Source organism: Streptomyces sp. NPDC002476 (assembly GCF_042889785.1).
Taxonomy (GTDB): domain Bacteria; phylum Actinomycetota; class Actinomycetes; order Streptomycetales; family Streptomycetaceae; genus Streptomyces.
In genome coordinates this window covers 1-46,806 of the sequence record NZ_JBIARH010000049.1, presented here as the reverse complement: position 1 = coordinate 46,806, position 46,806 = coordinate 1, and the positions used below count along the sequence as shown (strand labels likewise).

At 72.3% G+C, this 46,806-nt stretch carries 38 protein-coding genes and 3 pseudogenes; 26 read left to right on the top strand and 15 right to left on the bottom strand.

The features are described 5' to 3' along the window. Positions 1-202 precede the first annotated feature (202 nt). Together ACFYXM_RS33010 and ACFYXM_RS33005 are read right to left on the bottom strand one after the other, a co-directional pair. Complete coding sequence (locus ACFYXM_RS33010; protein ID WP_389294997.1) at positions 203-658, bottom strand: Crp/Fnr family transcriptional regulator; 456 nt, start codon at positions 656-658, stop codon at positions 203-205. 50 nt (positions 659-708) lie between these two features. After that, a pseudogene (locus ACFYXM_RS33005) lies at positions 709-2,174 on the bottom strand (nicotinate phosphoribosyltransferase). 403 nt (positions 2,175-2,577) lie between these two features. Here ACFYXM_RS33005 and ACFYXM_RS33000 point away from each other — a divergent pair. The 5 genes and pseudogenes from ACFYXM_RS33000 to ACFYXM_RS32980 all read left to right on the top strand — a co-directional run. Then, the gene (locus tag ACFYXM_RS33000; protein WP_389294995.1) at positions 2,578-3,255 is read left to right on the top strand and encodes a CBS domain-containing protein; all 678 of its coding nucleotides are present in this window, start codon (positions 2,578-2,580) and stop codon (positions 3,253-3,255) included. Between the two features lie 271 nt (positions 3,256-3,526). Then, positions 3,527-4,402, top strand: coding sequence for a universal stress protein (locus ACFYXM_RS32995; protein WP_389294993.1), 876 nt, complete (start codon positions 3,527-3,529; stop codon positions 4,400-4,402). 121 nt (positions 4,403-4,523) lie between these two features. Then, positions 4,524-4,790 carry an SHOCT domain-containing protein gene (locus ACFYXM_RS32990; protein WP_389294991.1) on the top strand — a complete coding sequence of 89 codons (267 nt, stop codon included), beginning with the start codon at positions 4,524-4,526 and terminating at the stop codon, positions 4,788-4,790. A gap of 223 nt (positions 4,791-5,013) precedes the next feature. After that, positions 5,014-7,398: a tetratricopeptide repeat protein gene (locus ACFYXM_RS32985; RefSeq protein ID WP_389294989.1), complete on the top strand. Its 2,385-nt coding sequence runs from the start codon at positions 5,014-5,016 to the stop codon at positions 7,396-7,398. A 22-nt stretch (positions 7,399-7,420) separates the two neighbouring features. Next, positions 7,421-7,588, top strand: a pseudogene (locus ACFYXM_RS32980) (NAD(P)-binding protein); the annotation flags it as partial. 131 nt (positions 7,589-7,719) lie between these two features. Here the strand turns inward: ACFYXM_RS32980 and ACFYXM_RS32975 are convergent. The 3 genes from ACFYXM_RS32975 to ACFYXM_RS32965 all read right to left on the bottom strand — a co-directional run bounded on the left by ACFYXM_RS32975 (position 7,720) and on the right by ACFYXM_RS32965 (position 11,991). Beyond that, the gene (locus ACFYXM_RS32975) at positions 7,720-8,898 is read right to left on the bottom strand and encodes an MFS transporter (RefSeq protein ID WP_389295001.1); all 1,179 of its coding nucleotides are present in this window, start codon (positions 8,896-8,898) and stop codon (positions 7,720-7,722) included. A 255-nt stretch (positions 8,899-9,153) separates the two neighbouring features. Continuing rightward, on the bottom strand, positions 9,154-10,029 hold the full coding sequence (locus tag ACFYXM_RS32970) for an aminoglycoside phosphotransferase family protein (RefSeq protein WP_389294987.1): 876 nt from the start codon (positions 10,027-10,029) through the stop codon (positions 9,154-9,156). 108 nt (positions 10,030-10,137) lie between these two features. After that, positions 10,138-11,991 carry a serine hydrolase gene (locus ACFYXM_RS32965; RefSeq protein ID WP_389294985.1) on the bottom strand — a complete coding sequence of 618 codons (1,854 nt, stop codon included), beginning with the start codon at positions 11,989-11,991 and terminating at the stop codon, positions 10,138-10,140. Positions 11,992-12,174: 183 nt separating this feature from the next. On the opposite strand from ACFYXM_RS32965, the gene ACFYXM_RS32960 reads away from it, so the two are divergent. The 5 genes from ACFYXM_RS32960 to ACFYXM_RS32940 all read left to right on the top strand — a co-directional run bounded on the left by ACFYXM_RS32960 (position 12,175) and on the right by ACFYXM_RS32940 (position 17,161). Next, positions 12,175-13,284 (top strand): NAD(P)H-dependent flavin oxidoreductase, encoded by a 1,110-nt coding sequence (locus ACFYXM_RS32960; protein WP_389294983.1) that lies wholly within the window; start codon positions 12,175-12,177, stop codon positions 13,282-13,284. After that, the gene (locus tag ACFYXM_RS32955; protein WP_389294981.1) at positions 13,281-14,831 is read left to right on the top strand and encodes an acyl-CoA synthetase; all 1,551 of its coding nucleotides are present in this window, start codon (positions 13,281-13,283) and stop codon (positions 14,829-14,831) included. The genes ACFYXM_RS32960 and ACFYXM_RS32955 overlap by 4 nt, the downstream gene beginning before the upstream one ends. Positions 14,832-14,987: 156 nt before the next feature. Beyond that, the gene (locus tag ACFYXM_RS32950) at positions 14,988-15,410 is read left to right on the top strand and encodes a DUF3592 domain-containing protein (RefSeq protein WP_389294979.1); all 423 of its coding nucleotides are present in this window, start codon (positions 14,988-14,990) and stop codon (positions 15,408-15,410) included. A 39-nt stretch (positions 15,411-15,449) separates the two neighbouring features. Continuing rightward, entirely contained in the window at positions 15,450-15,578 is a 129-nt protein-coding gene (locus tag ACFYXM_RS32945; protein WP_389294977.1) for a hypothetical protein, read from the top strand. An 83-nt stretch (positions 15,579-15,661) separates the two neighbouring features. Beyond that, positions 15,662-17,161: an acyl-CoA synthetase gene (locus tag ACFYXM_RS32940; protein ID WP_389294975.1), complete on the top strand. Its 1,500-nt coding sequence runs from the start codon at positions 15,662-15,664 to the stop codon at positions 17,159-17,161. Between the two features lie 63 nt (positions 17,162-17,224). Here ACFYXM_RS32940 and paaK read toward each other — a convergent pair whose 3' ends face one another. Together paaK and ACFYXM_RS32930 are read right to left on the bottom strand one after the other, a co-directional pair. Beyond that, positions 17,225-18,514 carry a phenylacetate--CoA ligase PaaK gene (gene paaK, locus ACFYXM_RS32935; protein ID WP_389294973.1) on the bottom strand — a complete coding sequence of 430 codons (1,290 nt, stop codon included), beginning with the start codon at positions 18,512-18,514 and terminating at the stop codon, positions 17,225-17,227. Positions 18,515-18,698: 184 nt separating this feature from the next. After that, the gene (locus ACFYXM_RS32930; RefSeq protein ID WP_389294999.1) at positions 18,699-20,327 is read right to left on the bottom strand and encodes an FAD-dependent oxidoreductase; all 1,629 of its coding nucleotides are present in this window, start codon (positions 20,325-20,327) and stop codon (positions 18,699-18,701) included. 264 nt (positions 20,328-20,591) lie between these two features. On the opposite strand from ACFYXM_RS32930, the gene ACFYXM_RS32925 reads away from it, so the two are divergent. The 7 genes from ACFYXM_RS32925 to ACFYXM_RS32895 all read left to right on the top strand — a co-directional run bounded on the left by ACFYXM_RS32925 (position 20,592) and on the right by ACFYXM_RS32895 (position 25,900). Then, entirely contained in the window at positions 20,592-21,713 is a 1,122-nt protein-coding gene (locus ACFYXM_RS32925) for a SchA/CurD-like domain-containing protein (RefSeq protein ID WP_389294971.1), read from the top strand. Between the two features lie 76 nt (positions 21,714-21,789). Continuing rightward, positions 21,790-22,224 (top strand): cupin domain-containing protein, encoded by a 435-nt coding sequence (locus tag ACFYXM_RS32920; RefSeq protein ID WP_389294970.1) that lies wholly within the window; start codon positions 21,790-21,792, stop codon positions 22,222-22,224. Continuing rightward, complete coding sequence (locus ACFYXM_RS32915; RefSeq protein ID WP_389294967.1) at positions 22,221-23,489, top strand: beta-ketoacyl-[acyl-carrier-protein] synthase family protein; 1,269 nt, start codon at positions 22,221-22,223, stop codon at positions 23,487-23,489. Before ACFYXM_RS32920 ends, ACFYXM_RS32915 begins: the two co-directional genes overlap by 4 nt. Continuing rightward, on the top strand, positions 23,486-24,736 hold the full coding sequence (locus ACFYXM_RS32910) for a beta-ketoacyl synthase N-terminal-like domain-containing protein (protein WP_389294965.1): 1,251 nt from the start codon (positions 23,486-23,488) through the stop codon (positions 24,734-24,736). Before ACFYXM_RS32915 ends, ACFYXM_RS32910 begins: the two co-directional genes overlap by 4 nt. 14 nt (positions 24,737-24,750) lie before the next feature. Next, positions 24,751-25,008: an acyl carrier protein gene (locus tag ACFYXM_RS32905; protein ID WP_389294964.1), complete on the top strand. Its 258-nt coding sequence runs from the start codon at positions 24,751-24,753 to the stop codon at positions 25,006-25,008. 1 nt (position 25,009) lies between these two features. Then, the gene (locus tag ACFYXM_RS32900; RefSeq protein ID WP_389294962.1) at positions 25,010-25,489 is read left to right on the top strand and encodes an SRPBCC family protein; all 480 of its coding nucleotides are present in this window, start codon (positions 25,010-25,012) and stop codon (positions 25,487-25,489) included. Positions 25,490-25,564: 75 nt separating this feature from the next. Then, positions 25,565-25,900, top strand: a complete 336-nt coding sequence (locus ACFYXM_RS32895) for a TcmI family type II polyketide cyclase (RefSeq protein ID WP_362029748.1) — start codon at positions 25,565-25,567, stop codon at positions 25,898-25,900. A gap of 61 nt (positions 25,901-25,961) precedes the next feature. Here the strand turns inward: ACFYXM_RS32895 and ACFYXM_RS32890 are convergent, their stop codons facing one another. The 3 genes from ACFYXM_RS32890 to ACFYXM_RS32880 all read right to left on the bottom strand — a co-directional run bounded on the left by ACFYXM_RS32890 (position 25,962) and on the right by ACFYXM_RS32880 (position 30,130). After that, on the bottom strand, positions 25,962-27,053 hold the full coding sequence (locus ACFYXM_RS32890; RefSeq protein ID WP_389294959.1) for a methyltransferase: 1,092 nt from the start codon (positions 27,051-27,053) through the stop codon (positions 25,962-25,964). A 35-nt stretch (positions 27,054-27,088) separates the two neighbouring features. Further along, on the bottom strand, positions 27,089-28,156 hold the full coding sequence (locus tag ACFYXM_RS32885) for a nitrous oxide reductase family maturation protein NosD (protein ID WP_389294957.1): 1,068 nt from the start codon (positions 28,154-28,156) through the stop codon (positions 27,089-27,091). A gap of 318 nt (positions 28,157-28,474) precedes the next feature. Next, positions 28,475-30,130: an acyl-CoA synthetase gene (locus ACFYXM_RS32880; RefSeq protein ID WP_389294955.1), complete on the bottom strand. Its 1,656-nt coding sequence runs from the start codon at positions 30,128-30,130 to the stop codon at positions 28,475-28,477. Positions 30,131-30,295: 165 nt separating this feature from the next. Here ACFYXM_RS32880 and ACFYXM_RS32875 point away from each other — a divergent pair, with 165 nt between their 5' ends. Genes ACFYXM_RS32875 through ACFYXM_RS32860 form a run of 4 tightly spaced genes read left to right on the top strand, consistent with a single transcriptional unit; the run spans position 30,296 to position 34,274 of the window. Continuing rightward, positions 30,296-31,096, top strand: coding sequence for a crotonase/enoyl-CoA hydratase family protein (locus ACFYXM_RS32875; RefSeq protein ID WP_389294953.1), 801 nt, complete (start codon positions 30,296-30,298; stop codon positions 31,094-31,096). A gap of 15 nt (positions 31,097-31,111) precedes the next feature. Next, the gene (locus ACFYXM_RS32870; protein WP_389294951.1) at positions 31,112-32,062 is read left to right on the top strand and encodes a Zn-ribbon domain-containing OB-fold protein; all 951 of its coding nucleotides are present in this window, start codon (positions 31,112-31,114) and stop codon (positions 32,060-32,062) included. Then, positions 32,063-33,118, top strand: a complete 1,056-nt coding sequence (locus ACFYXM_RS32865; protein WP_389294949.1) for a thiolase domain-containing protein — start codon at positions 32,063-32,065, stop codon at positions 33,116-33,118. Then, complete coding sequence (locus ACFYXM_RS32860; protein ID WP_389294947.1) at positions 33,108-34,274, top strand: thiolase domain-containing protein; 1,167 nt, start codon at positions 33,108-33,110, stop codon at positions 34,272-34,274. The genes ACFYXM_RS32865 and ACFYXM_RS32860 overlap by 11 nt, the downstream gene beginning before the upstream one ends. A gap of 46 nt (positions 34,275-34,320) precedes the next feature. Here the strand turns inward: ACFYXM_RS32860 and ACFYXM_RS32855 are convergent, their stop codons facing one another. Beyond that, positions 34,321-34,602 carry a hypothetical protein gene (locus tag ACFYXM_RS32855; protein ID WP_389294945.1) on the bottom strand — a complete coding sequence of 94 codons (282 nt, stop codon included), beginning with the start codon at positions 34,600-34,602 and terminating at the stop codon, positions 34,321-34,323. 173 nt (positions 34,603-34,775) lie between these two features. Between ACFYXM_RS32855 and ACFYXM_RS32850 the strand changes: the two genes are divergently transcribed. Further along, the gene (locus ACFYXM_RS32850; RefSeq protein ID WP_389294943.1) at positions 34,776-35,519 is read left to right on the top strand and encodes a TetR/AcrR family transcriptional regulator; all 744 of its coding nucleotides are present in this window, start codon (positions 34,776-34,778) and stop codon (positions 35,517-35,519) included. A 23-nt stretch (positions 35,520-35,542) separates the two neighbouring features. After that, on the top strand, positions 35,543-36,043 hold the full coding sequence (locus ACFYXM_RS32845; RefSeq protein ID WP_073789562.1) for a hypothetical protein: 501 nt from the start codon (positions 35,543-35,545) through the stop codon (positions 36,041-36,043). Positions 36,044-36,285: 242 nt separating this feature from the next. On the opposite strand, the gene ACFYXM_RS32840 is transcribed toward ACFYXM_RS32845, so the two are convergent. After that, complete coding sequence (locus tag ACFYXM_RS32840; protein ID WP_389294941.1) at positions 36,286-38,505, bottom strand: germacradienol/geosmin synthase; 2,220 nt, start codon at positions 38,503-38,505, stop codon at positions 36,286-36,288. Positions 38,506-38,887: 382 nt separating this feature from the next. On the opposite strand from ACFYXM_RS32840, the gene ACFYXM_RS32835 reads away from it, so the two are divergent. Next, entirely contained in the window at positions 38,888-40,219 is a 1,332-nt protein-coding gene (locus ACFYXM_RS32835) for an N-acetylmuramoyl-L-alanine amidase (protein WP_389294939.1), read from the top strand. 77 nt (positions 40,220-40,296) lie between these two features. Here the strand turns inward: ACFYXM_RS32835 and ACFYXM_RS32830 are convergent, their stop codons facing one another. After that, positions 40,297-41,427, bottom strand: a complete 1,131-nt coding sequence (locus tag ACFYXM_RS32830) for an aminoglycoside phosphotransferase family protein (RefSeq protein WP_389294937.1) — start codon at positions 41,425-41,427, stop codon at positions 40,297-40,299. A 231-nt stretch (positions 41,428-41,658) separates the two neighbouring features. Here ACFYXM_RS32830 and ACFYXM_RS32825 point away from each other — a divergent pair, with 231 nt between their 5' ends. Continuing rightward, on the top strand, positions 41,659-43,158 hold the full coding sequence (locus tag ACFYXM_RS32825) for a hypothetical protein (RefSeq protein ID WP_389294936.1): 1,500 nt from the start codon (positions 41,659-41,661) through the stop codon (positions 43,156-43,158). Between the two features lie 235 nt (positions 43,159-43,393). Here the strand turns inward: ACFYXM_RS32825 and ACFYXM_RS32820 are convergent, their stop codons facing one another. Both ACFYXM_RS32820 and ACFYXM_RS32815 read right to left on the bottom strand, forming a co-directional pair. Continuing rightward, complete coding sequence (locus ACFYXM_RS32820; RefSeq protein WP_389294934.1) at positions 43,394-44,860, bottom strand: PP2C family protein-serine/threonine phosphatase; 1,467 nt, start codon at positions 44,858-44,860, stop codon at positions 43,394-43,396. Between the two features lie 503 nt (positions 44,861-45,363). After that, positions 45,364-46,020, bottom strand: a complete 657-nt coding sequence (locus ACFYXM_RS32815) for a YoaK family protein (protein WP_389294932.1) — start codon at positions 46,018-46,020, stop codon at positions 45,364-45,366. On the opposite strand from ACFYXM_RS32815, the pseudogene ACFYXM_RS32810 reads away from it, so the two are divergent. Next, positions 45,980-46,393, top strand: a pseudogene (locus ACFYXM_RS32810) (DUF664 domain-containing protein); the annotation flags it as partial. The gene ACFYXM_RS32815 and the pseudogene ACFYXM_RS32810 sit on opposite strands and share 41 nt — an antisense overlap. Between the last annotated feature and the right edge of the window lie 413 nt (positions 46,394-46,806).

Here is a 46,806-nt window from a genome sequence, read left to right as displayed (position 1 = left end):
TTACGACCTGGGGAGCAATAGGGAGCGGGCTCCCGACGCCCTGCGACTCCGCCTCCCGCGTCGTCGTCGGTCACCGACGCCCCTTCCCCGAGCTCTCAGCTGCGTTCGAGCAGAGGAGACCGCATCCGCCTCCCTCCTCCGTCTTGGATTCGAAGCCGCATGACGCCGCTCGCCGATCCACTCCCTATTGTTCCCCAGGTCGTCAGAGGGAACCGCCGCCGTGCGGGGCGTAGAGGTCGAGCAGACGGATCCGCGCGGCCTGCAGCCGGTGCGCGAGAACCTGTCCGACCCAGTGGCCGACGGCGGAACCGAAGGCGGGGTCCGCGTCCATCATCATCCGTATGGTCGCGGCCTCGAACTCGTGGGTGCGGACCGGAGTCATCGTTTCCGCTCCGAGGTGCCACAGGTAGGGCTCGAAGAGCCAGGACCAGCCCACCAGTTCACCGGGTCCCAGATTCTCGATCGCGGCCGGGCGGCCGCCCGGGACACGGAAGTCCAGGGTGACGGCGCCCGAGCGCAGGATCCAGAAGCGGTCCGCGAAGTCCCCCTCGTCGAAGAGACGGACGCCCTGGTCGAAGTTGACCTCCCGGCCGACGCGCAGCAACCGGGTGCGGTACTGGGCGGGCAGGGCGGTGACACGGGTCGGAGAAGTGCTCATCGACAGCCTCCTGTGGGTGGGTCCGGGGTCAGCATCGCCGGGCGACCGGCTCAGGGACATGGGCCGACCGGCCCCTGTCCCGGTTCCGTCCGGCCCCGCCCGGCCGGACGGCCTTGCCGCACGGATCCGGACGGGCCGGGCGGTATCCCGCGCCGGGCCGCGCGGCCCGGCGGGAAGGAACGGCGGCCGTCCCCCGCGAGACGCGCCTCGATGCACCGGCGGACCTCCGCCGTGAGCGAGACCAGGCGCTGGGAGAGCTCCGCCCTCGGCGCGACGGGTGCCCGTACGGCACGGGCCCGGGGCGGCAGCGCCGCGAGATCGGCGGTGAACCGCTTCCGGGCCTCGGCCGGCCCGGTGCGGGGCGAGGTGCGGCGTCCCTCCCGCATGACCGCCTCCAGCAGCGGGTCCGCGCCGGGCGGCGGCCGCTCGTCGACGAGAGCGACGAGATCCGCCCGGCCGGCCGCCGGAACACCTGTTTGCGGCCCGGGGCCGTCACCTTGGCCGACGACAGCTTCATCACCGGGCGGCCGTCGTACTCGACCAGCTTGTACGCGGAGTCCAGGTACGGAGCGTCCGCGCTGACGCCGACCCGGGTGCCGACCGCGAACGTGTCGACGGGCGCCCCCGCGCGGACCAGTTCGTCCACCGCGAACTCGTCGAGACCACCGCTCGCCACGATCCGGGTCTCCCGGAGCCCGGCGGCGTCGAGCACGGCCCTGGCCCGCACGGCCAGGTCCCCGAGGTCCCCGCTGTCGAGACGGACGGCGCACCCCGGGCCGAGCCCCAGCTCGCGCAGCACCCTCGCCGCCGTCTCCACGCCCGCCACGGTGTCGTACGTGTCCACGAGCAGGGTCACCGGGCCGGGGTGGGACCGGGCGAAGGCCCGGAACGCGTCCTCCTCGGTGCCGAACGCCTCCACATACGAGTGGGCCATCGTGCCGACCGCGGTCAGGCCCTCGGCATGCGCGGCCGCCACGTCGCTGGTCCCGGCGAAACCGACCATGGCCCCCAGCCGGGCGGCCTGGTGCCCTGCCTCGATGCCGTGCGTGCGGCGCAGGGAGAAGTCCACGACCGGGCGCCCGTCGGCCGCCAGCACGCACCGGGCGCACTTGGAGGCCACGGCGGTCTGATGGCTCACCTGGTTGAGCACGTACGTCTCCACGAGCTGGGCCTGCGGAAGAGGGGCGGTGATCTCCAGCAGCGGCTCACCGGCCAGTACGATGCGCCCTTCGGGCACCGCCCGGACCTCGCCCTCGAACTCCAGGCCGAGCAGCGGTGCCAGCTCCTCGCGCCGCTGTCCCGTGACGGAGGCGAACACGGCCACGTCCTCCGCGTCCACCCGGTAGTCGGCGAGACAGGCGAGCACCGGTTCCAGGCCGGCGCAGACCAGGAACCCCCGGTCCGGCGGCAGTTCGCGGACGAACAGACTGAACGTGGCGGGCCCCGTCATGCCCTCGCGCAGATAGGACTGGGCCATGGTGACCTCGTAGAGGTCGGTGCTCGTGGCCTTCGACATCGACGGCACCCTCCTCCCGCCGCGCCGTCCTCCCGGACCGCCGCACCGGTGCCGGTTCCGCCCGCCTTCCTCCACTATCGGCCCCCTTCACCTTGCGGGCCAGCCGGAGCCACCGCAGGGCCGACCGGCACCCGACGGGCGCGCACCGTTCCGTATATGCGGGACGCTGCGTCCGAAGGCCGGCCAATGAGGGGCGGGCGCCGACGGACGCACGGCGTGCCGCGCGGCACGCACCGGGCCGTGGGGCCGGGCGGGCCGCTCCCGGGGTCCACCGGACCCGAGGTGTGGCCCGGTCGGCCCAACCCCGCGAGCCGGGATTCCTGATCCGCTCGACACATGACCACTTCCGGCCGTGGACGACCGCTTCCGGACTGCCGGCCGTCGCATCCCGAAGGGGAATGACATGGAGCACCGAACGGTCGCCGAGCTCATGACCCGGGACGTCGTCCGGGCGCGACGTGACCTGCCGTTCAAGGAGATCGTCCGGTTGCTGGCGGACAACGACGTCACCGCGGTACCCGTGGTGGACGAACTGGGCCGGCCCATGGGCGTGGTGTCCGAGGCCGATCTGCTGCGCAAGTGCTCCGACCGGGCGGACCCGTCCGGCCTGACGCCGATCCCGCACGTCGAGGCGTGGGAGCGGGCCAAGGCGGAGGGAGCCCGGGCGGAGGAACTGATGTCGGCCCCCGCGGTGTGCGCGCGTCCGGAGTGGACCGTGGTCGAGGCGGCCCGTCTGATGGAGGTGCAGGACGTGAAGCGGCTCCCCGTCGTCGACGAGGAGGACAAGCTGCTGGGCATCATCAGCCGCAGGGACCTGCTCCGGGTCTTCCTGCGCCGTGACGAGGCCATCCGCGAGGAGATCGACCGGGACGTGCTGCGGGGGACGATGGGACTCGACGCCGCCGCGGTGACCGCCGAGGTCCGGCAGGGGCAGGTGGTCCTCACCGGATCCGTCGAGTTCGAGAGCCTGGTCCCCGTCATCGAACGACTGTGCCAGGGCGTCGACGGCGTCGTGTCCGTGACCGCGCACCTGACCCACCGGACCGACGACGGGGCCCGCGGCACCTCCGGCGGGACGTGAGACCGCCTTCCCCTCGCCGACGGGCTTCCCGACGGGTCCCTCGACGGGTTCCGTGTGCGCCACCGGCGCATCTGCGGTACTCCTCGAAGGAGCGGGCCCGCGTCGAACGAGCGGAACCCGCGCCCGCCCCCTTCCCGCGGACGCTCCCTCCCGGGAGTCGCCGCCGCCGTCCGGGCCCGGCCCGTACCGAGGCACGGCGGCGACAGCGGTGCGGGGAGTGCGGCACGCACACCGTCGTTCCCCGCTTCTCGCGAGACGGAGGCAAGTCGTCATGGAGCCAGTCGTCACCGTCGGCCTCGACGGGTCACCGGAGAGCCTGGCCGCCGCCCGCTGGGCCGCGGACGAGGCCGAGCGGCGCAGGCTCACCCTGCGCCTGCTCCACGCGTGGCCCCTGCTGGTGCCGGAACCGACCCGCGTGCCGGGCGAGATGGACCAGAACTACTGGGCGCGGCGGATCGTGCACAACACCAAGGCGGAGCTCCAGGCCCGCCACCCGGGCCTCTCCGTCATCGGCAGCCTGGTCGCCGACGACGCCGAGGACGCGTTGCTGCGCGCGGCATCGGAGTCCGAGATGGTCGTGCTCGGTTCGCGGGGGCTGGCGCCCGTCGAAAGCTACTTCCTCGGCGACATCAGCCTGCCCGTCGTGTCCCGCGCCGAGCGGCCGGCAGTCCTGGTGCGGGCGGGCACGGACGAGGACGGGCCGGAACCCCGGCGGGTCGTGACGAGCGGCGTGGTCGTGGCGGTCGACCCGCACGGCCCCTGCGACGACCTGCTCGAATTCGCCTTCGCGTCCGCCGCCGCCCGCGGCATCCCCCTGCGGGCCGTGCACGGCCGGAGCCTGCCGGTGGACGCGTACGTGCCCTGGGGTGTGGACCACGACGTGACGGACGCGCTGGCCCGGGACGCGCGCAAGCTCCTCGGCCAGTCCCTGCGCCCCTGGCGCGACAGGTTCCCGACGGTGGAGGTCGTCGACCGCGCCGTGCTCGCCAGCCCCGCCAAAGCCGTGGTGCGGGCCGCCGAGGGCGCCGATCTGCTGGTCGTCGGCAGGCACAGGCACCATCGCCCGCTGGCGCCGCATCTGGGCCCCGTGACCCAGGCCGCCATCCACCACGCACGCTGCCCCGTGGCTGTCGTCCCCCACGACTGACGCGAGGGGCGTACGGGCCGCCCGGCCCCCGGCAGGGCCCGTGCCGCCCGCCCCCGGCCGACGGCGCACCGCGCCACACTGGGAACGGGGACGGGCGGCCGTCCGACAGAAGGAGATCGGCATGATGTGGTACGACGGCGGCTGGGGCGGCGGATGGCTCCTCATGGCCGTGATCATGGTGGTGTTCTTGTCGTTGCTGACCGCAGGGATCGTCGCCCTCATCCACTACCTCGGCGGCGGGCGCGGTCGAAGCCCCCGTACGCCCTCCGGCGAGGCCGACTGGGGCGGCCGACGGGCCGAGGACCAGCTCGCCGAACGGTTCGCCCGCGGGGAGATCGACGAGGACGAATACCGACGCCGCCTCACCGTGCTGCGCGAACAGCGCTGAACCACCGGCCCCCGCTCCGCGGCCGACGCCGGACGACCCCGTCGCCTCCGGGGAGGCCACCCGGCCGCGCCGACGGCCTCCGCCCGGCCGCGTGCCGGCGGAAGCCGTCGCCACGCCCCGGACCGGACGGGCCCACCGGCCGCGTACGGATCGCGCGGCGGGGCCGCCATACTGGACGGGCCGGGGAGGGCAGTGGGCACAGCGACGGGGGCGACAGCACGACATGGCGGACACCAGGCTGGTCCAGAGCCGGTACCGACTGCTCGATCTGATCGGGCGCGGGGGCATGGGCGAGGTGTGGCGTGCCCGGGACGAGTCGCTGGGCCGTCAGGTGGCCGTCAAATGCCTCAAGCCCATGGGGCCCCAGCACGACCAGTCGTTCACCCGTGTCCTGCGCGAGCGCTTCCGCCGCGAGGCCCATGTGGCCGCCTCGCTCCAGCACCGCGGCGTCACCGTCGTCCATGACTTCGGCGAGGACGACGGCGTCCTCTTCCTGGTGATGGAGTTCCTCGACGGCCGCAACCTCAGCCAGCTCCTGGAGGCCAACGGACAGCGCCCGCTCCCGGTCTCCGACATCGTCGACATCGCCGAGCAGGTCGCGGACGCCCTCGGCTACACCCACCGGCAGGGCATCGTGCACCGCGACCTCAAGCCCGCCAACATCATGCGCCTGGCCGACGGCACGGTGAAGATCTGCGACTTCGGCATCGCCAGACTGGGCCGCGACATCGGCTTCACCTCCCGCCTCACCGGCACCGGCATCGCCATGGGCACCCCGCACTACATGTCGCCGGAACAGATCGGCGGCGGCCAGGTCGACCATCGCAGCGACCTCTACTCACTGGGCTGCGTCCTGTACGAGATCGCCACCGGGACGCCGCCGTTCGACCTCGACGACACCTGGGCCGTCCTCGTCGGCCACCGCGACACCGCGCCCGAGCCCCTGCGCGCCCGCCGGGCCGAACTCCCCGGATTCTTCGACCGTGCCGTCCTGGACCTGCTGGCCAAGGAACCGGAGGAGCGGCCCGCCGACGCGAGCGACCTGCGCCGGCGGATCGCCGTGGGACGCAGCGGCGAACAGCCCCGGCCCGGGCCCACCGGACACGTTCCGTTCACGGCGCACCTCCCGTCCGTGCCGCTCGCACCCGTCGAGCGTCCCGGGCGGGAACTGCCGGTCTGGGCCCGCGGCATGACCACCGGACACAAGGCCCTGGGAGGCGTTGCGCGGACCGCCCCACCCGACCACCGCGCGGGCCTCACCGACGACTGGACCACCGGCGGACGGTGGCTTCCGGCGGCCGGCGAAACTGCCACAGGCGCCGGTTCCGGCGGTTTCGGCCCGTGGCCCCCCGCCGCGGAACGGATCACCGGCACCGGCCCGTGGCATCTCGCCGCGCAACCGCCACCCGCGGCGACGGAGCGGCCCGCCCTGTCGCCGGAACTCCTCTCCGTCCTCGCCGGCCGCCACAGCGCGGGCCTCGACCTTGGCCGGCTCGGCCACTGGGCGGAAGCCGAGGCGGCGCATCGCGCGGTCGCCGCCGAACGCGAGCGGGCCCTCGGCCCCGACCATCCGGACACCCTGTCCAGTAGATACGAGATCGGTTTCACCCTCGCACGCACAGGCCGGTCCGAGGACGCGCTGCGGGAGTTCGGCGGGGTGGCCCGGGGCCGCGAACGCGTCCTGGGCCCCGACCACCCCGACACGCTCGCCGCCCGTCAGGAGATGGCGTACGTGCTGGGCGGGCTCGGACGGCACGCCGACGCCCACCGGCTGTACGTCACCGTCCTCGCCTCCCGGGAACGGGCCATGGGCCCCGACCATCCGGACACCCTGCGCTGCCGCCACAACCTCGCCTTCACCCTCGGCAGGCTCGGCCGCCCGGAGGAATCCTGCCGGATGGCCCGCGAGGTGGCGGCCGCCCGCGCCCGGGTACTCGGCGCCGAACACCCCGACACCCTGGTCACGCTCTACGAAGTGGCCTACGCGCTCGGCCGGCTGGGACGGTGGACGGAAGCCCTGCGGACCTACCGGGACGTCGTCCGCGGCCGGACCCGCTCCCTGGGCCCCGACCACGCCGACACCCTCGCCGCCCGCTACGAGACCGGTATCGCGCTCGGCCGCCTGGGACACAGCGCGGAAGCCCTGGAGCTGTACCGCGCCCTCGTCGGCGACCGCACCCGGACGAGCGGCCCCACCCACCCCGAGACACTGCGTGCCCGCCACGGCCTCGGCGTCAACCTGGGGCGCCTCGCCCGCTGGGAGGAGGCGCTCGCCGAGGCCCGCGACGTCTGCGCCATCCGCGAACGCGTCCTGGGCCCCGACCACCCCGACACCCTCGTCAGCCGCCGCGAGGTCGCCGTCGGCCTCGGCTGGACGGGCCGCTGGACCGACGCGCTCACGCTCTACCACCAGGTCGCCGAGACCCGCGAGCGCGTCCTCGGCTCGGGCCACCCCGACACCCTCGCCGCGCGCAACGACGAGGCGCACTGCCTGGAGCAGGTCGGCAGGGGAACGGAGGCGGTCGAGCTGTACCGGCGCGTCGCGGAACTGCGCCCCGGACCCCCCGCACCGCCCGGCGGCGGCCCCACCGCCTCCGGCCCGGTGTGAGCGCCCCGTGCCACGAAGGACCATGCCCGCACCCGGCCGCCCTGACGCGCTGATCGTGGGCGGAGACCGCAACGGTCTGGTCGCCGCCGCCTGCCTCGCCCGTGCCGGACAGTCCGTCCTGGTCCTGGAACGCCTCGCCGCCACCGGCGGAGCGGCCGTCTCCACCCGCCCCTTCGACGGGGTCGCCGCCGTCAGGTGTGGGACACGGCGGAACGGACCCGCCACCTGTCCGCGGACGTCACCGCCGACCACACCCGCTGAGAGCCCGCCGGGTGACCCGACGGGCCCCGAGCCCGGACCGGCCGCGCCGTGCCCCTCCGCTCAGCGGCGATTGACGCGGTACACGTCCCGTACGCAGAGGTTGAGGACCGTCGCCGCCGCGATGGCCCCGGCGCAGACCAGGAGCATGGTCCGGTCGGCCAGGGCGTGCGCGGCGAGCGCGGTGGCGAGATAGCCCAGCGGGACCGCCACGCGCTCCCCGACCCCGTTCATCGCGCTCATGCGCCCCAACTCGTTTTGGGGAACGTGCTGCTGGAGCGCGGTGGTCCAGGCCACGATGGCGATGTCGAGCCCGACTCCCGCGAGCACCGCACCGAGCAGCACCCAGGGCAGGGCCAGGCCCAGCCCCAGTGCCATGGGCGGCAGGCAGAGTGCGCCGCCGGTGACGACGGCGACGGCCAGCAGGCGGTACGGCTTCCAGCGCAGACACACCACCGTCCCCGCCAGCAGCCCCAGGGCGAACGCCCCCTGGACGAGCCCCCAGGAACGGGCCCCGGCGTAGTGCCCGGCCGCGACGACGGGGCCGAGCAGCTGGAAACCGGCCAGCCACGCGGCGACCACCACCGTTCCGGCGGCCGTGTACGTCCACAGCCAGGTCCGGGACCGGAAGCCGGACCAGCCGCCCTTGAGACCGGCGAGCAGGCCACCGGTCGTGACCGGCGAACTCAGCCGCAGCCCGAGCAGCAGGAGAGCCGCCACCAGGAAGCTGACCGCGTCCCAGGACAGCGCCCAGGCGGGGCCGCCGGCCGCGACGATCAACCCCGCCGCGACGGGACCGAGCACCTTGACCGCGTTGCCCGGCAGCCGGAGCAGCGCGTTGGCCTGCTGCAGATGCTCGGCGGCGACGATCTGCCCCACCGCGCCCGTCGCGGCCGGGGCCGTGAACGCCACCGCGATCCCCGAGACGAAACCGCACCCGGCGATCGACGCGGTCGTCGCGTGCTCCGTGGCCACCAGCGCCGCGAGAACCCCCTGCGCGAGCGCGGCCAGGAGGTTGCCCAGGAACAGGATCCGGCTGCGCGACAGCCGGTCGGCGAGCACGCCGCCCACGACGGTGAAGACGATCGTCGGCAGGGAGTTCGTGGCCAGCACGACGCCGAGCGATCCGGTCCCGCCGCCCTGCCCGATCACCGCGTACGCGAGGGCGAGGGGAGCCATCGCGGACCCGGTGGCCGAGACGAGGCTCGCGAGCACGAACCGGCGGAAGGCGGGAACGCGCAAGGGGGCGAACCAGGGTACGGTCCGCACGTCCGCGGCGCTCGCGCCGTCCTCCCGGCCGGTACCGCGGGGGCCGGGAACACCCGCCTCGCGGGCCGTCGCACCGCGCGATTCCCGCGCCGCGCCATGCCGTCCGCCCGTATCCGGCCTGTCGTCACCGAGCACCACGGGAACCTACCGCACCGGTGTGGTCTTCGGCACCGCCGCGGGAGACCCCGACGGGGCAGCGGAGGGCGGTCCACGACGGAGCGTGCTGCCTCACAGGCGTCGCTCGGCCAGATCGATCCAGTGTCCGGCATCGCCCGGGGCGAAGTGCCTGATGGCCCAGTCGACCATGCGCAGACTCATGTGCGCCCAGGAGACCCGCAGGACGTCCTCGGGCAGGCCGTCCAGAATGCCGTCGAGACGATCCGTGACCCCCGGCGCCTGTTCGGACGCGTGCAGCCCGAAACGCAGCGTGACCAGGTCGAACCGGCGGTCTCCCCGGCAGGCGCCGTCCCAGTCGACGACACCGGTGACGAAGCCGCCGGTCCACAGCAGATTGCCGTGGTGGAAGTCGTGGTGCACGACGTCCCGGCCGGCCGGCAGCCGAGGACGGGCGGCGCCGAGCGCCGCGATCCGGCGCTCCAGTTCACGACTGCGCCGGCTGTGCCGGCGCAGCGGCTCGTGAAGACAGTAACCGGGACCGTCGTCGAGCAGATACAGCGGCATGGACGGGATGTCCGCGCGATCGGCCAGCAGTCCCGCCTGCGCCTCGTTGAGGGCGAGCGCCCGGTCCAGCCCGTCGTGGTCGAGGCGGTCCGCCGGGGCGCCCGGCAGCAACTCCTGGACCAGAACCGAGGCATGGCCCACCTGGACCGCCAACTCCGTCGACGGGCAGGGATATCCGTGCGCGCGCAGCACCTCGCACACCGCCAGGGGGCCCGCCCGCAGCTCCTCGATCCGGGTGTCCGGACGCCACTTCAGCACGGACCGTCGACCGTCCGGCCATCGCACGTACGCGGCACCCACCTCGCCGCCCGGGCAGGGCCCCTCCACGGTCAGCCGCAGGCCCGTCCGCGCGTACAGCTCCTCGGAGAGGCGATCGGCGTCGAGCCGCCGGACGCGCGTCCGGTCCTGCGGTGATGTGGTCATCGGGGCATTCTCCCATCGCCCGGCCGGGAGGAAGCGGGCCGGGAGCGCCCCCGCCGTCCGGACCGTCCGGCACCACGAAGGCGCCCTGCCCGGGACGCCTTCGTGGCGTCAGTCCGCCGAGGCGGTCCACCCCACCGCCTCGATCCGCGCCGTGTCGGCGGGCCGGCTCTCGTCGAAGACCGTCCGGCCGCCGTCCTCGACCCGGATCGCGTCCACGTACACTCCGCGTCCGACGTACAGCTGGTCCGTGGTGTACCGCCAGCGCAGCCGCACCTCCTTGCCGCGCCATGCGGCGAGGCCGGCGTCGAGCCGGTGCCAGATCCGGCCGGACCAGCCGGAGACCGAGCCCGTCGGACGCGGTTCGGGCTCCGGGCGGCCGGGCCCGTCGAGCGGCGAGGTGGTGAACGGCACCGGCTGCCAGGTCGCCCCCGCGTCCGCGGATGCCTCCAGGAGGACGACGTCGGACCCGGGCTCGGTGTCCCACCACAGGGCCGACGTCAGCCGGGCCCGCGACGAGGCGAGGCGCAGCGCGGGCAGGGTGAGCGTGGCGGTGGCGGCGCTCGCCATCCCCGAGAACCACGCCGTGCGGCCCCGGACGGGACGGACCGGGACGGCCCGCGCCATCCGGTTGGCGGCGGCGACGCGCGGCGCGCTGCCGGAACGCCAACTGCGCACCGGGTGAACCGAGTTGCCGAGAACGATCAGGAACGAGTCGGTCGTCGGGTCCAGGACCAGGCAGGTGCCGGTGAAGCCGGTGTGCCCGGCCGTGCGCGGGGTCGCCATCGCGCCCATGTACCAGTGCTGGTAGAGCTCGAACCCGAGCCCGTGCGCATCGCCGGGGAACGCGGTGTTGAAGTCCGTGAACAGCAGGTCCACCGAGGCGTCGGACAGGATCCTCGCCCGGCCGTAGGCCCCGCCGTTGAGCAGGGTGCGGGCGAGGACCGCGAGGTCCCAGGCGCAGGAGAAGACCCCGGCGTGCCCCGCGACGCCGCCCAGGCCGTACGCGTTCTCGTCGTGCACCTCGCCCCAGACCAGCCCTCGGTCGAGGCCGGACCAGGGGAGCCGGGCGTCCTCCGTCGCCGCGATCCGCGGCCTCCAGGAGGCCGGAGGGTTGTACCGCGTGCGGCGCATCCCGAGGGGAGCGGTGATCTCCTCACGGAGCAGGACGTCCAGCGCGCGGCCGGTGATCCTCTCCAGTACCAGTTGCAGCGAGATCAGGTTCAGGTCGGAGTAGAGGTAGACCGTGCCGGGCGCGTTGGCCGGCGCCTCGTTCCACAGCAGCTCCAGCTGCCCCTCGCGCGTCGGCGCCTTGTACAGCGGGATCCACGAGCGGAACCCCGAGGTGTGCGTGAGCAGCTGACGGACCGTGATGTCCTGCTTCCCGGCGCGGGCGAAGTCGGGCAGGTACGCGGCGACCCTCGCCTCCAGCTCCAGTGTCCCGCGCTCGATCTGCTGCAGGGCCAGGATCGAGGTGAACAGCTTGGACACCGACGCCAGGTCGAAGACCGTGTCCTCGGCCATGTCGATCTGCCGGTCGGGCGGGAACTCGACCCCGGCGTCGGTCTTCTCGTCATACGCGCAGTAGCGCACGGCCTTGCCGATCGGCCGGTGCAGCGCCACCGTGCCGCCGCGTCCGGCGAGCAGCACCGCACCGGCGTACCAGGGGTGCGCGGGGGAGGGGGCCAGGAACTTCTCCGCGTCCGCGACCAGTTGGTCCAGGTGCTCCGGCGAAAGACCGGCGCGGGCGGCGGATCCGCGCCGCAGCGTCGGGCGGGCGCGCCCGGGCGCCGTACCCGTCCCGGATCCCGCGTGCATACCCGACGACTCCGCTCCCGACTCCATGGCCGCCGCGCGTTCCGCGAACGGAATCGGCGCCAGGGCGAGTGCCCCGCCCAGGGCCAGCATTCCACCGCCCAGCCTGCGCCGGCTGATCCCTCTGCTGCCGGTCGTGTCCTCGGTCATCCGGAAACCCCTTCCCGCCGCGCGAAAGTAATTTTCGAAATCGTCCCCGACGATGAAACTTCTTTCCGTCGCAGAGAGTACTGTCACCCCCGCCGTCACGGAGGCCCCCGGCGTCACAAAGAATCTGACGTGCCATCAGAAAATCTCTTCCTTCGGCCGTCCGGCTGCGGCATCCTGCGCCCCATGGAGACGGAGCTGAGCAAGAAACTGGGAGCCGAGCACGCCATCTTCGGCTTCACGCCGTTCCCCGCGGTGGCCGCCGCCATCACCCGGGCCGGAGGCTTCGGCGTACTCGGCGCGGTCCGTTACACCGCCCCCGAAGACCTCGCGCGCGATCTCGACTGGATGCAGGAACACACCGACGGCAAGCCGTACGGTCTCGACGTCGTCATGCCCGCCAGGAAGGTCGAGGGCGTGACCGAGGCCGATGTCGAGGCGCTGATCCCGGACGGGCACCGGCAGTTCGTCCGGGACACCCTGGCCAAGCACGGCGTGCCGGAACTCGCCGAGGGGGAGGCGTCCGGCTGGCGGATCACGGGGTGGATGGAGGACGTCGCCCGCACCCAGCTCGATGTCGCCTTCGACTACCCCATCAAGCTGCTCGCCAACGCCCTCGGCTCACCACCCGCCGACGTGATCCGGCGCGCCCACGACCGAGGCGTCCTCGTCGCCGCGCTCGCCGGAAGCGCCCGGCACGCCCGCCACCACGCGGACGCGGGCATCGACATCGTCGTCGCCCAGGGGTACGAGGCGGGCGGCCACACCGGCGAGATCGCCTCCATGGTCCTGGTCCCGGACGTCGTCGACGCGGTGGGCCCGCTCCCGGTCCTCGCCGCGGGCGGCATCGGCAGCGGAGAGCAGATCGCCGCCGGACTCGCCCTCGGCGCCCAGGGCGTCTGGCTCGGCTCGATCTGGCTGACCACCGAGGAGGCCGACCTCCACTCCCCGGCCCTGACCCGCAAGCTCCTCGCCGCGGGATCCGGCGACACCGTCCGCTCCCGCGCCCTCACCGGCAAACCAGCCCGACAGCTCCGCACCGAGTGGACCGACGCCTGGGACGACCCCTCGGGCCCGGGCGCCCTGCCCATGCCACTCCAGGGGCTGCTGGTCGCCGAGGCGCTCTCTCGTATCCAGAAGTACGAGACCGGCGCGCTGCTCGGGACCCCCGTCGGACAGATCGTGGGCCGGATGACCAGCGAACGCAGTGTGCGCGCCGTCTTCGACGACCTGACCCGCGGCTTCGAACGCGCCGTCGACCGAATCAACCGCATCGCCGGACGGAGTGCCTCATGAACCCCCCGCCCAACGGCTTCTGGGCCCAGGCCGCGGCCGACCCGGGCCGTACGGTCCTGACCGCCCCCGACGGCGAGGACTGGACGGCCGGACGGCTGCACGCCGCGGCCAACCGCCTGGTCCACGGACTGCGCGCGGCCGGGTTGCGGCGCGGCGACGCCTTCGCGGTCGTCCTGCCCAACGGCGTCGAGTTCTTCACCGCCTACCTCGCCGCCACCCAGGCGGGCCTCTACCTCGTCCCCGTCAACCACCACTTCGTCGGACCCGAGATCGCCTGGATCGTCTCCGACTCCGGCGCCAAGGTCCTGATCGCCCACGAACGCTTCGCCCCCGCCGTGATCGCCGCCGCCGACGAGGCGGGTCTCCCGGCCGACCGCCGCTACGCCGTGGGCGCGGTCGACGGCTTCCGCCCGTACGGCGAACTCCTCGACGGACAGCCCGGCACGCCACCTGGGGACCGCACCCTCGGCTGGGTCATGAACTACACCTCCGGCACCACCGGCCGGCCCCGCGGCATCCGCCGCCCCCTCCCCGGCAAGCCGCCCGAGGAGAGCCATCTCGGCGGCTTCCTCAGCATCTTCGGCATCAGACCCTTCGACGACAACGTCCATCTGGTGTGCTCGCCCCTCTACCACACTGCCGTCCTCCAGTTCGCCGCCGCCTCCCTGCACATCGGACACCGGCTCGTCCTGATGGACAAGTGGGCGCCCGAGGAGATGCTGCGGCTCATCGACACCCACCGCTGCACCCACACCCACATGGTCCCGACCCAGTTCCACCGCCTCCTCGCCCTCCCCGACGAGGTGAAGGGGCGCCACGACGTCACCTCCATGCGCCATGCCGTCCACGGCGCCGCGCCGTGCCCGGACCACGTCAAGCGGGCCATGATCGAATGGTGGGGGAGGTGCGTCGAGGAGTACTACGCGGCCAGCGAGGGCGGCGGAGCCTTCGCGACCGCCGAGGACTGGCTGAAGAAGCCCGGCACCGTCGGCAGGGCCTGGCCGATCAGCGAACTCGCCGTCCTCGACGACGACGGCAACCGCCTGCCGCCCGGCGAACCGGGCACCGTCTACATGAGGATGAACACCGGCGGCTTCCGCTACCACAAGGACGAGGCGAAGACGGAGGAGAACCGCGTCGGCGACTTCTTCACCGTCGGCGACCTCGGTGTGCTCGACGAGGAGGGCTACCTCTTCCTCCGCGACCGCAAGATCGACATGATCATCTCGGGCGGGGTCAACATCTACCCCGCGGAGATCGAGGGCGCTCTCCTCGCGCACCCCGCCGTCGCGGACGCGGCCGTCTTCGGTATTCCCCACCCCGACTGGGGCGAAGCGGTCAAGGCCGTCGTCGAACCGGCCCCGGGACACGAGCCGGGCGACGCGCTCGCGGCCGGGATCCTGCTCCACTGCGAGCAGCGCCTCGCCGGGTACAAACTACCCCGGAGCATCGACTTCATCGAGGCGATGCCCCGCGACCCCAACGGCAAGCTGTACAAGCGGCGGCTGCGCGCACCGTACTGGCAGGGGCGTACGGGTGGCGCATGACCGTCCGCCGGGAGGGCGCCGAGCCAAGCGGGCTGGGCGGTCGTCCCCCTTGCCGACCGGATGCCGCACACAGGATCATGGCATCCGTACGAGGGGTTCGGGCGTCGGGCATGCCGTGCCCCACGGACCCGACAGCGTTCCGGGGGAGCTGTGGTCATGGCCGCCGTGTATTTCATCGTCTCCGTGTCAGCGGCCACCGTCATGGGCACTCTGCTGGACCGGCAGCTCCAGGGACCGCGGCTGCGGGCCGCGTGGGCGGCCGGTCTCACGTCCGACGCGCGGTGCACGAGGGTGCGGACCGAGGAGGGAACGGACCCGGAAGGAGTGCCGATGGTCCGCACCCACCCGACCCTGGAGTTCCGCACCTCCGACGGACGGACCGTCACCTTCGAGGAGCGCCGGGAACGCACCGAAGTGGCCGTGGGCGACGTCGTGACGGTGTATTACAGCGCCCAGGACCCGCAGGCCGCGACGATCCGCCCCCCGTCGTTGTTCATGCTCCACACCAGGGCCGTGATCATCGGCATGGGCACGGTGGTCGCCGCGGTCACGGCGACCGTGCTGGCCCTGGTCCCCTGAAACCGTTCCGGGTGCGTGCGGCAGCCGGGAAAACGGGTCGTGACCGGCGCGCTGATCCTGGCGGTGGCCGTCGTCGTCGCCGCCGTCGGGGCGCTGCCCGTGCTTCCGCCGTACACCGCCGCCTCGTCCGTGATCCTCGACGCCCGCACCCGGGCCGCCGGTACGTGAGCGGACCCCTGCCCGCGCCCGTGACCTCCTCTTGCGCCGTCGCACCCCTTGACCACAGGGATCCGGCCGCACAGGATCACGCCATGACAGGTGTACGGAGCAGCACAGTCGACGGTGTCGTGGCCCGCAGCGCCCGCCGGACCCCCGGGCGCACCGCCCTCGGGTACGCGGAGCGGACCTGGACCTATGCGGAACTCGACTCCGCCGTGAACACGGCCGCGGCGGTGCTCACCGAAGAGCACCGACTGAGCCCGGGTGACCGGGTCGCCTGCTACGCGCACAACTCCGACGCGTACCTGATCGCCTTCCTCGCCTGCGCCCGCGCGGGCCTGGTCCACGTACCCGTCAACCAGAACCTCACGGGCGACGACCTCGCGTACATCCTGGAACAGTCCGGCAGCACCCTCGTCCTCACCGACCCGGGCCTCGCCGACCGAGTCCCGAAGGCGTTCGCCGTCCGCGCGCTGCGCGACGCCCCGGGATCCCTCCTCGACGCCCTGGCCACCCCGCGCGCCTTCGTCCCGGAGCGCGAACCGGATGCGCGGGACCTGGTCCAGCTCCTCTACACCTCGGGCACCACCGCGCTCCCCAAGGGCGCCATGATGACCCACGGTGCCCTCGTCCACGAGTACGTCAGCGCCATCACGGCGCTCGACCTGCGCGCCACCGACCGGCCCGTCCACTCGCTGCCGCTCTACCACTCCGCGCAGATGCACGTCTTCCTGCTGCCCTACCTCGCCGTCGGCGCGAGCAACGTCGTCCTCGACGCCCCCGACGTGAACCGGATCTTCGACCTCGTCGAGGCCGGCCGGGCGGACAGCCTCTTCGCCCCGCCGACGGTCTGGATCGGCATCTCCCAGCACCCCGGATTCACCACCCGCGACCTCGGCGGCCTGCGCAAGGCCTACTACGGCGCGTCGATCATGCCGGTACCCGTGCTGGAACGGCTCCGCGAGCGGCTGCCCGGCCTCGCGTTCCACAACTGCTTCGGGCAGAGCGAGATCGGGCCGCTCGCCATGGTCCTGGGACCGGACGAGCACGAAGGCCGGATGGACTCCTGCGGCAGGCCGGTCCTGTTCGTCGAGGCCCGGGTCGTCGACGAGGACGGCAAGGAGGTGCCCGACGGCACGCCCGGCGAAGTCGTCTACCGCTCACCGCAGTTGTGCGAGGGCTACTGGGACAGGCCCGAGGAGAGCGCGGCGGCGTTCCGCGACGGCTGGTTCCACTCCGGCGACCTCGCCGTGCGCGACGCGGACGGCTTCTTCACGGTCGTCGACCGGGTCAAGGACGTCATCAACTCGGGCGGTGTCCTCGTCGCCTCCCGCCAGGTCGAGGACGCGCTCTACACCCATCCCGCCGTCGCCGAGGCCGCCGTCGTCGGACTGCCCGACGAACGCTGGATCGAGGCGGTGACGGCCGTGGTCGTCCTGCGAGGCGAGGCGACGGAGGCCGAGCTCATCGACCACGCCCGCGAACGGCTCGCCCGATTCAAGGCCCCCAAGAAGGTCCTCTTCGTGGACGAACTGCCGCGCAACGCCGCCGGGAAGATCCTCAAGCGGGAGCTGCGCGACCGGTTCGCCTGACCGCCCGGCACGAACCCTCGGCGGGGACGGCGCGGCCTCGCCCGCGCCGTCCCCGCCGACCCGCTACCGCCCGCCGCGTTCGTCCACGATCCGCCGGAACTTGCCCACCGACCGCTCCAGCGTCCCGGGATCCACGATCTCGACCCCCACCGAGACTCCGATCCCGTCCTTGACCGCGGCCGCGATCGACTCCTCGGCGGCCCTCCGCTGCTCGGGGGTGGCCCCGGCCCGGGCCTCCGCCCGTACGGTCAGGGAGTCGAGGCGGCCCTCGCGGGTCAGCCGCAGCTGGAAGTGCGGCGCGACGCCCGGCGTCCGCATCACGATCTCCTCGACCTGGGTCGGGAAGAGGTTCACGCCGCGCAGGATCACCAGGTCGTCGCTGCGCCCGGTCACCTTCTCCATCCGCCGGAACACGCGCGCCGTGCCGGGCAGAAGCCGGGTCAGGTCCCTCGTCCGGTAACGGATCACCGGCATGGCCTCCTTGGTGAGCGAGGTGAAGACCAGCTCGCCCTCCTCACCGTCCGGCAGGGCCTCCCCGGTGATCGGGTCGACGATCTCCGGATAGAAGTGGTCCTCCCAGATGTGCAGCCCGTCCTTGGTCTCCACGCACTCCTGCGCCACACCGGGGCCCATGACCTCCGACAGTCCGTAGATGTCGACCGCGTCGATCGCGAACCGCTCCTCGATCTCGCGCCGCATCCCCTCCGTCCACGGTTCGGCGCCGAAGATTCCCACCTTCAGGGAGGTCGTGCGAGGATCCACGCCCTGCCGCTCGAACTCGTCGAGCAGCGTCAGCATGTACGACGGCGTCACCATGATGATGTCGGGCCGGAAGTCCTGGATCAGCTGCACCTGACGGGCCGTCATGCCGCCGGAGGCGGGGACGACCGTGCAGCCGAGCCGTTCCGCTCCGCAGTGCGCCCCCAGGCCGCCGGTGAACAGCCCGTATCCGTAAGCCACATGGACCTTGTGCCCGGGGCGCCCGCCCGCCGCCCGGATCGAGCGGGCGACCACGTCCGCCCAGGTGTCCAGGTCCCGCTCGGTGTAGCCGACGACGGTCGGACGGCCCGTCGTCCCGCTCGACGCGTGGATCCGGCGCACCCGCTCCTCGGGGACCGCGAACATGCCGAAGGGGTAGTTGTCCCGCAGGTCCGCCTTGGTCGTGAAGGGGAAGCGGCCGAGATCGTCGAGCGTGCGGCAGTCGTCCGGCCGCAGCCCGGCCGCGTCGAACGCGGTCCGGTAGTGGCCGACGTTCTCGTACGCGTGGCGCAGCGTGGCCCGCAGCCGTTCCAGCTGGAGTGCCTCCAGCTCGTCCCGGCCCAGTCGTTCCGCCGAGTCCAGCAGAGACGTCATCCGGATCTCCCTCTCCCGAGCAGGCGACCGACCATTCGGTCGATCTTTCTGGAGCAGTAATTCAGGATGTTCCGCCCCATGGCAAGAGGGGCGACGCGGATCATTCGCGTCGCCCCTCGTTTCCGCCCCGCCCGTCCGCCGCGAGCCCGCACCGGCCGGGCCGGCCGGGAGTGCGACGGGCCGGTCAGGACCGGTGCAGCAGTGAGGTCAGGACGTCGTGGAGGGTGGCCTCGGCATCGTCGACGGAGCCCATCGACCGCCAGGCGACGAAACCGTCGGGTCGCACCAGCACGGCGCCCTCGGACGTCGTGCCGTGGGCTTGGGCCCAGTCGGCCCCGTCCTCCGGCTCCAGGTCGGCGCCGGGGCCCACGCCGTACACCCGCAGCCGCACCGACAGCCGGGCGGCGACCTGCTCGGCCGCCCGCCGCCACGCCGTGTCCGTGCCGTCGGTGAGCAGCACGAAGGTGGTCTCGTACAGGTCCAGGGTCGACTTGCGCCCGCCGGCCTGACGCACCCACAGATGCGGCGCGCGGCTGCCGGGCCTGCCGTCCAGCTGCATCTTCTCCGGCACCACCGGCTGATCCGGGTCGGCGCCCAGCACGGCGCCCCGGAGATAGCGGTAGCCCAGGGCCACGGCGAGCATCCCGCCCTGCCTCCCGCCGCCCACTCCCGGGGCCGCGGTGTAGCCCGGGTGGCTGTGCTCGCTGGAGCGCGCGGAGGCCCGCGCGCTCGTCGCCCGCGCCACCGGCAGCCGTTCCGCCTCGTAGGTCTCCAACAGACCCGGACCCGCCTCGCCCCGCAGCACCGCGGCGAGCTTCCAGGCCAGGTTGTGCGCGTCCTGGATGCCGGTGTTGGAACCGAACGCCCCGGTGGGGGACATCTCGTGGGCCGAGTCCCCGGCGAGGAACACCCTGCCGGAGCCGTACCGCTCCGCGACGCGTTCCGCCGCGTGCCACGGCGCCCTGCCGGTGATCTCGACGTCGAGGTCCGGTGCCCCGACCGCGGTGCGGATGTGCGCGGCGCACCGCTCGTCGGTGAAGTCCTCCAGCATCTCGCCGAGCTGGGGCTGCCACGGGGCGTGGAACACCCATTCCTTCTCGTTGTCCACGGGCAGCAGCGCACCGTCCGCCTCAGGGTTGGTCAGATAGCAGACGATGAACCGGCGGTCGCCCAGCACATCGGCGAGCCGCCGCGAACGGAAGGTGATGCTGACGTTGTGGAACAGGTCACCGGGCCCCGTCCGGCCGATCCGCAGCTGTTCACGGATGGGGCTGCGCGCCCCGTCGGCCGCGATGAGATAGTCCGCGCGCACACTGATGTGCTCACCGGTCTCCCGGCTCTTGAGGGCCGCGTCCACTCCTGACGCGTCCTGGCCGAAGCTCTGCAGCTCGGTGGAGAACCGCAGATCGCCGCCCTGCCCGAGCGCCTGTTCCAGCAGCACGGGCTCCAGGTCGTTCTGACTGCACAGGCACCAGCCGGTCGGGCTGAAACGGGCCAGTCCGCCACCCGGGTCGATCTCCTTGAACAACCACTGCTGGTCGTCCCCGGTGAGTGAACCCGCCTGCAGGATGCCGTGGTTGCCGGCGAGCAGCGACGCCGCCTCGTGGATCGCCGGCTCGGTGCCGGCGGTGCGGAACACCTCCATCGTGCGCACGTTGTTGCCGCGGCCGCGAGGATGCGTCGAGGTGGCGCGGTGCTTCTCGACCAGCAGATGCTCGATGCCGAGCCGGCCGAGGAAGAGTGAGGCGGACAGGCCCACCAGGGAGCCGCCCACGATGAGGACCGGTACGCGAATGTCGACGTTCTCGTTCATCAGTTGCTCCAGCTCGGACGCCGTTCGGTTGCCTTGTTCCATGCCCTTGTCGGAGCGGTTCGGACGGCCGCTCACCTGAACGGTTCATAAATCTCGCGCCACCCGGACCAGCGTTTCACGATCGGTCACGGAGACGATGCCCGCTGTCACGGGGGCGGACCGCCCGCATGCGCAGGGAGAGTCCCCGCTCCGAATCCACTCGCCAACCGACGGTTGACGGCATGCCTCCGGGCTGCCCGCGACGCCGTCTCGAAGGAGACCCACATGACCAGCACCCTCTCGGAACGGATCTCCCAGTCCGCCTTCGACGGTTCCCGACTGCGTGTCGTGCTGCTGCTCGACCTCTACGACGGGGCCCAGCAGCAGTTCCTGGAAGCGTACGAACACCTGCGCAACCAGGTGGCGTCCGTTCCCGGACACATCAGCGACCAGCTGTGCCAGTCCATCGAGAACCCCTCGCAGTGGCTGATCACCAGCGAATGGGAGAGCGCCCCGCCCTTCCTCGCCTGGGTGAACAGCGAGGAGCACGTGGAGACGGTCCAGCCGCTGCACAACTGCGTGCGCGACACCCGTTCGCTGCGCTTCAGCGTCCTGCGGGAGACCGGGAAGGCGTTCGAGCTCGCGCCCGAGACGGCCAAGGGCAAGCTCCAGGCGTCACCCCGTCTGGGCGACGGGGTGGTGCGCCACGCGCTCACGTTCACCGTCCAGCCCGGCACCGAGGGCATCGTGGCCAAGATCCTCGCCGATTACGAGTCCCCGAACGCGCGTGTCGACGAAGACACCCGACTGCGCCGCACCTCGCTCTTCATGCACGGCAACCGCGTCGTACGGGCCATCGAGGTCGAGGGCGACCTCCTCGCGGCCCTGCGTCACGTCGCCCGCCAGCCCGAGGTCCGGGCCGTCGAGGAGGCCATCAACCCGTACCTGGAACAGGACCGGGACCTCAGCGACCCGGACTCCGCCCGCATGTTCTTCACCCGGGCGGCGCTCCCCACCGTCCACCACGTGACCGCGGGCCGCCACGCCGCCGCCGACGTACGCCGGCACGCGCTGTTCTACCAGGCCAGGCCGGGCTGCGGCATGGCACTCGCCCGGCTGCTCGCCGGCCACGACGAGGAAGCGGCCGACGACCCGGCGAGCATCATCGACAGCAGCACCATCTTCCAGCGCGACGACGTGGTCGTCCGCCTCCTCGAAGCGGTCGAACCCCTCGACGCGCAGCCCGCCCAGGCCGTCGGCATCGACGGCCCCGGCAAGGTGGCCAGGCTCGGACGCCTTCTCGACGGCGCCACGAACACCGTGCCCACCGACGACCGGGAGATCGCGGACTTCCTCGCGGGGGCCGAGATGTCCCTGATCACCGACCGGCGCGCCACGGAGTCCTGAACCGCGCGTCCGCACTCCGGGGGGTTCTCGCTCAACCCGTCAACACAACGCGCAATGTGCCAGGAGGAAAGCAGTCATGACCACGTACCGGCCACGCATCGTGGATCTCAGCGAGACGCAGCCCAACCGCAGGCGCGGAGGAGACCTTCGCGCCATGCTCACGCCGACCGCCGTGGGAGCCACCACCGGCTTCATGGGGCTGGCCATCGTCCAGCCCGGCGACCGCATCGGCGAGCACTACCACCCGTACTCCGAGGAGTTCGTGTACGTCGTCGACGGCCTTCTGGAGGTGGACCTGGACGACGAGCCGTACAAACTGCGGCCCGACCAGGGACTGCTGATCCCTCCCCATGTGCGCCACCGGTTCCGGAACGTGGGGGACGTCGAGGCGCGCATGGTCTTCCACCTCGGCCCGCTCGCGCCGCGCCCCGAACTCGGCCACGTCGACACCGAACACACCGGATCCGACGACCGCGTCGCACCGCCGGAGCGGACGGAGGCCCCCTCATGACCCGACGCGTGGCGGTCACCGGCGTCGGTGTCGTCGCCCCCGGCGGCATCGGCGTACCGGCCTTCTGGGACCTCCTCGCGAACGGACGTACCGCCACCAGGGGCATCACGCTCTTCGACCCCACCGGATTCCGCTCCCGCATCGCCGCCGAGTGCGACTTCGACCCGGCGGCGCACGGCCTGGACGCCGACGAGATCGCCCGTTCGGACCGCTACGTCCAGTTCGCCATGGTGGGTGCCAGGGAGGCCCTGGACGACGCCGGTCTCGACCCCGGGAAGGTGGATCCCTGGCGGATGGGGGTGTCGCTCGGCACCGCGGTCGGCGGCACCACCCGGCTGGAGCACGACTACGTCGCCGTCAGCGGCGGCGGCGCCCGCTGGGACGTCGACCCCCGGCCGGCCGGACCGCACCTGGAACGGGCCTTCTCGCCGAGCACGCTCGCCTCGGCGGTGGCCGAGCAGATCGGCGCCCACGGCCCGGTGCAGACCGTGTCCACGGGCTGCACCTCCGGACTCGACGCGATCGGGTACGCCTTCCAGTCCATCGAGGAAGGACACGTGGACGTCTGCGTCGCCGGGGCGTCCGACTCGCCGATCACCCCCATCACGGTGGCGTGCTTCGACGCGATCAAGGCCACCTCGCCCAACAACGACGACCCGGAGCACGCCTCCCGGCCCTTCGACGCCCGCCGCGACGGATTCGTCATGGGCGAGGGCGGGGCGGTGCTGGTCCTGGAGGAGCTGGAGCACGCCCGCGCCCGCGGCGCGACCGTGTACTGCGAGATCGCGGGGTACGCCACCTTCGGCAACGCCTACCACATGACCGGGCTGACGGCCGAGGGACTGGAGATGGCCGAGGCGATCGACCGCGCACTCGGCCACGCCCGGCTGGACGGTTCGCAGATCGACTACGTCAACGCGCACGGCTCGGGCACCAAGCAGAACGACCGGCACGAGACGGCGGCGGTGAAGCGGGCCCTGGGCGCGCACGCCTACGACGTGCCGATGAGTTCGATCAAATCCATGGTCGGCCACTCACTGGGGGCGATCGGGGCCATAGAGATCGCCGCCTGCGTACTGGCACTGGTCCACCAGACGGTGCCGCCGACGGCGAACTACGAGAGCCCGGACCCGGAATGCGATCTCGACTACGTGCCGCGCACCGCGCGTCCGATGAAGCTGCGCAGTGTCCTCTCGGTCGGCAGCGGCTTCGGCGGATTCCAGTCCGCGGTGGCGCTGACCCGGACAGGTGGGAGGACACCATGAGAAGCCGCAGAGCCCGGCGGACCGTCGTCACCGGCATCGGTGTCGTCGCCCCCGGCGGAACCGGTACCGAAGCGTTCTGGAAGCGGGCGCAGGAGGGCATCAGCGTCCTCGACCGGGTCTCCCGCGAGGGGTGCGAGCACCTTCCGCTGCGGGTCGCGGGCGAGGTGCGGGACTTCGAGGCGGCCGAGCTGATCGAGGAACGCTTCGTCGTCCAGACCGACCGGTTCACGCACTTCGCGATGGCCGCCGCGGACATCGCCCTGGACGACGCCCGGCTGGGCCGCGCCGACTACGAGGAATCACCGTTCGACGTCGGTGTGGTGACCGCCGCCGGGTCCGGCGGCGGCGAGTTCGGGCAGCGCGAACTCCAACGGCTGTGGGGGCAGGGATCCACCTACGTGGGCCCGTACCAGTCCATCGCCTGGTTCTACGCCGCCAGCACCGGCCAGATCTCCATCCGTGGCGGGTTCAAGGGCCCGTGCGGCGTCGTGGCCAGTGACGAGGCGGGCGGACTGGACGCGCTGGCCCACGCCGCCCGCTCGATCCGAGGTGGCGCCGAGGCAGTGGTGGTGGGGGCGGCCGAGGCACCACTGGCACCCTACTCGGTGGTGTGCCAGCTCGGGTACGACGACCTGAGCACCCGCGACGAACCCTCCCGCGCCTACCTGCCGTTCACCGCGGACGCCTGCGGCTTCGTGCCCGCCGAGGGCGGCGCCATGCTGGTGGTCGAGGAGGAGCAGTCGGCACGCCGGCGCGGCGCCCGCGTCCGGGCCGAACTCGCCGGGCACGCCGCCACGTTCACCGGGGCGGGCCGCTGGGAGGAGTCCCGGGAGGGACTCGCCCAGGCGATCATCGGCGCGCTGCGGGAGGCCGACTGCGCACCGGACGAGATCGACGTCGTCTTCGCGGACGCCCTCGGCGTGCCGGCCGCCGACCGAGCCGAGGCGCTGGCGATCGCCGACGCGCTCGGCTCGCACGGCCGGCAGGTACCGGTGACGGCCCCCAAGTCCGGGATCGGGCGCGCCTACTGCGGGGCACCGGTGCTGGACGCGGCCGCCGCCGTGCTCGCCATGGAGAACGCCCTGATACCGCCCACGCCGAACGTCTACGAGGTGTGTCACGACCTCGACGTCGTCACCGGCAGCGCCCGCCCCGCCGAACTGCGGACGGCGCTGGTGCTCAGCCGCGGGCTCATGGGCTCGAACGCGGCCATGGTGCTGCGGCGCTCCACCGACACCCCATCGTGAGAAGGAGAAGTCTCATGACCGACCGACTGACCTACACCGAACTCGCCGCGCTGATGAAGAAGGGCGCCGGGCTCACCGTGGACCCGCGCGAGATGGAACGGAGCCCCCAGGTCGCCTTCGACGAGTTCGGCCTCGACTCGCTCGGCCTGCTCGGCATCGTGGGCGTGCTGGAGAACCGGCACGGACGGGCGCTGCCGACGGACGCCGACCGCTGCAAGACCCCCCGTGAATTCCTCGACCTCGTCAACAACAGCCTCATGCAAGGAGCCTGACGTGCCCGGACACACCGAGAACGACATCACCATCGCCGCCCCCCTGGACCTGGTCTGGGACGTGACGAACGACCTGGAGAACTGGCCGAGCCTGTTCAGCGAGTACGCCGCCGTCGAAATCATCGAACGGGACGGCGACCGGACGAAGTTCCGCCTGACCATGCATCCCGACGAGAACGACAAGGTCTGGAGCTGGGTCTCCGAGCGGACCGTCGACCGCGCCGCCCGCACGGTCCGCGCGCGCCGTGTCGAGCCGGGCCCCTTCCAGCACATGGACATCCGCTGGGAGTACTCCGAGGTTCCCGGGGGCACCAGGATGCACTGGACCCAGGACTTCGCGATGCGGCCCGACGCACCCGTCGACGACGCGTGGATGACCGACAACATCAACCGCAACTCCAAGGTCCAGATGGGGCTCATCCGGGACAAGATCGAACAGCGTGCCCGGGAGCGCCGCACCGCCTCGATGTCGGCCGGCTGACCGCCCGTACCCCTCCCACGGCCGGCACCCGGTCGCGACCGGGTGCCGGGCCGGGACCGAGAAAGGCACGCAACGATGCACCACGCCCTGATCGTCGCTCGGATGGCACCGGGTTCGGCGCCCGACATCGCCCGGGTCTTCGCCGCTTCCGACAGCACCGAACTGCCGCACCTCGTCGGTGTCACCCGGCGCAAGCTGTTCCAGTTCGGCGACGTCTATCTGCACCTCATCGAATCGGAACGCCCGCCGGGCCCCGAGATCGCCAAGGTGACGCAGCACCCGGAGTTCCAGGCCGTCAGCGAGCGGCTCGGCGCCTACGTGAGCGCGTACGACCCCGAGACCTGGCGCAGCCCCAAGGACGCCATGGCCCAGGAGTTCTACCGCTGGGAGCGCGGGGCCACCCCCGCCTGAACGCGTACGGCGAAGTGCCCCGGGTCCGTCCGGACCCGGGGCACAATGCGTGGTCCCGGACTCAGTCGGGGACCACGCATTCGAAGGCGTGCAGGTAGGGGTTGACCGGCACGATCCTGTCGATCACCAGACCGGCGTCCGAGATCCGGCCGACCAGGCTCTCCCTGGTGTGCTTCGCACCGCCGACGTTGAGGAGCAGCAGCAGGTCCATCGCGGTGGTGAACCGCATGGAGGGGGTGTCGTCGACGAGGTTCTCGATGACGACGACGCGGGCGCCCGGACGGGCCGCGCGGATGACGTTGCGCAGGGTGCGGCGCGTGCTGTCGTCGTCCCATTCCAGGATGTTCTTGATGATGTAGAGGTCGGCCTGGACCGGGATGGCCTCGCGGCAGTCCCCGGCCACGATGCGGGTCCGCTCGGTGAGCGGCCCCTCGTCCCGCAGCCGGGCGTCCGCCCGCGCCACCACGCCCGGCAGGTCCATGAGGGTGCCGCGCAGCGTCGGATGCTTCTCCAGCAGGCTCGCCAGCACGTGTCCCTGGCCGCCGCCGATGTCCGCGACCACGGACACCCCGGTGAGGTCGAGGAGTTCGGCCACGTCCAGGGCGGACTGCACGCTGGAGGTGGTCATGGCCCGGTTGAACACCTGGGCCGACTCGTGGGCGTCCTGGTGGAGGTAGTCGAAGAAGCCCTTGCCGTGCACGTCCTGGAAGACGCTGCGGCCGGTGCGCACCGCGTCGTCGAGTCGCGGCCAGACGTCCCAGGTCCAGGGCTCGGTGCACCACAGGGAGATGTGGCGGAGGCTGTGAGGGTCGTCCTCGCGCAGCAGGCGGGACATGTCCGTGTGGGCGAAGCACCCGTCCGGGGTCTCGGCGAAGATCCCGTAGCAGGACAGGGCGCGCAGCAGCCGGCGCAGCGGCGCCGGTTCGGTTCCCACGAGTGCGGCGAGTTCCCGCACGTCGGCGGGTGTGTCGCCGAGCGCGTCGGCGACGCCCAGCCGGGCCGCGGCGCGCACGGCGGCGGCGCGGGCCGCCCCGAAGACGATCTCGCGCAGCTGCATGCCGGGGTGCGGGGCCGCACCGGGGTGGGGGACGGCGGCGCCGTGGGCGGCGGTCGGGGCGGGGGTGGGTGCGGGATTGGGGCTCACAGTGGTCATGCCGATTCGCTTCTCCTCGTGCGGGGGTGCACCGGTCAGCACATCCCGGCCGGTGTGGACTTCGAGCAGACGTTGGATACGAAGGTGTTGCCCTTGCCGGTGTCCCCGTTGGCGAGGTCGGCGGGCTTGTTGCCGAGCGCGACGTTGCCGCTGACGGTGTTGTCGTTGTTCTTCGTGTCCACGAAGCTCTTGAACAGCACGACGCCGCCGGACATCGGCGTGGCGCCCATGTTGTCGCTGATCGTGTTGGAGCGGATCCGGGTGCCCGCCGCGCCGGTGAGCACGATGCCGGAGCCCTGGATGGCGGGCAGCCTCTCCGTCTTCGCGCAGTACTTGTTGTTGCCGTTGATCCGGTTGGACTGGATCGTCATCGCCCCGGCCTGCGGCCTGCCCTCGTCGCCGACCACGAACACACCGCTGCAGTTGGCGGTGAAGGTGTTGTCGTGGACCGACAGGTTCCTCACGCGCCGGGCGGTGAAGCCGATCCGGTTGTCCGACAGCGTGTTGCCCTGGAGCTCGGTGCCCCGGGTGTCGCTGGCGCCGCCCTCCTCGCTGACGGTGTTGGCGACGAAGATGCCCGCGTCTCCGTTGGCGCGCGCGGTGTTGCCCATGAACGAGCCGCGCGTGGAGCGTTCCTGGGCGATGCCCCAGACGCCGTTGCGTTCGGCGGTCACGCGCCGGACGGCCAGCCGGTCCGTCCAGGAGGCCCAGACGCCGTTCTTCTGGAAGCCGGAGACGGTCAGCGAGTCGAGGGTCACCCCGTCGACGGTCGCGCCGGACCGTCCCAGGACGCAGATCCCGCTCCCGGCCTTCGCGCAGGCGTCCGTCGCCCGCGCCTTCCCGGCCGCCGGACGGATGACGGTGCGCTCGCCGTAGCCGCGCAGGGTGAGCCCGGCCTTGTCGATCAGGACGGACTCCCGGTACGTGCCGGGCTGGACGACGACGGTGTCGCCCGGCCGGGCGGCGTCCACCGCCTTCTGGATCGACTGGCCGGGACGCACCACATGGGGGGTGGTGGTCGACGCTGACGGAACGGCCGCGCCGAGCCCGGCGGCCGAGGCGACCACGACGGGGACGAGGGCTTGGAAGTGTCGTTTCCTCATGTGCCGAAGCTATGGGCGTTTTCCCCCCTTTGCCACACAGAGTGAGCGGTCGGGTACCGACGTAGCCGCAATGGCTCAGGGCACGGGGCGCTGCCCGGGTATTTCGGCGCGTGGGGGCGATGGAGCGGAGGGCGGGCCGCCGGCCGGTGCGCGGCGGGGCCGTTCGGGTGCTTTCCGGGCGCGGCGGGCCGGCGCCGGTCCGGGTGGCGCGGAGGCCGCCCGGGCCCCGTCCGAGGTGCGGCGCCGGGGCGCGCTCCGCCCGCCGGGGGCCGCGCTGCACCGGCCCGATACCCGGCCGCCGAGGACCCGTACGTCGTCTCAGGCCCCAGGAGCCGTTGCGTCGTCCCGGTCCTCGGCGCCGCGCGGGGAAGCGACGACCGCGCGGGCCCACCGGTAGTCGGCCTTGCCGCTGGGGGAGCGCTGGATCCGCCGGGCGATCACCAGCCGCCGGGGGATCTTGTAACCGGCCAGCCGGGCCCGGCAGTGCGCCTGGACGTCGTCGAGCGAGGGTTCCGGGGCGCCCTCGCGCAGCTGCACCACCGCCGCGACATGATTGCCCCATCGCTCGTCCGGCACTCCGGCGACCAGGGCGTCGTACACGTCCGGGTGCGCCTTCAGCGCCTGCTCGACCTCCTCCGGGTACACCTTCTCGCCGCCGGTGTTGATGCACTGCGAGCCCCGGCCCAGGACCGTGACGATGCCGTCCTCGTCCACGGTCGCCATGTCGCCGAGCAGCACCCAGCGCCGGCCGTCCCGCCGGAAGAACGTCTCCGCGGTCTTGCGCGGGTCGTTGTAGTAGCCGAGCGGCACATGGCCGCACTGGGCCAGCCGCCCCGGCTCACCGGGCGCCACCGGCTCGTACGTCACCGGATCCACCACCGCCGTACGGGAGTTGACCTGAAGACGGAACCCCTTCTCCGGACCCGAGTCGGGCGTTGCCGTGCCGTTGAACCCGGACTCCGACGAGCCGAAGTTGTTCAGCAGCATCGCCGTCGGCACCAGTTCCTGGAACTCCGCGCGCACCGAGTCCGACATGATCGCGCCCGAACTGGAGACGGAGAACAACGACGAACAGTCGGTGCCCCTCAGCGGGCCCCTGAGCGCGTCGATCAGCGGCCGCAGCATCGCGTCGCCCACCAGGGAGACGCTGGTGACCTTCTCCTTCTCGATCGTCCGGAGCACCTCCTGCGGCACGAACTTGCGGTGTACCACCACCCGTTGGCCGAAGTCGAAGGCGATGAACGCGGTGAGCGTCGACGTGCCGTGCATCAGCGGGGGAGTGGGGAAGAACGTGATGCCGTCCCCGCCCGCAGCCACCCGCCGCGCCAGCTCCTCCGGGGACTTCACCGGTTCGCCGGTCGGCGCGCCGCCGCCGAGACCCGAGAAGAAGAGGTCCTCCTGACGCCACATCACACCCTTGGGCATGCCCGTGGTGCCCCCGGTGTAGATGATGAACTGGTCGTCGGCGGACCGCGGCGCGAACCCGCGCCCCGGGCCGCCGCCCGCCTCCGCGTCCTCGAACGCCACCGCGTCCGGGCCGCGGACCGCTTCCGCCGGTGCGCCCACCCGGATCAGATGGCGCAGGGTCGGGGCCTTCGGGGCGGCGGCCCGGACCCGGTCGTCGAACTCGGCGTCGAAGACCAGTGCCGCCAGATCCGCGTCACGGTAGAGGTAGGCGAGCTCCTCCTCCACGTAACGGTAGTTGACGTTGACCGGAACGAGGCGGGCCTTGAGGCAGGCCAGCAGCGTCTGGAGGTATTCGACCCCGTTGTAGAGGTGCAGCCCCACGTGCTCCCCGGCGGCGATCCCCGCGTCCAGCAGGTGGTGGGCGATGCGGTTGGCGGCGGCGTCCAGCCCCGCGTACGTCAGCCGGCGCTCCGCGCCCGTGCCGGGATGGTCGACGTAGACGAGCGCCTCGCGCCCCGGGACCGCGTCGACGACCGACTCGAACAGGTCGGCAAGGTTGTACTCCACCGCTCCTCCTGACCCCGGCTGCTGACGGACACGGCGTCATTAGAGCGCCGGGACGCACAAGGGGGAAGGGTGCGGCCCAATAAATCTGACTGCCTGTCAGAAAACTATTGAACTGGCTCCTCGCCTCCTGCAACCTGTTCCGGGACGTGAGACGGGAGGCAGACGATGAGTGGTACGGAACACCTCACCGTGCGGCGCGAGGGCGCCACGACGGTGCTCACCCTGAACAGGCCCGAGGCGAAGAACGCCCTCTCGCTGTCGATGCTGGTCGGGCTGTACGACGGCTGGCTCGCCGCGGACGAGGACGACACGGTCCGCTCGATCGTCCTCACCGGCGCCGGAGGCTGCTTCTGCGCGGGGATGGACCTCAAGGCACTGGCGGGCAAGGGGATGGAGGGCGAACGGTACCGCGACCGGATGGCCGCCGACCCGGATCTGCACTGGAAGGCGATGCTGCGCCACCACCGCCCGCGCAAACCGGTGATCGCCGCCGTCGAGGGCCCCTGCGTGGCCGGGGGCACCGAGATCCTCCAGGGCACCGACATCCGGATCGCCGGGGCGGGCGCCACTTTCGGCCTCTTCGAGGTCCGGCGCGGCCTCTTCCCCATCGGCGGCTCGACGGTGCGGCTGCCGCGCCAGATCGCCCGCACCCACGCGCTCGAAATGCTCCTCACCGGGCGCCCGTACAGCGCCGAGGAGGCCGCCGCCGTCGGACTGGTCGGCAGGGTCGTGCCCGACGGCACCGCGCTGGAGGAGGCCCTCGCCGTCGCCGAGCGGATCAACGCCTGCGGGCCGCTGGCCGTCGAGGCCGTCAAGGCGTCCGTGTACGAGTGCGCCGAACTGACCGAGACCGAGGGCCTGGCCGCCGAGCTGAAGCGCGGATGGCCGGTCTTCGCCACCGACGACGCAGAAGAAGGCGCACGCGCCTTCGCCGAGAAACGCCCGCCCGTCTACCGGCGTTCCTGAACCGAGGAGGCACCCGTGCCCGAAACCCTCAGCGCACCCCTGGTGGTCGAATTCCCCTTCACCCGCTCCCTGGGCCCGGTCCAGAGCGCCTTCCTCACCGGGCTGCGCGAACGCACCGTCCTCGGCGTACGGACCGACGACGGAAGGATCCTCGTCCCGCCCGTCGAGTACGACCCCGTCACCGCGCGCGAGCTCCGCGAACTCACCGAGGTCGCCGCCACCGGGACGGTCACCACCTGGGCCTGGAACCCGCATCCGCGCCCGCGCCAGCCGCTCGGCACCCCCTTCGCCTGGGTCCTGGTGCGCCTCGACGGCGCCGACACCGCCCTCCTGCACGTCTTGGACGCCCCCGGCCCCGAGGCCGTCCGCACCGGCATGCGGGTACGGATCCGCTGGGCCCCCGACCGCACCGGGGCCATCACCGACATCGCCTGCTTCGAACCGTACGACGGGGAGCCCGGCCGGTCCGCCCCGCACAGCGGCGCGTTCGACGACCCCGTCACCGGCATCGTCACCCCGGCCCGCCTCGACTACCGCTACACCCCCGGCCGCGCCCACGGCGGCTACCTCGCGGCGCTCGCCGAGCGACGCATCGTGGGCGAACGCTGCCCGTCCTGCGAGAAGGTCTACGTGCCGCCCCGCGGCGCCTGCCCCACCTGCGGCGTCGCCACCGCGGAACAGGTCGAGGTCGGCCCGCGCGGCACCGTGACCACGTACTGCGTCGTCAACATCAAGGCCTCTCATACGGCGAACCTCGACATCGAGGTCCCCTACGTCTACGCGCACATCGCCCTCGACGGCGCGGACCTCGCGCTGCACGCGCGGATCGGCGGCATCCCCTACGACCAGGTGCGCATGGGCCTGCGGGTCGAACCGGTCTGGACCGAGGGTGCGCGCCACCCCGACCACTACCGGCCGACCGGCGAGCCGGACGCCGACTACGACGCGTACAAGGAGCTGTTGTAGATGCGAGACGTGGCGATCGTCGCCTTCGCGCAGACCGACCATCTGCCCCGCACCGACGAACTCTCCGAGGCCGAGATGCTGATGCCCGTGCTCCACCGGGTCCTCGACGAGACCGGGCTCAGGACCGGTGACCTCGGTTTCGTCTGCTCCGGCTCCAGCGACTACCTGGCGGGCCGCGCCTTCTCCTTCACCATGGCGCTCGACGGAGTCGGTGCCTGCCCGCCGGTCTCCGAGTCCCACGTGGAGATGGACGGCGCCTGGGCGCTGTACGAGGCATGGGTGAAGCTCCGGTCCGGCCGGGCCGACACCGCGCTCGTCTACTCCTACGGCAAGTCCTCGCCCGGTTCCCTGCGCGACGTCCTCACCCGCCAGCTCGACCCCTACTACGTCGGCCCGCTCTGGCCCGACTCCGTCGCACTCGCCGCACTCCAGGCCCAGGCCCTGATCGACGCGGGCGACACCGACGAGGCCGCACTCACCGCGATCGGTGCCCACAACCGCACCGCCGCCGCGGACAACCCCCACGCCCAGCTCACCGGACCGGTCCCGGCGGGTGACTACGTGGTACGGCCGCTGCGCACCGGCGACTGCCCGCCCGTCGGCGACGGCGCGGCCGCCGTGATCCTCGCCGCCGGTGACACCGCCCGGTCCCTGTGCCCCCGTCCCGCCTGGATCCGCGGCATCGACCACCGCATCGAGGCGCACGGCCTCGGCGTCCGCGAACTGGCCGAGTCCCCGTCCACCAGGCTCGCCGCCGAACACGCCGGGGCCTTCGAACGCCCCGTCGACACCGCCGAGCTGCACGCCCCGTTCACCTCGCAGGAGGTCGTCCTGCGCAAGGCGCTGCGGCTCGACGACACCGTCACCGTCAACCCGTCCGGCGGCGCGCTCGCCGCCAACCCCGTCATGGCCGCCGGGCTGATCCGGCTCGGCGAGGCCGCGGCCCGCATCCACCGCGGCGAGTCCGACCGGGCGCTCGCCCACGCCACCTCCGGCCCCTGCCTGCAGCAGAACCTGGTCGCCGTACTCGAAGGGGAGGGCGCTCGTGTCCGATGAACCTGTGGCCGTCGTCGGCATCGGCCAGACGAAGCACGTCTCCGCCCGCCGGGACGTCTCCATCGCCGGACTCGTCCGCGAGGCCGCCGTCCGCGCCCTGGAGGACGCCCAACTGGCCTGGTCCGACATCGACGCCGTCGTCATCGGCAAGGCCCCCGACTTCTTCGAGGGCCTGATGATGCCGGAGCTCTACCTCGCAGACGCTCTCGGCGCGGTCGGCAAACCGATGCTGCGGGTGCACACGGCGGGATCCGTCGGCGGCTCCACCGCGCTCGTCGCCGCCGACCTGGTCGCCGCACGGGTGCACCGCACCGTCCTGACCCTCGCCTTCGAGAAGCAGTCCGAGTCCAACGCCATGTGGGGGCTCTCGCTGCCGGTCCCGTTCCAGCAGCCGCTGCTCGCCGGCGCGGGCGGCTTCTTCGCCCCGCACGTGAGGGCCTACATGCGCCGCACCGGGGCGCCCGACACGACCGGCTCCCTCGTCGCGTACAAGGACCGGCGCAACGCGCTGAAGAATCCGTACGCCCACATCCACGACCCGGACATCACCCTGGAGAAGGTCCGGTCCGCGCCGATGCTCTGGGACCCGATCCGCTACTCGGAGACCTGCCCGTCCTCCGACGGCGCCTGTGCGATGGTCCTCACCGACCGCGCCGGGGCCGGGTGTTCGCCGCACCCGCCCGCCTGGGTGCACGGCGGCGCGATGCGCAGCGAACCGACGCTCTTCGCCGGCAAGGACTTCGTCTCGCCGCGCGCCGGCCGGGACTGCGCCGCCGACGTGTACCGGCAGGCGGGGATCGACGACCCGCGACGGCAGATCGACGTCGTGGAGATGTACGTGCCGTTCTCCTGGTACGAGCCCATGTGGCTGGAGAACCTCGGCTTCGCGGACGAGGGCGAGGGCTGGAAGCTCACCGAGTCCGGGGTCACCGCGCTCGACGGCGACCTCCCGGTGAATCCTTCGGGCGGAGTGCTCTCCACCAACCCCATCGGCGCCTCCGGCATGATCCGCTTCGCCGAGGCCGCGCTGCAGGTCCGCGGCCGGGCGGGCGAGCACCAGGTCGAGGGGGCGCGCACGGCGCTCGGCCACGCCTACGGCGGCGGTTCGCAGTTCTTCTCCATGTGGCTGGTCGGAGCCGAACCCCCCAGCAGCTGACCGCGTGTTGTCCGGGACCGGTTCGGGGCCGGTCCCGGACGGCGCGTCACTCCCCGGCCGGGACCCGCTTCCCGGAACGGGCGCCCGGCACCAGGACCGCGCCGATCGGCGCCACCGCGGCCAGGACCGGGAACACGGCGTACAGGTGGCGCGCACCGCCCGCCGTGGTGGCCGGATCGGCGAAACCGGAAGGGTCGGCGACCACTCCGGCGCCCGCCGAGACGAACACGGTCCCGGTCAGCCGCACCGTGGTCGTCGAGGCCCCGGCGATGTCCCGGTCGGCGTCCCCGGACAGGCGCAGCACGTCGGCGCAGGCGCCGCCGCGCACACGACGGCCCCCACGAGCAGCGCCGCCGCCGATCACCGGCAGGCCGGGCGCGGACCGCTCCGGGCGAGCATCGCGGAGGCCGTTACGGCCCCCAGGACCGAAGCCACCACGAAGACGGTCGTCGGCTTAATTTCATTACGCACCGTACCGTATCTAATTGTTAGCCTGGCCGGATGCGGGACGGCAAGCGGCGGGCGGGACGCCCGCGGGACCTGGGCATCGATCAAGCGGTCCGGACGGCGGCCCTGGCGCTGCTGGCCGAGGCCGGATACGGGGGACTCGCGATCGAGGCGATCGCGCGGCGGGCCGGGACCAACAAGGCCGCCGTCTACCGGCGCTGGCCGAACCTCCCCGCGCTGGTGCTGGACGCGCTCGGTGCCCAGCTCGGTGACCTGCGGCCGCCGGACACCGGGTGCACGATCTGTGACCTCTGCGACGCGATCGAGCTGCAGCTGACCGTCTACCGGCGCATGCCGCCCGACGCCCTGGCCGCGCTGCGCGCCGACTGCGGCGGTGACGAGGAACTGAACGAGGCGTTCATGCGCACCCTGTTCGACCCGCCGCGCGAGGCGGTGGCCCAGGTCCTCGACGCGGCCATCGCGCGCGGCGACCTGCGCGAACACGTCGACCGTGAACTGGTCCTGGACCTGCTGGCCTCCCTGGTCCACTACCGCGCCCTGTTCGGCCACGGCTCCACCACCGGCGAGGACGTCGAGGAGGCCGTGCACGCCCTGCTGAGGGGCGTCGCCCAGGACTACGCCCGCCTGGCCGACGTCGGCCGGGCCGCGTCGCACGCCGCCTCGCCCGGCCACCTCCACGCCGACGGGTCCGCCCACCACTGGAACGCCGGAGCCTCCGGGGCCGGGGCGGAGCCGTCCGAACCTCCCGCCCCGCGCGGCCCCGGCGCCGCGACGTGAGCCCGGACACGTACCATGTCCGCATGTCCTTCCTCCGCCGCCGCAGCGCCGCCACACCCGCGGGCCCCGACTTCGACGTCCTGGCCATGGACCCGGGTGACTGGCCCGGAAACCTCGGCGCGGGTCTGCTGCCCGCCCCGGACGGGAGCTGCCAGGGCGTCTTCCTGCGTTACGACCTGTTCGGCGGCCGGGGCCCCGCGATGATCATCGGCAACCTCCCGGAGGGCTCGCCCGCGCGCGAGACCGAGGAGGGACAGGTCCCGTTCGAGGTCGCACAGCTGCTGCTCGCGCTGGAGAACGACGAACCGGTCGAGGTCACCGGCACCGAGGACATGCCGGTGATGCAGGGCGACAACCTGCTCATCGTCCGCCGGATCAAGCTCTCCGAGAGCCGTATCTCCTGCGTCCAGTTCGACCGCAGCGACGGCGTGCTCGTGACCATCGCCAGCTGGGACCGGCCGATCACCGATGACCTGTACACGCTCCTGAAGCCGCTGCCCGCCGAGCTGTTCCAGCAGGGCTGAAACGTCCCTTCCGCGGCCGCGCGCCTCGCGTTGCGCGGCCGCGGAAGATGCCCGGCGAGCAGGTCCCCGGTCACAGCACTAGGGCCTGTCTGGAGTTGTGATCTGGATCAGGGAGCGGGGCGTGGTGTGTGCGATCGCAAGACGCCGGAAGGCTCTCGTAGCAGAGCTACTAGGGCATTTCGGCAACGCGGCGAGCGTGCGTGCCACGCCCCGCGAGCCCAGGTCGCAACTCCAGACAGGCCCTAGACGCCGCTGCTCGCGAGCGGAGCGAACAGCGCCGTCACGCGTGCAGCCGACACACCGATCCCCGTGGGCCCGCTCAGCAGGCACGGGGTGCCGGTGCCCCGCCGCAGGTCCTGCTCCCGGTAGCGTCGGCAACCCCGGTGCCAGATCAGGATGCCCGCGATCCAGTGCTTGAGCTCGAGCACGTATCCGGCCAGGATCTTCCTCGCTTCGGCGTCCAGCCCGAAGTCGTCGTACAGCACCGGGAGTTCCCGCTCCGCGACATGCAGGAACTGGCGCAGCCGCGACTTCATCAGGTCGTACACGATCCGCACCCCGGTCGGATAGTCCACCCCGAAGAAGTTCTGCACGACCAGGACGCCGTTGTGCACCTCGCCCTCGTACTCGATCTCCTTCTGGTACGAGAACAGGTCGTTCAGCAGGCACGCGTAGTCCGCCGCCGCGTTCTCCAGCGACCGCAGCGGACCGCTGCGGTAGATCTCCTCCGGCACCTTCCGGCCGTGGCCCAGCCGGCACAGGCTCATCGTCAGGTCGGAGCCGAACGTCATGCGCCGCATCTCGACATAGTCGACCGGGTCCGGGATGCGGTTCTGCACCTGGTTCGCCAGCTCCCACAGCCAGCTCGCGGTCATGTCCTCGACCGCCGTCCGGAACGCGCGTCGCGCGCCCGCGTCCATCGGCGCGGAGGTCCTCGTCCACAGATCGGCGAGCCCCCGCTCCAGCGCGTCGACCGGTTCGGGGGTCCCGGTACCGTCCAGCGGCATGAACAGCGAGAGCCGCTCGTTGGCGAGCCTGGCCCCGGTCAGGTCGCGGGCCCGCCCGTGCACCACCGGGAACCAGTCGTCGCCGTACGTCCCCCAGGTCAGCCACTGCGAGGCGAGATCCAGTTCCCCCGGCGTCGCGTCGGGATGCAGTCCCGCCGCGCACAACGGCAGGTCGAACGCGACGAGCCGTTCCTCGTCCCAGATGTGCGAGCCCGGCACGCCCGGCTGCGCCTCCAGGATCCCCATCCGCCTCGACCAGTCGACGATCCGCACCCGCGCACCCTCCAGATGCGGGCTGAGGGTCGTGTCGAACGGCAGCTCGAAGTCGGGCAGCAGCGACGGGCCGACGTACTGGTACGGCACATGCGTGTGACTGCGCAGCCGGGCCGTCTCCGAGCGGAGGGTCGGCCGGATCGACGCCGCGGCCATGCCGAAGGCGGGCACGGCCCGGGCGCCGGCCGTGCCACCGTCGTTCATGTACCGGCTGGAGCGCATGTGCCATTCGTGGCCGCCCGACTGCCAGTCCTGCAAGCCCTTGACGTACGCCAGCACCGCCGCCGTCTCCTCCGGGCCCAGTCCCTTCTCCGCGCACAGCGGGCCGAGTTCGGTGAGTGCGGTGTTCTCGAACTGCTGGAGCCGGGAGGTCAGCAGATCGTTCACCGCGTCGGCCGCCTCCTGCGTCGAGCAGCCGAGGAAGTGTTCCAGCACCAGCACGCCGTTGCTGTTCTCGCCCTCGTCCTCGACCTCGCGCTGGTACGAGAACAGGTCGTTGCGCAGATGCACCCCGTCGGAGAAGGCGTCCCGCAGCACCCGCAGCGCACGCTCGTCCGCCACGGCCGCGGGGACCTCCGCACCTGCCGCGTACTCCACGAGACCCGCCGACCACGGGGCGCCGCCCACGTTGCGCCGCATCTCGATGTACTCGACGGGGTTCGCGATGCGTCCCTCGTCGATGTTGGCCAGCTCCCACAACGACTCGTTGAGAAGGTTCTCCGTCGCCACGGCGAACCGGGCCCGCCAGGCGTCGGACATGCTCGGCACCGTCCGCGCCCACAGATCGGCCAGCCCCGCCTCGACCGGATTCGTCGGCTCGGGCATCGCCGACCCGCGGTCCATCGGCATGAACGCGGGCAACCGGTCCAGATACCGCTTGCCGCCCTCGCGGTCACGGCTGCGTTTGAACAGCTCCAGGAAGTGGTCGTCGAAGAAGAAGACCCACACGTACCAGTCGGTGACCAGCGAGAGCGCCTCCGACGAGCAGTCGGGGTGGGTGTACGCGCACAGCAGCGCGTAGTCGTGGGAGTCGAGGTCCTTCTCCTCCCAGACGCCCGAACCCTCCAGCATTCCCATGCCGCGCGCCCACTCCTTGGTGTGCCGCCGCGCCTCCTCGGCATGGGGATTGAGCCGGGCCGGATGAGGAACGTAGAAGTCCGGCAGGGTGAAGGGCTGAGCCATGTGTGTCGGGCCTTTCCGAGATCTCGCCGCGCGCACGCCGCACGGACCGGGTGTCCGCGCGAGCACTACCCTTCGACCGTTCGGGGCACGCACATCCCCAATTAGTCACACGAATGGTGCGCCCGGATGCGGGCCGTCCCCGCCCGCCGACGTCCGGCCCGCGCCGCCCGGAACGCGAGGATCGAGGTGCCACCGGCCTCCCGTGGATTCCTTCTTTTCGCAGGTCGGAGAGGGCGTCAGTGGTCTGGTCCACTGACTCGGCCGACGGGCGGCGCCGAACCCTTGACGTGCTGTCATCTCAGGTCCGAGAGTGTGCGCGCACCACGGAGCAGTGAGATCGGAACACGTACAGCCCCACTCGCACAGCCCCAGGAGAGGCCCCATGACGCCCAAGCAGAGGACCCGACTCGCGGCCGCGTTGGCGACCGCCGGCGCGCTGAGCACGACACTGCTCGGCCCCGCGACACACGCCGGTGCCGACTCGGTGCGGCCCGACTGCCCGCGCGGTCTCGCGTGCGACTGGGTTCCGGCGGCCTACGAGCAGACGGGCGACCCCGCCGACAAGGAGACGTACGGCAACTACGACACTTCCGACCGCCCCCGAACCAACAGGATCAGGTTCATCGTCCTGCACGACACCGAGGAGGACTTCGACACCACCCTCAAGATCTTCCAGAATCCGCTGAAGCAGACCTCCGCTCACTACGTGGTGCGCTCCTCCGACGGCCATGTCACCCAGATGGTCAAGAACAAGGATGTCGCCTGGCAGGCGGGCAACTGGTACGTCAACAGCCACTCCATCGGCATCGAGCAGGAGGGCGTCGCCGTCGACGGCGCCAAGTGGTACACCCCCGAGATGTACCGCTCCACCGCGAAGCTGGTGCGTCACCTGGCCGCCGAATACGGCATCCCCCTCGACCGCCAGCACATCATCGGCCACGACGGCGTACCGCCCACCACCGCCTCCGGAACCAGGAACATGCACTGGGACCCGGGCCCGTACTGGGACTGGAACCGCTTCATGGCACTGCTCGGCAGGCCCACCGTGCCGACCGCCTCCGCCCGCGGCGAACTCGTCACCATCAGCCCGCACTTCAAGAAGAACAAGCAGGCGTTCCGCGACTGCGAGAAGGGTGTGGACCTGCCCGTCCAGGGATCCAGCGCCGTCCCGCTCCACACCGCGCCGTCCGCCGACGCGCCGCTCTTCTCCGACCCCGGTCTGCACCCCGACGGCTCTCCCGGAACGAACTGCGCCGCCGACTGGGGCAGCAAGATCAGCGCCACCCAACGGGCCGTCGTCGCGGACCGGGTCCCCGGCTGGACGGCGATCTGGTGGTACGGCCAGAAGGCGTGGTTGCGCACCCCGGCCCACACCCGGACCACCACACCCACCGCCGGATACGTGGTCCGGCCCAAGAAGGGACGCGCCGAGGTCCCGGTATTCGGCGTCGCCTATCCGGAGAAGTCGGAGTACCCCGCGGACTTCGCGGACCAGCGGGTGGGAGCACCGCTCGGGTACACCATCAAGGCCGGGCAGTCCTACCCGGGCGGCGGCGAGGCCCCTACGGGCTACTTCCACGCCCCGACGATCGATTCCTCGTACCCCTACGACCACACGTACTTCCGCGGCGGGGAGAGGTACGTGACCGTACAGATCGGCCACCGGATCGCCTTCGTCAAGGCGTCCGACGTGGACATCGTGCGCGCGCACTGAGAAGGACCCGCGTCACGGCAGCGCGCCGCGGGCCCGGTGTGTCGGCACCGGACCCGCGGCGCGTCCCCCCGGGAGGGTCAGCGAGTGCCGACCGCGGCGCGAACGGCCCGGCGGGCCATGGCACAGTCGTCGTGCAACCGCCGCAGCAGCAGACGCTGTTCCTCGCTCGACGAGAGCGCACCCGGCCGGTCCGGAACGACGCCTCCGGTCCCCGGCTCCCGCATGGCCCGCTGGACGGCCGTCTCGTAGGTACGGATCTCCCGCGTCAGCACCAGCATCAGGTTCACCAGGAACGCGTCGCGCGCCGCGGGTCCCGCCGCCTGTGCCAGCTGGCTGATCTGGCGCCGAGCCGCCGGTGCGTCCCCCAGGACCGCCCACAGCGTCGCCAGGTCGTAGCCCGGCAGGTACCAGCCCGCGTGCTCCCAGTCGACCAGCACCGGACCCGTGGGCGACAGCAGCACGTTGGAGAGCAGCGCGTCACCGTGGCAGAACTGCCACGTGCTCTGACGGCCGCCCGCCAGACCGTGCAGCAGCTTCTGCAGGTCGCTCAGGTCGCGGTCGGTGAACAGACCGAGCTCGTGGTAGTGGGCGATCCGCGCGGCGTAGTCCAGCGGCGCGTCGAACAGCCCCGGAGCCGGGCGCCAGGTGTTGACACGCGCGATCGCGCCGAGAACGGCCCGCACGTCGGCCCGGGGCGGCGCCTCCACCGGGTGCCGGGTCAGCGCCGCCACCCGGCCGGGCATCCGCTCGATCACCAGGGCGCAGTTGTCCGGATCGGCCGCGACAAGCCTGGGCACCCGCACCGGCGGGCGGTGCCGGACGAACGCGCGGTAGGCCGCTATCTCGTGGCGGAACCGCTCCGACCACGCGGGGGAGTGGTCCAGTAAACACTTGGCGACCGCGGTCGTGCGCCCTGTGGAGCCGACCAGGAGAACCGAACGGCCGCTGCGCCGCAGGACCTGCACCGGACTGAACTCCGGGCAGATCCGGTGCACCGACGCGATCACCATCCTCAGCTGAGCGCCCTGCGGACCGGACAGGTCCAGCCGTCCGCTGAGCGGCGCGCCGCCCACCCCCGCCGGTCGCCTCGGCCGGACCGCGCCGGAGGCCGACGGGGCGGCGTGCGGCGCGAGGTACGGCCCGCCGCCCGCCCCCAGGGGACGAAGCGGCCGGGGCGGGGCGGTCACGGAGGACGATGCTGTGTACATGGGGGAGACAGATCCCTTCGTGCGCCGACAAGTTGCGTGCACCACCCCGTCCGGCGGCCCTTCGGCACCCTGGGGAGTACCTAGGGCTGCCGGGCGGGATGGCGCTTTCCTACCCGACACCGGATCACGGGTGGCAGACCATCTGGCGCACCCTGGCGAACCCTGGCGAATAGTCGCGACGCCTGTGACAGGCGGCTACTGTCAACACAGCCGAGAACCTGGGGGCTTGACGTGACCGGAGAACCCAACACCCGCCTGTCCGACCTGTTCGGCCTCGCCGGCTGGTCCAAGGGCGAACTCGCGAGGCTGGTGAACCGGCAGGCGGCGGCCATGGGCCACCCGCAGCTGGCCACCGACACCTCGCGGGTGAGGCGTTGGATCGAGATGGGCGAGTCCCCTCGCGATCCGGTGCCGAAGGTGCTGGCAGCCCTGTTCACCGAGCGGCTCGGCCGTGTCGTGACCATCGAGGACCTCGGGTTCGGCCGGCGCGGGCGTGTGGGGAAGCGGCGAGAGGCGGGGGCGGAACACAACCCCGACGGACTGCCGTGGGCGCCCGAGCGGACGGCAGCGGTCCTCACCGAATTCACGGGAATGGACCTCATGCTCAACCGACGCGGCTTGGTGAGCGCGGGCGCCGCGCTCGCCGCAGGATCGACCATCACCGGACCCATGCACAACTGGTTGCACAGCGACCCCGTGCTGGCGGCCGACGTCCCACGGACCGATGACCCGCTGCACGCGGACTCCGCCGGATTCGACCGGTACGAGGCCGCCCCCATCGGGTCGGAGGAGATCGAGGCACTCGAACGGTCCGTCGAGGTGTTCCGCGCCTGGGACGCCTCCAGGGGCGGCGGACTCCAGCGCAAGGCCGTGGTGGGCCAACTCAACGAGGTGGGCGGCATGCTCGCCTACCGCCACCCCGAGCACCTGCAGCGCCGTCTCTGGGGCGTCGCCGCCAATCTCGCGGTGCTCGCGGGGTGGATGTCCCACGACATCGGCCTGGAACCCACCGCGCAGAAGTACTTCGTCATCGCCGCGCACGCGGCACGCGAGGGCGGCGACCGTCCCCGCGCCGGCGAGGCCCTGTCCCGGGCGGCGCGCCAGATGATCCACCTGGGCCGTCCCGATGACGCACTGGACCTGATGAAGCTCGCCAAGTCCGGCTCCGGCGACATGGTTCTGCCGCGCACCCGGGCGATGCTGTGCACCATCGAGGCATGGGCGCAGGCGTCCATGGGGCAGGGCCAGGCGATGCGACGCACGCTCGGCAAGGCCGAGGAACTCTTCGTCTCGGACAAGAGCGATGTCCCGCCACCCAGTTGGATGCAGATGTTCGACGAGGCGGATCTGCACGGGATGCAGGCTCTGGCGTTCCGTACGCTCGCCGAACACGACCCGTCGGTGGCGACGGTGGCTCAGCGCCACGCCAAGCAGGCGCTGGAACTCCGGGTCAACGGACGCCAGCGGTCCAAGATCTTCGACTTCATCTCGCTCGCCTCGGCGTGCTTCATCGCCGACGATCCCGAACAGGCCGACCGTTACGCCCGGTTGGCGCTGGTGACGATGGGGGAGACCTCCTCGCACCGCACCTGGGACCGGCTGCGCGAGATGTACCGGCTGACGGGCCAGTACGCGGGTTACGCGAAGATCGAGGACCTGCGGGAGGAGATCCGGGTCGCCATGCCGCAGCACTCCGTCATCAAACAGCCGAGGCGCTCGTCCCGGATCTGACCCGAGGGGCACCGCGAGGAGCGGGCACCGGTCGTCCGCCGTGAGACAGCGGCCTCGGCCCGGTCGAACACCACCCGATCCGACACCGTCCGGAGCAACACCACCGTCCCATCGATCACCGCCCGAACACCGTCCGGCCGACGATCGCCCGCACACCGAGTCCGTGGGCGGATCCTTCTCCCGCGTACCGCTTCGTGTCCGGCGTTCGCGTGTGCCCGTACGTGTGCCGCTGTGCCTACGCCCCGATGCGGGCGATCAGCACACACGCGTCGTCCAGGCGCTCGGCACCGCCGAACTCCGTGACGACCGTACGCACGCACTCCTGTGCCGTACGGGCCCGTGCGAAACGCGGTGCCAGCGCGAGCAGGGCGTCCGGGCCCGCACCCCGGTCGCTGTGACGGTTCAGCCCGTCGGTGCGGAGGACCAGCACATCGCCGGGCAGCAGCTGCGCCTCGTCCTGCTCGTAGGCGACACCGGATGCCGCGCCGAGGAGGACCCCGTCGGGCGACGGCAGCGGGCGCCCCTCGCCGTTGCGGAACAGCAGCGGTGCGGGGTGCCCGGCCTGCGCCCAGGAGAGGGCGCCGGTGGCCGGATCGAAGCGGCAGCAGAGGGCGCTGCCGAGGGCCGGCCGCACGGAGGATTCGAGCAACTGGTTGAGGTGCCCCATCAGAGCCCCGGGCTCGATACCGGCCACGGCCATCCCGCGCAGCGCTCCCAGGAGCATCGCCATGGCGGAGGCGGCCTCGACGCCGTGCCCCGTGAGGTCGCCGACGGCGAGTATCGTCCTGCCGTCGGACAGTTCCAGGGCGTCGTACCAGTCGCCCCCGATCAAGGAGCTCGACTCCGACGGGAGATAGTGGGCCGCGACGTCCAGCACACCGGCCCCGCACGAAGGAAGCCGCAGCGGGCCGCGCCACGGAGGCAGTACGGCCTCCTGGAGCTCGACCGCCATCCGGCGCTCGGCGCGCGCCATGTGCTGCCTGCGCCGCAGCGCGTCGCGGGTCCGGCGCACCGTCTGCTCGCTGCGCCGCAGCTCGCTCACGTCCCTCAGCACCGCCCACATCGAGGCCGTGCAGCCGTCCGTGTCGAGCACCGGCTCGCCCATCATGTGGAGCGTGCGCGTCCGGCCGTCGGTCCGCAGGATGCGGAATTCCCCGTCCATGGGCCTTCCGTCCACCAGGCAGTCCGTGACCAGGGCGGTCAGTAAGGACTGGTCCTCGGGGAGCAGCAGGGACGGAAGCTCGTCCAGGGAAAGGGGGCCCGCGTCGGGGGACCTGCCGAAGATCTGGAACAGCTCCTGGGACCAGGTGACCTCGTCCGTCAGCAGGTTCCACTCGGCGCTGCCCACCCTGCCGATGAGCGAGCCGCTCCCCGACGGGGCCGCCGCACCGTGCGGAGCGGTCCGGGAGGGAGCCTTCGCGGACGGCTGCCCGGGGGGGTGCGGGGTGTGCGGCGCGTCGGGCCCGAGGCCCTCCCTCAGCTGTCCCAGATGGGTGCCGAGGTCGTCGAGATGGTGGACCGCCAGTTCGCAGAGCGCCCGCTGCCAGCGCCTGTGAGGGTCCTCCTCGTCGACGAGGACCGCGTCGCGGCGTACGGCATCCACCTCGCCGCGCAGCTGCCGGGCGCGGTGGATCAGCGCGTCGACGGCGTCACGTTCGTGCGGCTGGGGGGCGGGGCGGTCCGCGGACAGATGGGACGGCATCTCGTACTCCGATACAGGCGCGGCGCGACCAGGTCTGAAAGGTGGACCGGAGACGACTGTGGCACAGGCCGCAGGGGCTCGTAAGGGATTTGGCAACACTCGATATGTTGTTGCTTCTGGCATATGCCATGGGCTGTGCATGGCATCGATTCATCGAACAGCCTTTCATTTGGGGGGAGTTGAATCTCAGGTGCAGGCGCGTGTCGCGCCGTGCGCGCGGAGGTTGTGCGCTCAGCTCGTGAGGTGTGCGCGGGGGCGTGCGGGTGTGTGCAGGGGCGTGCGGGCGCCTCCCTTCGTTGTCCGGAGCCCGCCGTCGAGGGGGGATTTCCGGGAGCGAGTCGCAATGGTTTATCGTTCATCTACGCTGGGTCGCGCGACGCGCCCACCCCTCGACCGCCCCGGCCGGAAACCCCCGATCCGGCCGGGGCTCCCCCGCTCCGCGGGCCCGGTCGGTGTCCCGGCCGCCGCCCACGCGTGGTGTCCGTACCGGCACCGGGCCGGGCTCAGCCGCCGGGCCGTCGCCTCGGGGCCGCCTCGATCAGCAGCGCGCAGGCCACGGGCACCACCGCCACCAGGCCTGCCGCCTCCGGCCTGAGCCGCACCGCCAGCGCGGTCAGGGCGGCGCCCGCCACGACCGCCGCCAGCCGGCCGGCCGGCCAGCGGTCCTCCCGCCGCCACGACCGCGACGCCGCGCGCCCGACGAGGGACGTGAGCGTGCCGGTGAAGTAGTTCGTGGGCGTCGTGAGGGCGCGCCCCTGCACGCCCATGGCCGCGGCGACGAGCACCAGCGGCCCCAGCCGGTTCCCGGCGGACGTGAGCGGACCCGCCCCCCACAGCACCGCGCCCGCCGTCAGCAGCACCGCCTCGGCGAGCAGCGTCATCGGCAGGGGCCACCGCAGCCACGTGGTCAGCCATGCCCCGCACGCGACCCCCGAGCCGTACGAGACCAGCGCGGTGATCGCCCCGAGGGCCGCCCCGTGCTCCCCGACGCCGACCGCGTAGGCGCCCAGCAGCACGAGGTTTCCGGTCATCACCCCGGCGAAGACCTGCCCCAGACAGACGAAGGCGAACGCGTCGGACGCCCCCGAGGCGGCCGACAGGAGCAGCAGGGCACATTCCGTGCGCGGATCGCGCCCGGTGGGGAAGGAGACGGTGGACACGCCTGCATTCTCGGTGCGGCCGTGCCGGAAGGCGCCGGAACGCCGCGTGCACGGCGCGGCGTTCCGGCGCGTCGCGCGCTTCCGCTCCCCGCTGTGTCCGGCCGTTCCTCGGCGGCGGGCGAATTCGCCGTCCCGGTCCACCGCGGGCGGGGCAGGATCGGAGGTCCGCGGCACCCTGCTGCACAAGTGCGCGGGGCTCACCGGAGAGCAGCTCGCGCGGGAGACGGTGGAGCCGTCGAACCTCACACTGCTCGGACTGATCCGCCACATGGCGAAGGTCGAACGGGTCTGGTTCCGGCAGCGGTTCGCCGGTCAGACCCTCGACCCCTGTACGACCCGGGGAAGGGGAAGGGCGCGGACTTCGAGGACCTGGACCTGCCCCGCGCTCGTGACGACTACGACCGCCTCGTGCGGGAGGCCGCGCCGGGCCGTGTCCTCGAACCGGCGGCATGGTGATCGGCCTCCGCCCGGCCTCGTTCCCGCGGGCGCCGGTGCGTCGTCGGTGCCCGCGGGGTGGACGCCCGGGAACCCGCGGCCCTGGGCGAGGCCCCGGAAGCGGGGCGACGGGCGTTCGCCGGCACCGCCAACGCCTTCTACGCCTGTATCGACGTCAACGTCGGCTGACCGGGGGCCGGGCCGCCGGGGTCCCGGCCGTTTCCCCCGGTTGTCGCGCACGCGCGGAACGGTTGCTGTGAACACACGGAACCCCGGCCCGATTCCGGCGGGCCGGGGTTGTGTGTGGGGTCGAGCGGTCGGGTCAGTCGTCGCCGCCGCCGTAGCCGCCCT

Bases quoted from the DNA above. Each gene is read 5' to 3' on its own strand.
- ACFYXM_RS33010 (WP_389294997.1), bottom strand. From the start codon at position 658: ATGAGCACTTCTCCGACCCGTGTCACCGCCCTGCCCGCCCAGTACCGC.
- ACFYXM_RS33000 (WP_389294995.1), top strand. From the start codon at position 2,578: ATGGAGCACCGAACGGTCGCCGAGCTCATGACCCGGGACGTCGTCCGG.
- ACFYXM_RS32995 (WP_389294993.1), top strand. From the start codon at position 3,527: ATGGAGCCAGTCGTCACCGTCGGCCTCGACGGGTCACCGGAGAGCCTG.
- ACFYXM_RS32990 (WP_389294991.1), top strand. From the start codon at position 4,524: ATGATGTGGTACGACGGCGGCTGGGGCGGCGGATGGCTCCTCATGGCC.
- ACFYXM_RS32985 (WP_389294989.1), top strand. From the start codon at position 5,014: ATGGCGGACACCAGGCTGGTCCAGAGCCGGTACCGACTGCTCGATCTG.
- ACFYXM_RS32970 (WP_389294987.1), bottom strand. From the start codon at position 10,029: ATGACCACATCACCGCAGGACCGGACGCGCGTCCGGCGGCTCGACGCC.
- ACFYXM_RS32965 (WP_389294985.1), bottom strand. From the start codon at position 11,991: ATGACCGAGGACACGACCGGCAGCAGAGGGATCAGCCGGCGCAGGCTG.
- ACFYXM_RS32960 (WP_389294983.1), top strand. From the start codon at position 12,175: ATGGAGACGGAGCTGAGCAAGAAACTGGGAGCCGAGCACGCCATCTTC.
- ACFYXM_RS32955 (WP_389294981.1), top strand. From the start codon at position 13,281: ATGAACCCCCCGCCCAACGGCTTCTGGGCCCAGGCCGCGGCCGACCCG.
- ACFYXM_RS32950 (WP_389294979.1), top strand. From the start codon at position 14,988: ATGGCCGCCGTGTATTTCATCGTCTCCGTGTCAGCGGCCACCGTCATG.
- ACFYXM_RS32940 (WP_389294975.1), top strand. From the start codon at position 15,662: ATGACAGGTGTACGGAGCAGCACAGTCGACGGTGTCGTGGCCCGCAGC.
- paaK (WP_389294973.1), bottom strand. From the start codon at position 18,514: ATGACGTCTCTGCTGGACTCGGCGGAACGACTGGGCCGGGACGAGCTG.
- ACFYXM_RS32930 (WP_389294999.1), bottom strand. From the start codon at position 20,327: ATGAACGAGAACGTCGACATTCGCGTACCGGTCCTCATCGTGGGCGGC.
- ACFYXM_RS32925 (WP_389294971.1), top strand. From the start codon at position 20,592: ATGACCAGCACCCTCTCGGAACGGATCTCCCAGTCCGCCTTCGACGGT.
- ACFYXM_RS32920 (WP_389294970.1), top strand. From the start codon at position 21,790: ATGACCACGTACCGGCCACGCATCGTGGATCTCAGCGAGACGCAGCCC.
- ACFYXM_RS32915 (WP_389294967.1), top strand. From the start codon at position 22,221: ATGACCCGACGCGTGGCGGTCACCGGCGTCGGTGTCGTCGCCCCCGGC.
- ACFYXM_RS32910 (WP_389294965.1), top strand. From the start codon at position 23,486: ATGAGAAGCCGCAGAGCCCGGCGGACCGTCGTCACCGGCATCGGTGTC.
- ACFYXM_RS32905 (WP_389294964.1), top strand. From the start codon at position 24,751: ATGACCGACCGACTGACCTACACCGAACTCGCCGCGCTGATGAAGAAG.
- ACFYXM_RS32895 (WP_362029748.1), top strand. From the start codon at position 25,565: ATGCACCACGCCCTGATCGTCGCTCGGATGGCACCGGGTTCGGCGCCC.
- ACFYXM_RS32890 (WP_389294959.1), bottom strand. From the start codon at position 27,053: ATGACCACTGTGAGCCCCAATCCCGCACCCACCCCCGCCCCGACCGCC.
- ACFYXM_RS32885 (WP_389294957.1), bottom strand. From the start codon at position 28,156: ATGAGGAAACGACACTTCCAAGCCCTCGTCCCCGTCGTGGTCGCCTCG.
- ACFYXM_RS32875 (WP_389294953.1), top strand. From the start codon at position 30,296: ATGAGTGGTACGGAACACCTCACCGTGCGGCGCGAGGGCGCCACGACG.
- ACFYXM_RS32865 (WP_389294949.1), top strand. From the start codon at position 32,063: ATGCGAGACGTGGCGATCGTCGCCTTCGCGCAGACCGACCATCTGCCC.
- ACFYXM_RS32850 (WP_389294943.1), top strand. From the start codon at position 34,776: ATGCGGGACGGCAAGCGGCGGGCGGGACGCCCGCGGGACCTGGGCATC.
- ACFYXM_RS32845 (WP_073789562.1), top strand. From the start codon at position 35,543: ATGTCCTTCCTCCGCCGCCGCAGCGCCGCCACACCCGCGGGCCCCGAC.
- ACFYXM_RS32840 (WP_389294941.1), bottom strand. From the start codon at position 38,505: ATGGCTCAGCCCTTCACCCTGCCGGACTTCTACGTTCCTCATCCGGCC.
- ACFYXM_RS32835 (WP_389294939.1), top strand. From the start codon at position 38,888: ATGACGCCCAAGCAGAGGACCCGACTCGCGGCCGCGTTGGCGACCGCC.
- ACFYXM_RS32830 (WP_389294937.1), bottom strand. From the start codon at position 41,427: ATGTACACAGCATCGTCCTCCGTGACCGCCCCGCCCCGGCCGCTTCGT.
- ACFYXM_RS32820 (WP_389294934.1), bottom strand. From the start codon at position 44,860: ATGCCGTCCCATCTGTCCGCGGACCGCCCCGCCCCCCAGCCGCACGAA.